This is a genomic window from Hymenobacter roseosalivarius DSM 11622 (assembly GCF_900176135.1).
Classification (GTDB): domain Bacteria; phylum Bacteroidota; class Bacteroidia; order Cytophagales; family Hymenobacteraceae; genus Hymenobacter; species Hymenobacter roseosalivarius.
Map to the genome: position 1 here is coordinate 1 of NZ_FWWW01000068.1, position 57,671 is coordinate 57,671.

The 57,671-nt window shown below is 56.8% G+C and carries 51 protein-coding genes, 1 tRNA gene and 1 pseudogene (1 of these 53 running past the window's edge); 37 read left to right on the top strand and 16 right to left on the bottom strand.

Going from position 1 to position 57,671, the window contains the following annotated elements; genetic code table 11:
• The 5 genes and pseudogenes from B9A24_RS22075 to B9A24_RS10375 all read left to right on the top strand — a co-directional run.
• A pseudogene (locus tag B9A24_RS22075) lies at window positions 1-322 on the top strand (hypothetical protein); the annotation flags it as partial.
• 79 nt (window positions 323-401) lie between these two features.
• Complete coding sequence (locus B9A24_RS10360; protein ID WP_143434896.1) at window positions 402-605, top strand: CsbD family protein; 204 nt, start codon at window positions 402-404, stop codon at window positions 603-605.
• A 136-nt stretch (window positions 606-741) separates the two neighbouring features.
• Entirely contained in the window at window positions 742-1,323 is a 582-nt protein-coding gene (locus tag B9A24_RS10365) for a hypothetical protein (protein WP_084445332.1), read from the top strand.
• Between the two features lie 55 nt (window positions 1,324-1,378).
• On the top strand, window positions 1,379-2,212 hold the full coding sequence (locus B9A24_RS10370; RefSeq protein ID WP_084445333.1) for a DUF1206 domain-containing protein: 834 nt from the start codon (window positions 1,379-1,381) through the stop codon (window positions 2,210-2,212).
• Between the two features lie 213 nt (window positions 2,213-2,425).
• A complete protein-coding gene (locus tag B9A24_RS10375) occupies window positions 2,426-3,559 on the top strand; it encodes a glycoside hydrolase family 130 protein (protein ID WP_234997183.1) in 1,134 nt (377 codons plus the stop codon).
• Window positions 3,560-3,565: 6 nt separating this feature from the next.
• Here B9A24_RS10375 and B9A24_RS10380 read toward each other — a convergent pair whose 3' ends face one another.
• Window positions 3,566-4,780: an NAD(P)-dependent oxidoreductase gene (locus tag B9A24_RS10380; RefSeq protein ID WP_084445334.1), complete on the bottom strand. Its 1,215-nt coding sequence runs from the start codon at window positions 4,778-4,780 to the stop codon at window positions 3,566-3,568.
• A gap of 177 nt (window positions 4,781-4,957) precedes the next feature.
• On the opposite strand from B9A24_RS10380, the gene gcvP reads away from it, so the two are divergent.
• On the top strand, window positions 4,958-7,876 hold the full coding sequence (gene gcvP / locus B9A24_RS10385; protein WP_084445335.1) for an aminomethyl-transferring glycine dehydrogenase: 2,919 nt from the start codon (window positions 4,958-4,960) through the stop codon (window positions 7,874-7,876).
• Between the two features lie 533 nt (window positions 7,877-8,409).
• The gene (locus tag B9A24_RS10390) at window positions 8,410-9,540 is read left to right on the top strand and encodes a putative sensor domain DACNV-containing protein (RefSeq protein ID WP_084445337.1); all 1,131 of its coding nucleotides are present in this window, start codon (window positions 8,410-8,412) and stop codon (window positions 9,538-9,540) included.
• Window positions 9,541-9,617: 77 nt separating this feature from the next.
• On the opposite strand, the gene B9A24_RS10395 is transcribed toward B9A24_RS10390, so the two are convergent.
• From B9A24_RS10395 to B9A24_RS10410, 4 genes are all read right to left on the bottom strand, one after another.
• Window positions 9,618-10,472, bottom strand: coding sequence for a DUF5694 domain-containing protein (locus B9A24_RS10395; RefSeq protein WP_084445339.1), 855 nt, complete (start codon window positions 10,470-10,472; stop codon window positions 9,618-9,620).
• A gap of 220 nt (window positions 10,473-10,692) precedes the next feature.
• A complete protein-coding gene (gene rlmF / locus B9A24_RS10400; protein ID WP_084445341.1) occupies window positions 10,693-11,670 on the bottom strand; it encodes a 23S rRNA (adenine(1618)-N(6))-methyltransferase RlmF in 978 nt (325 codons plus the stop codon).
• Between the two features lie 227 nt (window positions 11,671-11,897).
• Window positions 11,898-12,356 carry a cold-shock protein gene (locus B9A24_RS10405; RefSeq protein ID WP_084445343.1) on the bottom strand — a complete coding sequence of 153 codons (459 nt, stop codon included), beginning with the start codon at window positions 12,354-12,356 and terminating at the stop codon, window positions 11,898-11,900.
• A gap of 192 nt (window positions 12,357-12,548) precedes the next feature.
• The gene (locus B9A24_RS10410) at window positions 12,549-13,145 is read right to left on the bottom strand and encodes a pseudouridine synthase (protein ID WP_084445349.1); all 597 of its coding nucleotides are present in this window, start codon (window positions 13,143-13,145) and stop codon (window positions 12,549-12,551) included.
• A gap of 290 nt (window positions 13,146-13,435) precedes the next feature.
• On the opposite strand from B9A24_RS10410, the gene B9A24_RS10415 reads away from it, so the two are divergent.
• Window positions 13,436-14,104 (top strand): T-complex 10 C-terminal domain-containing protein, encoded by a 669-nt coding sequence (locus tag B9A24_RS10415; RefSeq protein WP_084445351.1) that lies wholly within the window; start codon window positions 13,436-13,438, stop codon window positions 14,102-14,104.
• 206 nt (window positions 14,105-14,310) lie between these two features.
• Here B9A24_RS10415 and B9A24_RS10420 read toward each other — a convergent pair whose 3' ends face one another.
• Complete coding sequence (locus B9A24_RS10420) at window positions 14,311-15,471, bottom strand: hypothetical protein (protein WP_084445353.1); 1,161 nt, start codon at window positions 15,469-15,471, stop codon at window positions 14,311-14,313.
• A gap of 173 nt (window positions 15,472-15,644) precedes the next feature.
• Between B9A24_RS10420 and B9A24_RS10425 the strand changes: the two genes are divergently transcribed.
• From B9A24_RS10425 to B9A24_RS10480, 12 genes are all read left to right on the top strand, one after another.
• A complete protein-coding gene (locus tag B9A24_RS10425) occupies window positions 15,645-16,508 on the top strand; it encodes an SDR family oxidoreductase (protein ID WP_084445355.1) in 864 nt (287 codons plus the stop codon).
• 283 nt (window positions 16,509-16,791) lie between these two features.
• The gene (locus B9A24_RS10430) at window positions 16,792-18,246 is read left to right on the top strand and encodes an aldehyde dehydrogenase family protein (RefSeq protein WP_084445358.1); all 1,455 of its coding nucleotides are present in this window, start codon (window positions 16,792-16,794) and stop codon (window positions 18,244-18,246) included.
• 274 nt (window positions 18,247-18,520) lie between these two features.
• Window positions 18,521-20,566, top strand: coding sequence for a GMC family oxidoreductase N-terminal domain-containing protein (locus B9A24_RS10435; RefSeq protein WP_084445360.1), 2,046 nt, complete (start codon window positions 18,521-18,523; stop codon window positions 20,564-20,566).
• Between the two features lie 102 nt (window positions 20,567-20,668).
• Entirely contained in the window at window positions 20,669-21,103 is a 435-nt protein-coding gene (locus B9A24_RS10440; RefSeq protein ID WP_084445362.1) for a hypothetical protein, read from the top strand.
• A 489-nt stretch (window positions 21,104-21,592) separates the two neighbouring features.
• Window positions 21,593-22,309: an ABC transporter ATP-binding protein gene (locus B9A24_RS10445; RefSeq protein WP_084445365.1), complete on the top strand. Its 717-nt coding sequence runs from the start codon at window positions 21,593-21,595 to the stop codon at window positions 22,307-22,309.
• A gap of 96 nt (window positions 22,310-22,405) precedes the next feature.
• The gene (locus tag B9A24_RS10450) at window positions 22,406-22,912 is read left to right on the top strand and encodes a hypothetical protein (RefSeq protein ID WP_084445367.1); all 507 of its coding nucleotides are present in this window, start codon (window positions 22,406-22,408) and stop codon (window positions 22,910-22,912) included.
• Window positions 22,913-23,005: 93 nt separating this feature from the next.
• Window positions 23,006-24,247 (top strand): ABC transporter permease, encoded by a 1,242-nt coding sequence (locus B9A24_RS10455; protein WP_084445368.1) that lies wholly within the window; start codon window positions 23,006-23,008, stop codon window positions 24,245-24,247.
• 105 nt (window positions 24,248-24,352) lie between these two features.
• Window positions 24,353-25,594 carry an ABC transporter permease gene (locus B9A24_RS10460; protein ID WP_084445370.1) on the top strand — a complete coding sequence of 414 codons (1,242 nt, stop codon included), beginning with the start codon at window positions 24,353-24,355 and terminating at the stop codon, window positions 25,592-25,594.
• Between the two features lie 88 nt (window positions 25,595-25,682).
• Window positions 25,683-26,798, top strand: coding sequence for an efflux RND transporter periplasmic adaptor subunit (locus B9A24_RS10465; RefSeq protein WP_084445372.1), 1,116 nt, complete (start codon window positions 25,683-25,685; stop codon window positions 26,796-26,798).
• A 102-nt stretch (window positions 26,799-26,900) separates the two neighbouring features.
• Window positions 26,901-28,031 carry a DUF3616 domain-containing protein gene (locus B9A24_RS10470; RefSeq protein ID WP_084445492.1) on the top strand — a complete coding sequence of 377 codons (1,131 nt, stop codon included), beginning with the start codon at window positions 26,901-26,903 and terminating at the stop codon, window positions 28,029-28,031.
• Between the two features lie 56 nt (window positions 28,032-28,087).
• Window positions 28,088-28,621, top strand: coding sequence for an acyl-CoA thioesterase (locus tag B9A24_RS10475; protein ID WP_084445374.1), 534 nt, complete (start codon window positions 28,088-28,090; stop codon window positions 28,619-28,621).
• Between the two features lie 96 nt (window positions 28,622-28,717).
• Window positions 28,718-29,287: a type 1 glutamine amidotransferase domain-containing protein gene (locus tag B9A24_RS10480; protein ID WP_084445376.1), complete on the top strand. Its 570-nt coding sequence runs from the start codon at window positions 28,718-28,720 to the stop codon at window positions 29,285-29,287.
• A gap of 112 nt (window positions 29,288-29,399) precedes the next feature.
• Here B9A24_RS10480 and B9A24_RS10485 read toward each other — a convergent pair whose 3' ends face one another.
• Entirely contained in the window at window positions 29,400-29,930 is a 531-nt protein-coding gene (locus B9A24_RS10485) for a DUF6992 family protein (RefSeq protein ID WP_084445378.1), read from the bottom strand.
• A gap of 76 nt (window positions 29,931-30,006) precedes the next feature.
• Complete coding sequence (locus tag B9A24_RS10490; RefSeq protein WP_084445380.1) at window positions 30,007-30,687, bottom strand: porin family protein; 681 nt, start codon at window positions 30,685-30,687, stop codon at window positions 30,007-30,009.
• Window positions 30,688-30,889: 202 nt separating this feature from the next.
• Between B9A24_RS10490 and B9A24_RS10495 the strand changes: the two genes are divergently transcribed.
• Together B9A24_RS10495 and B9A24_RS10500 are read left to right on the top strand one after the other, a co-directional pair.
• Window positions 30,890-30,964 (top strand) — tRNA-Val (locus B9A24_RS10495).
• Window positions 30,965-31,158: 194 nt separating this feature from the next.
• Window positions 31,159-32,064: a histone deacetylase family protein gene (locus B9A24_RS10500; protein ID WP_084445382.1), complete on the top strand. Its 906-nt coding sequence runs from the start codon at window positions 31,159-31,161 to the stop codon at window positions 32,062-32,064.
• A gap of 127 nt (window positions 32,065-32,191) precedes the next feature.
• On the opposite strand, the gene B9A24_RS10505 is transcribed toward B9A24_RS10500, so the two are convergent.
• From B9A24_RS10505 to B9A24_RS10515, 3 genes are all read right to left on the bottom strand, one after another.
• Complete coding sequence (locus tag B9A24_RS10505) at window positions 32,192-32,890, bottom strand: methyltransferase domain-containing protein (RefSeq protein WP_234997188.1); 699 nt, start codon at window positions 32,888-32,890, stop codon at window positions 32,192-32,194.
• A gap of 38 nt (window positions 32,891-32,928) precedes the next feature.
• A complete protein-coding gene (locus tag B9A24_RS10510; protein ID WP_084445384.1) occupies window positions 32,929-34,047 on the bottom strand; it encodes a type III polyketide synthase in 1,119 nt (372 codons plus the stop codon).
• A 152-nt stretch (window positions 34,048-34,199) separates the two neighbouring features.
• A complete protein-coding gene (locus B9A24_RS10515; RefSeq protein WP_084445386.1) occupies window positions 34,200-35,309 on the bottom strand; it encodes an NAD(P)/FAD-dependent oxidoreductase in 1,110 nt (369 codons plus the stop codon).
• A gap of 168 nt (window positions 35,310-35,477) precedes the next feature.
• On the opposite strand from B9A24_RS10515, the gene B9A24_RS10520 reads away from it, so the two are divergent.
• The gene (locus tag B9A24_RS10520) at window positions 35,478-35,855 is read left to right on the top strand and encodes a T9SS type A sorting domain-containing protein (protein ID WP_084445388.1); all 378 of its coding nucleotides are present in this window, start codon (window positions 35,478-35,480) and stop codon (window positions 35,853-35,855) included.
• A 412-nt stretch (window positions 35,856-36,267) separates the two neighbouring features.
• On the opposite strand, the gene B9A24_RS10530 is transcribed toward B9A24_RS10520, so the two are convergent.
• Window positions 36,268-37,350, bottom strand: coding sequence for a flavin-containing monooxygenase (locus tag B9A24_RS10530; RefSeq protein WP_084445392.1), 1,083 nt, complete (start codon window positions 37,348-37,350; stop codon window positions 36,268-36,270).
• Between the two features lie 265 nt (window positions 37,351-37,615).
• Between B9A24_RS10530 and B9A24_RS10535 the strand changes: the two genes are divergently transcribed.
• Complete coding sequence (locus tag B9A24_RS10535) at window positions 37,616-38,464, top strand: DNA/RNA non-specific endonuclease (RefSeq protein WP_084445394.1); 849 nt, start codon at window positions 37,616-37,618, stop codon at window positions 38,462-38,464.
• 504 nt (window positions 38,465-38,968) lie between these two features.
• On the opposite strand, the gene B9A24_RS10540 is transcribed toward B9A24_RS10535, so the two are convergent.
• Window positions 38,969-39,556, bottom strand: a complete 588-nt coding sequence (locus tag B9A24_RS10540; protein WP_159452023.1) for a DUF4468 domain-containing protein — start codon at window positions 39,554-39,556, stop codon at window positions 38,969-38,971.
• 724 nt (window positions 39,557-40,280) lie between these two features.
• On the opposite strand from B9A24_RS10540, the gene B9A24_RS10545 reads away from it, so the two are divergent.
• The 12 genes from B9A24_RS10545 (at window position 40,281) to B9A24_RS10600 (ending at window position 54,691) form a co-directional block, all read left to right on the top strand.
• Window positions 40,281-41,309, top strand: coding sequence for an amino acid--tRNA ligase-related protein (locus B9A24_RS10545; protein ID WP_084445398.1), 1,029 nt, complete (start codon window positions 40,281-40,283; stop codon window positions 41,307-41,309).
• 221 nt (window positions 41,310-41,530) lie between these two features.
• A complete protein-coding gene (locus tag B9A24_RS10550) occupies window positions 41,531-42,409 on the top strand; it encodes a dihydroorotate dehydrogenase (protein ID WP_084445401.1) in 879 nt (292 codons plus the stop codon).
• 50 nt (window positions 42,410-42,459) lie between these two features.
• Window positions 42,460-43,227 (top strand): orotidine-5'-phosphate decarboxylase, encoded by a 768-nt coding sequence (gene pyrF / locus B9A24_RS10555; protein WP_084445403.1) that lies wholly within the window; start codon window positions 42,460-42,462, stop codon window positions 43,225-43,227.
• 13 nt (window positions 43,228-43,240) lie between these two features.
• Window positions 43,241-43,852, top strand: a complete 612-nt coding sequence (gene pyrE / locus B9A24_RS10560) for an orotate phosphoribosyltransferase (RefSeq protein ID WP_084445497.1) — start codon at window positions 43,241-43,243, stop codon at window positions 43,850-43,852.
• A gap of 122 nt (window positions 43,853-43,974) precedes the next feature.
• Window positions 43,975-47,010: a phosphoribosylformylglycinamidine synthase subunit PurL gene (locus tag B9A24_RS10565; protein WP_084445405.1), complete on the top strand. Its 3,036-nt coding sequence runs from the start codon at window positions 43,975-43,977 to the stop codon at window positions 47,008-47,010.
• Between the two features lie 8 nt (window positions 47,011-47,018).
• A complete protein-coding gene (locus B9A24_RS10570; RefSeq protein ID WP_084445499.1) occupies window positions 47,019-47,900 on the top strand; it encodes a phosphoribosylformylglycinamidine synthase subunit PurQ in 882 nt (293 codons plus the stop codon).
• 5 nt (window positions 47,901-47,905) lie between these two features.
• A complete protein-coding gene (locus B9A24_RS10575; protein ID WP_234997190.1) occupies window positions 47,906-48,337 on the top strand; it encodes an endonuclease domain-containing protein in 432 nt (143 codons plus the stop codon).
• A gap of 77 nt (window positions 48,338-48,414) precedes the next feature.
• Entirely contained in the window at window positions 48,415-49,815 is a 1,401-nt protein-coding gene (locus B9A24_RS10580; protein WP_084445409.1) for a phosphoribosylaminoimidazolesuccinocarboxamide synthase, read from the top strand.
• A gap of 76 nt (window positions 49,816-49,891) precedes the next feature.
• Window positions 49,892-51,190, top strand: a complete 1,299-nt coding sequence (purD, locus tag B9A24_RS10585; RefSeq protein WP_200813907.1) for a phosphoribosylamine--glycine ligase — start codon at window positions 49,892-49,894, stop codon at window positions 51,188-51,190.
• A gap of 12 nt (window positions 51,191-51,202) precedes the next feature.
• Window positions 51,203-51,961: a phosphoribosylglycinamide formyltransferase gene (purN, locus tag B9A24_RS10590; protein WP_234997191.1), complete on the top strand. Its 759-nt coding sequence runs from the start codon at window positions 51,203-51,205 to the stop codon at window positions 51,959-51,961.
• 1 nt (window position 51,962) lies between these two features.
• Complete coding sequence (gene purF / locus B9A24_RS10595) at window positions 51,963-53,465, top strand: amidophosphoribosyltransferase (protein ID WP_084445411.1); 1,503 nt, start codon at window positions 51,963-51,965, stop codon at window positions 53,463-53,465.
• Between the two features lie 125 nt (window positions 53,466-53,590).
• The gene (locus B9A24_RS10600) at window positions 53,591-54,691 is read left to right on the top strand and encodes an AIR synthase-related protein (protein WP_084445413.1); all 1,101 of its coding nucleotides are present in this window, start codon (window positions 53,591-53,593) and stop codon (window positions 54,689-54,691) included.
• A gap of 212 nt (window positions 54,692-54,903) precedes the next feature.
• Here B9A24_RS10600 and B9A24_RS10605 read toward each other — a convergent pair whose 3' ends face one another.
• Window positions 54,904-55,122 (bottom strand): heavy-metal-associated domain-containing protein, encoded by a 219-nt coding sequence (locus tag B9A24_RS10605; protein ID WP_084445415.1) that lies wholly within the window; start codon window positions 55,120-55,122, stop codon window positions 54,904-54,906.
• Window positions 55,123-55,287: 165 nt separating this feature from the next.
• Between B9A24_RS10605 and B9A24_RS10610 the strand changes: the two genes are divergently transcribed.
• Entirely contained in the window at window positions 55,288-56,058 is a 771-nt protein-coding gene (locus B9A24_RS10610) for a DUF4262 domain-containing protein (protein ID WP_084445417.1), read from the top strand.
• A 161-nt stretch (window positions 56,059-56,219) separates the two neighbouring features.
• Here the strand turns inward: B9A24_RS10610 and B9A24_RS10615 are convergent, their stop codons facing one another.
• On the bottom strand, window positions 56,220-57,656 hold the full coding sequence (locus tag B9A24_RS10615; RefSeq protein WP_084445419.1) for a TolC family protein: 1,437 nt from the start codon (window positions 57,654-57,656) through the stop codon (window positions 56,220-56,222).
• On the bottom strand, window positions 57,649-57,671 hold the end of the coding sequence (locus tag B9A24_RS10620) for an efflux RND transporter permease subunit (protein ID WP_084445421.1). The gene runs 3,169 nt beyond the window's last position; only the last 23 of its 3,192 coding nucleotides appear in the window; the start codon falls outside the window, past its right edge; its stop codon occupies window positions 57,649-57,651. Before B9A24_RS10620 ends, B9A24_RS10615 begins: the two co-directional genes overlap by 8 nt.

Sequence of the window (57,671 nt, forward strand, 5' to 3'; positions counted from 1 at the left end):
AGGCCGAGAAGATGCGCGGAAGTATTTTAAATCGCCGGGGGCCTTCTGGGGTACTGCCGGGGCTACATTCGTGAGTATACCAGCGTATGGAATAGCCGGTATAGCGACGGGCGCGGCCATTGCCGCCTCGCCCCCCAAACGCCATCATATGATTGTTCCTGATCAGGAGCTGCTGAATGACCCAAGCTATGTGAGTGGCTACCAAAAGCAGGCTCAGCGGCAGAAGCTAGGCAAGGCGGCCGGCGGCTTTGGCGTAGGATTGCTGGCCGGCACCGTGGTATTGGTGGGCGTGGTGATATCTGCTTTAAGCACGATGAACTAACGGCCGAGCTCAACCTTACCATCTAGACGGCGTAAGCTACAAGGTAAGTAGTTCATTTCCACCCTTAAACTCTACGACTATGGATATTGACAAAAGCACCGAATGGCGTGCCCGTGGCACCTGGAACGAAGTGAAGGGCAAATTTCGGCAGGAGCACGCCAATGTGACCGACGACGATATGGAGTATCAGGAAGGCCGTCAGGACGAATGGCTGGGCGAACTTCAGCAGAAAGCTGGAAAGACAGCTGATGAAATAAAATCTTGGTTTAACCGTAATTTTTAGCTTCTACAGCTGACCTTTATCCGATAAGCTCCGTACCAGCTGTGAGAAGCTGGTACGGAGTTTTTGTTGCGTCTGCTCCGCTGGTTTTTCATCTCATCTTGGCTTTTAGCTGCCAGTTTTCTCTGGCCTTCCGCGTATGACTATCGCTCCGGAAGAACTGCATACCTTGGGAAACCTTGACCTGCTGACCCGACCCAAAACCGCTTTCCTTTGCTCGCGCAATTATCCTGGCCACGTTGAGCACCTTACCTATCTGTGGGCTATGGAGCAGCGGGCCAACCGCCACTGTGTACTTTCCGGCTTTCATTCCTTATTAGAGCAGACCGTGCTGCGCTATCTGCTGCAAGGCGAGCAGCAACCCATCGTGTACGCGCTGGGCCGGGGCATCCGGCCGAATATGGGGTTGGAATACGAGTTGGAGCTGGCCGCGGACCGCCTGCTTTTTCTTACCCCGTTTGAGGAAGAGCTAACTACCGTTACGCAGGAGACGGCCGACATTCGCAATCTGCTGGTAGCCGAGTTGGCCGACCAATTCTTTATTCCGTACATGGCAGCGGGGGGCAATTTGGAGCGCTTGCTTCTTGGCGGCGCCCTGGACGGCAAGCCCATCTTCACCCTCGACTTAGCTGAAAACGAAACCCTGCTTCGCGCGGGAGCTGAGCTTTACCGACCCGAAGGATTATTAGGTCGGCCTACTATGTGCTCCTTGAGTGCTTAGCGCTGCCTGCTCCCGCTTAGTCCACTATATTCCTCTCCCTTTCCATCATCCAGTTATGGCAACTTCCTCTATTACTTCTGCTTTACCCCACTCACCCTCATCGGGTATTAAAGCCCTCGCCCGATTTGGCTTCGCGGCTAAGGGTGTGGTGTACCTTGTGTTAGGCACTCTGGCTGTGATGGCCGCCACGGGCGTCCAGGGGGGCAAAACAGCGGATAAGAAGCAAGTACTGCAAACCATTCAGGATTTGCCCTTTGGTCGGTTTCTGCTAGGCTTAGTAGCTTTTGGCCTGCTTGGCTACGTCATCTGGCGCCTCGTCCAGGCCTTTCGCGATACCGAAGACAAGGGCTCTGACGCGAAGGGCCTGGCCCGCCGACTCGGCTACGCCGGTAGTGGCCTACTTTACGCTGGTCTGGCTTTCGCGGCGGGCCGGACCGCGTTCAGTGGCGGGGCCGCGAACCAAGGGGGCGGCAGCACCCAGCAGTCGATGACAGCCAAGCTATTGGCGCAGCCGTACGGGCAGTGGCTGGTGGGCGCTATTGCCCTCGGCATTATCGGGGCCGGGCTTTACCAGATTTATCGGGCTTACTCGGGCAACTTCGCCAAGCACGTCAACAGCAGCAGCCTGCCCGCCGATCAGCAAAAAATAGTGTTCCGCACCGGCCAGATCGGGTATACCGCCCGTGGCATCGTGATGGCCATTATCGGCTATTTTGTCTTGCAAGCGGCGCTGCACTCCAATTCCGGTAAAGTGCAGGGAACGGAAGGCGCCTTCGATTTGCTCGCCGGCATGGGGCCCGTCGTCCTGGCCATCGTAGCCTTGGGCCTGATGGCCTACGGGGTGTACATGCTAGTACAGGCTAAATACCCAGTGCTACGGGGAGTGTAGCCGACAGCAGGCTGCCCGACTGTTTGGCGGTGGATTTACAGGGAGGCAGCTGCCATCGGCGACTGTTTTACTTTCCGCGCTTCTACCTTGGGCATGGGGTAAAAATTACCGCCTAATAACGCTTCACTCACTAAACCTACCCCATGACTATTTTTCCCTATATCTAACCGCCGTTTCCTGGCAGGTGCCGCTATCCTGGCGCTGACCGTGCTGGTGAGTTGCAACGAAAAGCGCGGTCAGTTGGCAGCCACGCCGCCCGCCGCCCCGGCCGCTGACAGCTGGGCCCTGCTGAATCTCACCAAAGTAGACAGCGTCAATCCGCTGATGGGACCGAGCACGGTGGGGCGCTTCACGGATCCTATTCTGAAGCAGCCGGTGCTTTGGGAAGAGAAGGACGTATTTAACCCAGCCGTAGTGGTGAAGGACGGGAAAATATATATGCTGTACCGGGCCGAAAACGTAGTGGGCAAGTTCAGCAAAACCTCGCGCATCGGGCTGGCCACCAGTACGGATGGCCTGCATTTTACCCGCCGCAAGGAGCCGGTATTGCATCCAGCCAACGACGCCCACAAGAAGTACGAGTGGCCAGGCGGCACCGAGGACCCGCGCGTGGTAGAAAGCGCCGACGGCACCTATTATATGACTTACACCGCCTACGATGGCGACAAGGCCCGGATGCACGTCGCCTCCTCCCGCGACCTGCTGACCTGGACCAAGTACGGCAACGTCTTTAGCCAGGCAGCGGGGGGCAAATACGTGGATAAGTGGAGCAAATCTGGCTCCATCGTGTCGCGCTACCTCGCTGATGGCCGCATTGTAGCGACCAAAATTAACGGCAAGTACTGGATGTATTGGGGCGATGCCCAGATCTGGCTGGCTACCTCCGACGACCTGATTCATTGGACGCCGGTGGAAATGGCGGCTGGCGAAAAGCCCCCCGTGCCGTTGCGCGCCCATGCCCTGACTATGCCGACGCTGAAAATCGTACTGCCTACCCGCGCCGGCAAGTTTGACAGCGACCTGGTGGAGCCCGGCCCGCCCGCCATGCTCACCGATCAAGGTATCCGCTTGATCTACAACAGCCGCAACGAGCCTTCATTTGGCGACAAGTCCCTGCCCGTGGGCACCTACACCGCCGCCCAAGCCCTATTCGATAAAAACGACCCGACCAAGCTGCTCAAGCGCATGGATACTTTTTTTATGCGGCCGGAGCTACCCTACGAAACCACGGGCCAGATCAATCAGGTGGTGTTTCTGGAAGGCCTGGCCCGGTTTAAAGGCCAGTGGTTTATGTACTACGGCACGGCCGACTCCAAGATTGCCGTCGCGGTCCGGTCGGCGGACTAGCCTGCTCTATTCAGCTACGTAATCAGCCAGATACGCGTAGCGCTCCGTCAATTTGCCCCCCGCAGCAATACTAGCCCGCTCAATAATCGGCTCAGGCTTATCACTACCTAAATACGGAAATACATTATCCAGTAACTGCCGGCCGAAGTCACGGCTCGCGTTGCGGGGTAGTTCGCAAGGCAGGTTATCCACGGCCATCACCGTGATATTGGTGGGGCGGGAGTACGGTGGCTCCAGCTCGCTGGTCTGCGGGTTATAATCAAAAGCCGGGGCCTGAATACTGGTGCTGCGCTTGGTAGTGGGGATAGAGCCATTCACGTCGCAGGTAATATCGGCAATGGTAGTGATGCGAAAATCCGGGCGCCGCGTGTCCGCTTCGCTGAACAGCCGGGGCGCGGCTGGGTGCCAGTAGGCACAGGCCAGCAGCATATCGGTGACGGGCAAGAAGGCCCCAAAGGTTGATTCGTACTCCTGCGGGCTGCGGTGAAAATCGGGCGTATCCCACACGCGGCCATCACGCCGACGGTTGTAGTCGCTGCTGCGAAGCTGGGTGTACACCGGCTCGTGAAAAGTCAGGTATAGATAATCGTACACGCTCACCCGCCGGATACCCATTTTGTCGAGCACTTCAATTGCGCCCTGCGCCACCCGCCCCGATCCGGTTACGGCCAGCTTGATGGGGGGCAATTTTTTCACTTTAAAGAACTCCTCCTGCATGTCCTCCATGTCTACGCACTGGTAGGCAGGTTTCAGCTCATATAGCTGGTGCTTGCGGCCGTACGTGAGCAGCCCGTTGTAGGCGCCCACAATACCGGCCCAGCGCCCAAAAGCCACGATTCGCTCGCCCTGCTCATTGGTCAGCAGCTCATAGTCAATCAGGGTAATATTCTTCTTTAATACCTGCCTCAAAAGCTCTCGGTTGGCCGGCTGCTTTTTCACGGTATGCGAGAAGAACATATAGGTTTTGTTCGGAATGAGCTGCGCGGGCGGCACCTCTTTCACGCCCAGCAACAAGTCACAGTCGGCTACCTCGGCCCGGACTTCAATGCCCAGGTCGCGGTATTCCTGATCTTTAAAGCTGCGAGAAGGGCACTCCTGCACCACGATATGCAAACCGGGGAACAGTGTTTCGGCCTCCACGCACTTTTTGGGGGTGAGCGTCACACGCAGGTCGGGGGGCGTTTTTCCTTCGCGAATGATACCAATGGTTAGCGGGCGCATCTGGGAATAGAGGTTGGGTGGATTGGGGGGCAAATCTGGTTAAATATTTTGGCGTAGTGGCGCTCCGGCCTCTACCAGCCTAATAATCCTATCATCAGCAGAGGTTTTCGCCTTACCTTTGTTAAAGGTTCGGCTGCCCGTGCGGCCCCCTCTTCCTGCCACCTCTATTTTCACTCTATGTTGCTGAAAACCAAGCCCGCTGATGTATTCGTGGACCGTCACAACGGACCCGACGAAGCTGCCGTAGCCCAGATGCTGCGCACCATTGGCGTGGAATCCCTCGATCAGCTTATCGACGAAACCGTGCCGGCGGCCATCCGCCTCAAGCGCCCCCTGAATCTGCCCGCCGCCCTCACCGAGCGCGCTTTCCTGGCTAAGTTCAAGCAGATAGCTGGTCAGAATAAAATCTATAAAAACTACATCGGCTTGGGCTACCACGATACCCAGCTGCCGCCCGTTATTCAGCGCAATATCCTAGAAAACCCCGGCTGGTACACCGCTTACACGCCCTACCAGGCCGAAATTGCTCAGGGCCGCCTCGAAGCTCTGCTCAATTATCAGACGATGATAATTGACCTGACGGGCCTGGAAATCGCCAACGCCAGCCTGCTCGACGAAGGCACGGCCGCAGCGGAGGCCATGAACATGTTTCATAGCCAGACCAAGAAAAAGAACACCACGAAGTTCTTCGTTTCGGAGCTGGTATTGCCCCAGACCATTGATGTGCTGCGTACCCGTGCTACGCCGCTCGGCATTGAGCTGGTCATCGGCGACCACCGCACCGCCGACCTCACCGATGAGGCGCTGTTTGGGGCCATGCTTCAGTACCCCGCCGCCGACGGCCAGGTATTCGATTACACCGATTTTATCACCCAGGCCCACGCTGGGGGGCTTTTTGTAACCGTCGCCGCCGACCTGATGGCGCTGACGCTACTGAAGTCGCCGGGCGAAATGGGCGCTGATGTGTGCGTAGGTAACTCCCAGCGCTTCGGCGTGCCGATGGGCTATGGGGGCCCTCATGCTGGTTTCTTTGCTACCAAAGACCAGTTTAAGCGCGTAATTCCCGGCCGCCTTATCGGTCAAAGCATCGACGCGGCTGGCAATAAGGCCCTGCGTATGGCTTTGCAAACCCGCGAGCAGCACATTCGCCGCGAAAAGGCCACAAGTAATATCTGTACGGCGCAGGTACTGCTGTCGGTACTAGCTGGCATGTATGCCGTATACCACGGCCCCGAGCGCATCCGCCAGTTCGCCACCAACATTCACGCCTTAGCCCAAACCTTGGAAAAAGCCCTGACGGCTTTAGGCGTGGAGCAGAGCAATGAGTTTTACTTCGATGCGCTAAACCTGCGTCTGGAAAGCCCGGAGTTGCAGCAGGCCGTGAAGCGCGAAGCCGAAGCCGCTGGCCTGAATTTCCGCTACTTCGACGAGGTACGCGTGGGTATTTCTTTACACCAAAACACCGAAGCCTCGGACGTTGCTGATATCGTAAAAGTGTTCGCTAAAGTACTCGGCAAAGAAGCCGGCTCGGTAGAAATGCCCGCCGACGTGGAGCTGACCTGGCCCGCAAGCCTCGTTCGCCAGAGCGACTACCTCACTCACCCTATCTTCAACACGCACCACTCCGAGCACGAGATGCTGCGCTACATGAAGCAGCTGGAGAACAAGGATTTGAGCCTGGCTCACTCCATGATTCCGCTGGGCTCGTGCACCATGAAGCTCAACGCCACCGCCGAAATGATTCCGGTGACGTGGCCCGAAATCGGTAGCCTTCACCCATTTGCCCCCCGCGAGCAAGCCCAGGGCTACAAGCAGATTTTTGAGGAGCTGGAAGCGTGGCTGTGCGAGGTGACTGGCTTTGCCGCCGTCAGCCTCCAGCCCAATTCCGGTGCCCAGGGCGAGTACGCTGGCTTGCTGGTTATTCGCGCTTACCACGAAGGTCGGGGCGAAGGCCACCGCAACATTGCTTTGATTCCAGCTTCGGCCCACGGTACTAATCCTGCTTCGGCGGTGATGGCCGGCATGCAGGTAGTGGTCGTGAAAAGCGATGAGCACGGCAGCATCGACGTGGCTGACCTCAAGCAAAAAGCCGAGCAGCACGCCGCCAGTCTTTCCTGCCTAATGGTGACCTACCCCAGCACGCACGGGGTGTACGAGGAAACCATTATCGACATCTGCCGCACCATTCACCAGCACGGCGGCCGCGTGTACATGGACGGCGCCAACATGAACGCCCAGGTAGGCCTGACGTCACCCGCCAATATCGGGGCCGACGTGTGCCACCTCAACCTGCACAAAACCTTCTGCATTCCGCACGGTGGCGGCGGGCCGGGCGTTGGTCCAATTGGCGTAGTGGCTGATCTGGCTCCTTACCTGCCCGGCCACGTAGTGGTGGAAATAGGCCACGAAAAAGCCACCGGCGCCGTTTCTTCCGCGCCCTGGGGCTCGGCCAGCATTCTGCCTATCTCCTATGCCTACATCTCCATGATGGGCGGCGAAGGGCTGACGCAGGCTACGCGCATTGCCATTCTGAACGCCAACTACATCAAGGCCCGCCTCGAAGAGCATTATCCCGTGCTCTACACCGGTGCCCAAGGCCGTTGCGCCCACGAGATGATTCTGGAGTGCCGCCATTTCAAGAAGGCCGGCATTGAGGTAGAGGACATTGCCAAGCGTCTGATGGACTATGGCTACCACGCGCCCACCGTGTCGTTCCCCGTCGCCGGTACGCTGATGGTAGAGCCCACCGAAAGCGAAAGCAAGGAGGAACTCGACCGCTTCTGCGACGCCATGATCAGGATTCGGCACGAAATACGGGCTGTGGAAGAAGGCCGCGCCGACGCCAAGGACAACCTGCTCAAGCACGCCCCGCACACGGCCGCGACCATTATGGCCAACGAGTGGGACCGGCCCTACACCCGCGAGCAGGCGGCTTACCCCATCGAGTACGTGCGCGCCGCCAAGTTCTGGCCCGCCGTCAGCCGCATCGACTCCGCCTTCGGCGACCGTAACCTGATTTGTGCCTGCACGCCCATCGAGGAGTATGTAGATGCCGAGGAGAAGCTGGTGGAAACCGATAAAGGCCCGTCGTACTAAGAGGTTGATTTTCAAGTAAATATTTTCAATAATAGATTAACAGAAAGCCCCGCTTGTCAATAACAAGCGGGGCTTTCTGTTAATCGACTTAGCCTTTCTTGGCCAGCAATTTCATCGCTATGTACTGTTCTGCAAGCAGCTATCCACTGCATTACCAGTCAGGATGCCCAGAACTGGTTTGACCATTGCGGCTACCATACGCAGCCCGCTTAAAGTAAGGATACATTGTTCACAAAACCGCTATGATATATAAAATAGCAATGTATGTATACAGGTACAGTTAGTCCACTCTAATACATGACTTGTGGACGGTAGACAATTTCTAATGGAAACTTTCTCTCGGCCTACCACTTGCCGATTTCTACCAAACAATCTGAAGTAATAAGCGAAGCAGAAGAAAACCCATCAGCAGCCGAAGCACCCGCCAAAAAGCCCCCCAGCCCTGAACTTCGGCGACACAGAAGACACTCCAGCTTTGACCAATCGGCGCAAGTATAGTAGCTTCCTACTCCCAAAGCTCTGTACCTGCCTGTATGCTTTCTGAACCCACCTACCTGGCGGCCCGCGTGGTGGCCCCGATGATTGAAGCGCACTTTGCCCGGCACCGGGCGTCCGCCAGCGCCCAGCAGGCACTTCATCTGGGGCCGCCGCCGTCGGCGCATTTGGTGGAAGTGATGATTGACGTGGCGTTTTGGGCCAGTTTAAGGCGGGAGGAAGGGCATTCGCCCAAGATTTCGTTGGCTTTGCTGGAGCCCGCGCAGGCTACCCAAGCGGTGGAATTTAGCAAGCGTCGGCTTATTCCATATAATCTGCTCAAGCTGGCACCCGCCGTGGAGCAGCCTGGCATTCATTTGGGCGTGTGGTACGATGCGGAGGGCCTCTACGTGTGGGGCACCGCCACGGGCACTTCCCCGCTGAGCCTGGTGCTGGAAGTAGTGGAACCCGGCCTGCTGGTAGCCAAGCACCGCCGCGCCGATGGCTTCGGCAAGTTCGTGAACGTGGCCATCCTGCGCGGCGAGCAGCTCCAGCTGGTCGATGCCGAAAATACGGCCGTCGACGACTGCCCGGCGCTACAGAAATTTCTGCCGGACCCAGGGCTGCCCGATGCTGCCGGGGAACTGGATAACGTGCTGGTGGAGCTGGCCGCCGTGATGCGCGCCCACGGCCGGGGCGGACTGGTACTCGTAGTGCCCACCGAGTCACGGAAGTGGCAGGAGTCGATTGTACACCCCATGACGTATCTCGTGCTGCCCGTGTACACGGGCATTGCCGAAATCCGGCAGCAGGAGCAAGCCAAATGGGAGTGGCGCGAAGAGATTCAACGAGCCATTGGAATCGTGGGGGGCTTTACGGCCGTCGATGGGGCCACTATTATCACCCGCGACTATCATCTGCTGGCCTTCGGGGCGAAGGTGGCCCGCGCCAAATCCAGCGCGCCGGTCGATAAAATGGTGCTAACCGAGCCTGTAGTAGAAAGTGAGGCCAAGTATATACATCCGGCCCAGAACGGCGGCACCCGCCACCTCGCCGCCGCGCAGTTCGTGTACGACCAGCGCGACGCCGTGGCGCTCGTGGCGTCGCAGGATGGCTACTTCACCGTGTTTGCCTGGTCTACTGCCCTAGAAATGGTGCACGCCCACCGCATCGATGTGCTGTTGCTGTAGGGGCACTTCAACTCCTTTTTAAACGAGAAGAGGCTGACGCTACAGTAGCGTCAGCCTCTTCTCGTTTCTGGCTCCGATTATTTTTTTAAGCTCAAAACGTCCTTCAGCTCCTTCACTTGGAAAGTGTTATCGATATCGATAAACTCCTTCATCATGGCCGTATGACTAGCGCCGGCCAGTATCATCACCTTATCGTCCTGGGTTTCGGTGAGCTTCTGCACCAGCGAATACATGTACAAATTGCGCCGGTACCACTCCGACACCAGGAAAGGCCCCACGAAGGCGTCGGCGGTGCCGGCTCGGTTCAGCAGCGTTAGGTAAAAGCTAGTATCGAAAGTGCGGCTTTCGGGCTTGTTGTGATCGAGTAGAAGCTGGGTGAGCGTGTAGGTTTCCAGCTTTTTGTTGGTGTTGGCCTGGTGGGATTTCATCAGCGCATCGATGTTTTTCAGCAGCTTGTCCTGGTGGGCCGCGTTCATGGCCTTCATCACGCTGTCGTAGGGGAAGTTGGTCTTTTTGTAGTCAATTGCATGGATTTTGGCCAGCTTCAGCTTTTTGCCTGCCCGAAAGGCGAGCTGAAAAATCTCGTTCTTCAAATAGAAATCCCGCTGGGACGGCTTGATGTATTTGGCGGTCACGTACTCCTCATATTTGCCCCCCAGATACTGCGCGTACAGTGCATCCAGGTCGCGTTGCTCGTCCCAGGGCCATTCCACGAATATTTTAGCCGGCTGATACAGATTGATCTGATCGGTCATCGTTTCCAGCTCGGTCTGCACCTTCGGGGTCATCACATCAAAGGTTTTTACCTTCACTATGTCGGCTCCCGGGTTATTAAAGTGGAAGGTGCCAATGAGCAAAACTTCCGTTGGCTTGGTTTGCGCGAAGCTGGCGCCGGTGATGAAGCAGGCCAGCAGGAGAAGAAGTTTTTTCATAAAATGACTGGAGATGGGGAAGGGATTGAAGGATAAAAAAATGGCTAAATGACGGTTTAATAGCTTTTCGAAGCAGTCGCAACGTTGGGTGCCCACAGGCTACGGGAAGCGGTTTGTGGATGGCGTGTGAAGCAGCGCACCACTGTTGGGTAAGGGGTGCTGACAACAGAGATGCAGCTAGGCAGCGAAAGGAAGCCCGGCCGCACATTTATTTCTGCGTCTATTTTGCCCCCCAGCGCTTCTCGCGCCACGCCTGCTGCTGCTGTGCATCCAGAAACGTCCAGGCCACGATGCGGCTGCTTTTCTGGCCCTGGGCCATGTTGATGGTGCGCACCTCCGCAGCCCCCACCTTTTCCAGCGACTTGTATAGGCCCGGCAGGGTTTCCTTTTTAGATACCAGCGTCGTAAACCAGAAGACGTTGCCTTTATTCAGGGCGCTTTCCTGGGCCATGCGCCACAAAAAAGCGGCCTCGCCGCCCTGGTACCATAGCTCCGACGCCTGGCCTCCGAAGTTCTGGGTGGGCGGGGTCTGGGGGGCTTTTTGGGTGCCCAGGTTGTGCTCCTTGCGCCTGCTGCTGGCCTCGGCCTCGGCCTGGGAGCCATGAAACGGCGGATTGCACATGGTCAGGTCGAAGAACTCCTTGGGCTCGACGATATCATTGAAAATCTGGGTGGATGTAGGTTGGCGGCGTATATCTACTGTGCTGGCCAGGGCGGCGTTGCTGGCTACAATCTGCCTGGCCATGCGCAAGGCTACCACGTCTACGTCGGTGCCCGCGAAGCGCCAACCGTATTCCTTGCGCCCGATGATGGGGTAGATGCAATTGGCCCCCACGCCCACGTCGAGCACCCGAATGCTTTTGCCTCTGGGAATCACCTCAGCATTGACGGAGGCGAGCAAGTCGGCCAAGTAGTGAATGTAGTCAGCGCGGCCGGGGATGGGCGGGCACAGGTAGCCGGCCGGAATATCCCAGTGCTGAATGCCATAAAACTGCTTCAGCAGTGCCCGATTCAAGGATTTTACCGCTTCAGGGTTGGCGAAGTCAAGGCTGGCATCGTCGTACTTATTCACCGCTACAAAAGCGGCCAACTCCGGCGAGGTGCTGATAAGTTGCGGAAAATCGTAGCGGCCCCGGTGGCGGTTACGGGGGTGCAATAAATCCTTCTCGGCATCATTATGGGGCGGTTGGGTGGTCATAGGGAAGGGGCGTAAGGGAGGCGGCTTTCAGCGCCGGGAAAGCCGCCGTACCACCTCCAAATCTAACCAGAGTTGCGGCAAAGCTTTTCCGAAGCTGCGTTGGGGGGCTTTTTTGGCTGCGGCCACGCCGTGCGCCTAGGCCAAAAACAAACGCGGCAGCAGCTCCCAGAGCTGCTGCCGCGTTTATGCCGAAGTTAGTACGCTGGCGTAGATCGTTTTATCAAAAGCTAAGCCTCGGCCAATTTAACGGAAACGGCGGTTGGTCCTTTCTGGCCCATGGCCACTTCGAAAATCACCTTGTCGTTCTCTTTGATCTGGTTAATCAGCCCGTTGGCGTGCACGAAAATGCTTTCCTGGGTCTGCTGATCCTTGATAAAGCCGTAGCCTTTCGAGTCGTTGAAGAAAGTCACCGTGCCCTTCCGGATAACGTCGGGCTGCTCCATGTCTTCCTGCTTCATGGTCGTAATCCGGATATCTTCCTGATTAATAACCTTCTTCTTTTTCGGATCCGGAGGAGAATCGACGATGTTGCCGTTCTCGTCCACGTACGCCAGCATATCCTCTAAGCTCTGACCCTTCTGCGCGTTTGCCTGGCGCTCCTCCTTCTTCTCGGCCTTATCAGTCCGCTTCTTTAATCGCTTTTTCTCATTTTCTTTTTTACCAAACGTTGCTTGTGATCTAGCCATTTTTATTTTTTAGGTTTTAAGGATTACACATTGTTATGCCAGGCAAAGCCGGCCCCCCAAAGCAGGCCATCATCTTAAGACAGATGGCGAAAAACTAAAGTTCAGCACAAAGCATAAACGTCTTAGTACAGAGCTGAACCGCGGGGCGCGCCCGCCTGACGGCAGCGGCAGCGCGGCAGGGAATTATCAAAGTTACAGCAATTCCACTTCTTCCAGTTGCTGAGAGAGGGAAAAGCTGTCAAGTTCAACCAGGGCACCGGGGGGCAAATCGTGCAGATGAATAGCGCCTATCCGTACGCGCAGCAGGCGCAGAGTCGGAAAACCCACCGCCGCCGTCATTTTGCGCACCTGCCGGTTCTTGCCTTCGGTGAGCGTAATCGACACCCAGCTAGTCGGCCCGTGGCGGTCGTCGCGGATTTTGCGGGTGCGGGGGGCAAATTCCGGGGCGGTTTCTATTTTAAAGGCGGCACAGGGCTTGGTCTGGTATTTTACGTCGCGAATGCCAATTTCGACGCCTTGCTGTAATTGCTGAATTGCCTCGTCGGTAATTATGCCGTCCACCTGGGCGTAATATTCTTTCTCTACTTTTTTGCTGCGCACCTGCTCACTCATTTTTCCGTCGGTGGTCAGCAGTAACAGGCCCTCGCTTTCTTCATCCAGCCGCCCGATAGCCATCGTTCCTGCCGGAAAATCGTGTAAGTCACCTAATAATTTCTTCTTTTTTAATTCACACACGAATTGGCTTAAGTACCCGTACGGCTTATGAATTATAAAGTGTTGATGCGGCATGAACGAGACAAATCAAATTTATTGGATGAGTAAGCTATGGGTACTACAATTGTTTCGATAAGAAATAAGATCAGCAAGCAAAGAAGATTTGTTTGCTTGATAAGCAGTAATTAAACCGATGATTAGCAAGTCAGCTCTCCTCATGGTGTGAGCGTTGAGCACTGAGCGAGGCAAAAAGGAAGAGTGCTATTTCTATCGGCCTAACTCAACCTCAGCTCAACCGGCTCCGTACAGCGGCCGATGGCAACGTATTAAGTAATGCCTATTTTTCATTTTCTGTTCCCTCGCCCATGAAGTCTGCCCTGATTCTCCTTTCCTGCGCTACCGCCCTGTCGCTGACCTCCTGCAATTCCGACAAACAAGCCGCCGTGGATGCGACCACGACGCCCTCAACCGATACGGCCGTTGTAGCCGACAACGACGTGGTAATGCTCTACCGCGAGCAAGGCAACCGCGTCGCCAACCGCGTCGCCACCGACCTGGGTATCACCGATACCGCCCAGGTGCGCCAGGTGCGCCGCGTGTATGACACCCGCGCTACCCGGCTGGGCGAAGCAGACACCCGCTACGCTGCCGACACCACCGGCCGCACCACCGCGCTGCGTGCAATCGACCGCGACACCGATACCAAGATTAAAGATATTGTGAAGGACGATGAGCGCTACATGACGTACGAGGAGAAGCGCGCTACCTATTACACCGGCGAGGAATACGCCGCCGAGGCGGAAGAGGAGAGGTCGGCTACTACAACTGCCGCTGCTCCCGCTGTTGCTCCTACCCGCCGCCAGGGCCCGGTCATCGTGAAGTCCGAGAGGAAGAAGAACGGTGAATCGAAAACCGTGTACGCCGACGGCCGCACCGTGAAAGTGGACAAAGATGGCGACCGGAAAATAAAATACCCTAACGGCACCAAAGTAAAGCGCGACGCCGATGATGGTGAGCGCAAAGTGAAAGACTAGCCTCACCCCCCAGCCCTCTCTCCAAGAGGAGAGGAAAGCCATACGCCCGGCCTACACCGCCCTGTCGACTGTCGCCTCCAGCATGGCTACTACATTGGCAAAACAAAGATTGTAAAAGCCAACGACTAGGCGTCGTTGGCTTTTGCTTTTATGAGTTGTCCTTAGGGCAGCGGTTGCGGGGGCGGTAGCCGACGTAGCTGCGCAGGCTAATTGACAGGCTCTCCCTCTTTTTGGGGGAGGGGGCTGGGGGGGGAGGCCAACGCCTGCAATTCCCTCGTAATGCGCTTATTCCAGCGCGCCTGCGCCGCATCGTTCGTGCCGTGGCCGGTTTCGCCGTCGTACTGCTCCTGCAGGCGGTTCATTTCCTGATACGACAACAGGTATTGGTGCTGCAGGTGGCCGGCGTAATAATCGACGGATAGTGTATCCTGCTTAATTCGATGCTTAAAGCGCTCCACCACCAGCTTCACGACATCGAAGTGGCGCTGCTCATGGTTGAGGGTAGCGGGCGTGCGGGCGTAGTCGGCTACCCAGGAGGAGCTGCGCACCACGAACGTTTTCATAGCGATGCGGAGCTGCATTTTGCCCCCCACAACCTTCGTGGAGCCCTGGTAGGCGAAGTTGGGAAATACTACGGCCGCGGTATTGCCCCCAGATCGGCGGGTGCCCGCAAAATCAGAAAAATCGAGGGGCCGCTTGGGGTCGTAAAAAAGCGTGTCTGCTTCCTGATTCTCGGTGTAATCGGTGAAGAAAACCTGTACGCCAGTGGCTAGTTTGGCGTTGTGGGGGGCATTTTGCCTTACCCAGGTGTGCAGGTACCGCACAGCCTCGGTCAGGGCCTGGCGCAGAGTGGGCTCCACTACGGCAAGCTGACCAGCGGGGCGGCCATAGCGGGCCGCGCCCTGATACTCGGTTAACGCCACGGTCTGGTCGTCGCGTTGCCAGTCGAACGCCATTTTTATGCTCACGCGACCCTCTACTCGGCCTGGAGCCTTAGGGTCGGAAGTCTCCGTTACCCGGCATTCGCGAAGGCGAATAGTGAGCGGGCGCAGCTTCTTATTCGCGGGCAGACTTTGTTGAATAAACTGGCGAATGGCGGGCAGGCTGCCGCCCTGCAAGTCCACGGCCTCCGTTTTGGGCATGGGGGCCGCGGTGGCAGGAGGGGGGAGCAGGGTAGCCACGGTGCGACGGTCCTTGCGCTCATCAATTACCTGGGCTATGTAAAACTCCTGAGAGGCAAACGTCTGCGCGGCCGGAAGCAAACGAATAGGAGCGATAGAGCCGGCCGACTGCGCAGCCAGCAGGAGCCCACCTGAGAGCATAGCCACCATCCAGCGCGTCGGGAGGCGCTTAAAAATCAGCAACATGTAGTAGGAACAGCGAGAAGTTAAAAGCTTGTAATCTAGACTTCTACACACGACCGGCGGCAAAACGTTCCCGCCTGGCAAAAGGCAAAAAGCCCCCCAGCTTCTGCCCAGCTGAACAATAACCCTGCATAGTGAGCCGCGTTGTTAGGTTTCATCCTAATCAACCACACGCTATGGAAAATAAACCCACGTCATTGCCACCGCAGGCCCAGGACCAACAGCCCGGCCTGGAGCAGGAAATGACGCCCCAGCCCGAGTATATCCGGGCCAGTTATAAAGGCAGCGCGAAGCTGCAAGGCAAAGTTGCCCTCATTACCGGCGGTGACTCGGGTATTGGTCGCTCCGTGGCCGTGCATTTTGCTCGTGAGGGCGCCGATGTGGCCATTACCTATCTGCCCACCGAGGAAGAGGATGCCTACAAAACGCGCCAGTTGGTAGAAGAAGCCGGTCAGCGCTGCCTCACCCTGCCCGGCGACCTGCGCGACCGGCAGTACTGCCGGCAAATCGTGGAGCGCACAGTAGACGAGTTGGGCGGCCTGAACATTGTAGTGAACAACGCCGCCGAGCAGTTCGTCAGCACCGACCTGACCGACACCTCGGATGAGCAGTGGGAAGACACCTTTCAGGTCAATTTCTTCTCCTTCGTGCGCGTGACGCGGGCCGCCCTCAAGCATCTGAAAGAAGGCGACTCCATCATCTGCACTTCGTCTATCAACGCCTACAGGGGCAACCAGCAGCTCGTCGATTACTCTGCCACGAAGGGCGCAATTACTGTCTTTGTAAGGTCGATGGCCCAGCAATTGGCCGAGAAGAAAATCCGCGTGAACTCCGTAGCCCCCGGCCCCATCTGGACGCCGCTCATCCCCGCTAGCTTCTCGCCCGACAAAGTCGCTGCTTTCGGCAAAGACACGACGATGAAGCGCCCCGGTCAGCCTTCCGAGGTGGGCCCCGCCTACGTATTCCTGGCTTCCGACGACTCCACGTATTTCACCGGCCAAACCCTGCACCCCAATGGCGGCGAAACGGTGAATACGTAAGCTGCTGGAGCTGTAAATGGCGCTCAAATTGGAGGAATGTCAGGCAGCGCAGTGCGAAGCATCTGGCGTGCTGATGCCTGATTACTACTCCTGCTTTTACCGCGAGCCAGATGCTTCGCACTGCGCCGCCTGACTGCCTTTTAAGTAAAAAGCCCCCCCCCAGAATTTACTGGGGGGCTTTTTTGCAAATAAAAGTGTCTGTTGCGCTAAATCACTACCTGCGTAGGCTGAGTGGCAAAATTCCGTACCTTAGAAGACGCTCTTTACTGCCTCACCCTCCCGCATGGAAACGCTTGATACTTCAATTGCTGCCGCTTCCGCAACCTTTGACCCGGCTGCGCTGCCGGAGCTTTTTGGGCGACTCAAAACCCGTAGCGAAGTGCTGCGTCGGGAGAAGGCTAGTGAGCGGATTGCGCGCCTGCGCCAGCTGAGCCAGTGGATAGAAAACAACCGTACGCGCATTCAGCAAGCCATGTACGCCGACTTTCGCAAGCCCCCAGAGGAGGTGGATATGTCGGAAATCTACGTGTCGCAGGTGGAACTGAAGCACACCATGCAGCACCTGGGCAAGTGGATGAAGCCGCGCCGCGTGGGTACGCCGCTGGCGATGATGGGCGCTAAAGGCTGGGTGCAGCCCGAGTCCAAGGGCGTGGTGCTCATCATTGCCCCCTGGAACTACCCCTTCTACCTGGCCGTCGACCCGCTCACGTCGGCCCTGGCTGCAGGCAACTGCTGCATCCTGAAGCCCTCCGAAATGACGCCCGCCACCAGCGCCCTCATCCGCCAGATGGTGGAAGAGGTGTTCGACCCCAGCGAGGTCGTGGTGTGCGAAGGCGACAAGGACGTATCCACGGCCCTGCTGAAGCTGCCTTTCGATCATATTTTCTTCACCGGCAGCCCGCAGGTGGGCAAAATAGTCATGCGGGCCGCCGCCGAGCACCTTACCTCCGTCACCCTGGAACTGGGGGGCAAATCGCCGGTACTAGTAGATGAAACCGCCCATCTGCGCGACGCCGCCGAGAAAATCGTGTGGGGCAAATTCCTCAACGCCGGCCAGACCTGCGTGGCCCCCGACTACCTGCTGGTCCATGAGAAAGTGCGCGACAAGTTAATAGACGAAATCCGGGCCGCCACCCGCCGCCTCCACGACCCCACGGGCGAAGGCGTGCAACAGTCGAATACCTTCGCCCGCATCGTGAATAAGCATCATTTTCAACGGGTCAGCAAGTTGCTAGAGGAAGGACAGCGCCTGGGGGGCATTCTGGAGATGGGCGGCATCGTCGATTCATCCGAGAACTTCATTGAGCCCACGCTGCTGGCTGAAGTGCCGCCGGAAGCGGGCCTCTGGAAAGAAGAAATCTTCGGCCCCGTGCTGCCCCTGCGTACCTACCGCACCCTCATGGAAGCCGTAGACTTCATCAACGACCGGCCCCGCCCACTGGCCCTTTACCTGTTCAGTCGCAGCGCCGAAAACCGCCGCTACGTGCTCCTGCGCGCCCCCGCCGGCGGTGTATCTATTAACGATACTATCATTCACCTCATGCACCCCGAGCTGCCCTTCGGCGGCCTCGGCAACAGTGGCATGGGCCGCGCCCACGGCCGCTACGGCTTCGACTCGTTCTCCAATCTGAAGGCCGTGCTCAGGCAGCGCATCGGCCAAACGTCGATTAAGCTGTTGTATCCGCCTTACACGCCGAAAGTGAAGCAGATGATGGAGATGGTGATGAAGTGGTTTTAATAGGCCTGCGTTTGGTGTAGAGACACATACTTATACCTCGTCGTTGAACAAGCGGAACCGCGCTAGTTAGCTAATCAACGCCCGCAACCGAAGGTAAGGGAAGCTAACGACGAGACATAAGTATGTGTCTCTACACCTTATCCAGACTTGAAAACTCTTGTGCTATGCTACTCTTCTTATCTTAAACTACGCGGCATGCCGACTATCACGAAAAAAATACCGATATTTTCAGACCCGCAATCAGCGTGAATAACCGTTTGCTTCTGAATTGATTATGAGTCTTATGCCTGCCCACCGCACTCTGCTTCATGCCCTGGCCGATACCTTTATCCCCGGCATTGAAGGCAAGTCAGAGAAAGCAGAATTCTGGGCCCAAAGCGGCTCTCAGGGTATAGATGTAGACAAAGCTTTGGCTGCCATTGCCGCTCAGCCCGAAGCTGCTCAGCAGGAGTTTCGGCAGTTGCTGAAGCTACTGGACAGCCCGGCTTTAGGCCTGACCTGGTTTGGGCCGCCCAAGCCCTTCGTGCGCCTCACGCCAGATCAGCGTCAGCAGATGCTCCAGAGTTGGGCGGGAAGTAATGTGCCCCAGCTGCGCAAAGGGTTTCACGCGCTCCGCAAACTGCTGACATTTCTGTATTACGGCTCGTCGTCGGCCGAAAAAAGCAATGCTACCTGGGCGGCGCTGGGGTATCCGGGCCCGCTGCCCGATGAAGTGGTAAGCACCGAAAAGCCGCTGAAAACCCTGCGCCCAACAGCCGACGTGACCTACGACTGCGACGTGCTGGTAATTGGCAGCGGAGCCGGGGGCGGCGTAGTGGCCGCTGAGCTAGCGGTTGCTGGCCATAGCGTATTAGTACTCGAAAAAGGCCCCTACTGCCACGGCTGCGACTTTACTCAGCGCGAAGTGGACATGATGGGCCAGCTCTACGATGCCCGCGGCGCCTTGAGTACCCAGGATGGCGGCGTAGCTCTATTGGCTGGAAGCTGCCTGGGCGGCGGCACCACCGTCAACTGGGCCGGCTCGTTCCGCACTCCCGATTATGTGCTGGAAGAATGGGCCCGCGAGCATCAGGTGCCGCACTTCACGTCTGCTGAGTTTAAAAACAGTCTCGATGCCGTGGCCCGCGCCCTGAGCGTAAATACCGACTACCCTCGCCACAACGGCCAGAACCAAGCCCTGAAGGATGGCTCAGCCAAGCTAGGCCAAGCGACCAAGCTAATTCCACGGAATGAAAAAGGCCTCACCGACTCCGACGCGCACTTCCAGGGCCTGGGCTACACGACCCTGGGCGACCGGTACGGCATTAAGCAAGGCACGCTGAATACCTATTTGCCTCAGGCTTTTGCCTGCGGTGCCCGCCTGCTGGCCGATACCCGCGTGGAGCGCGTGACGGTGCGAACTGGTCAGGCCTCGGGCGCTGAAGCCGTGCACATCACAGCCGATGGTAAGCTCGTGCGCGTGACGGTGCGGGCGCGGCGCGTGGTGGTAGCTGGTGGTGCTATTCAGACCCCGGCGCTGCTCCTGCGCAGCGGGTTACACCATCCACATCTGGGTCAACACCTGCATTTGCATCCCACGGTGGCCGTTTCAGGGTTGTATTCGCACCTGATGAACTCCTGGCACGGGCCGAGCATGTCGGTGGTGAATGACTGCTTTACCCGCCTCAATGGCACCAACTTTGGCGTGAAGCTGGAAACGCCCCCCGCCCACGCGGGCCTGATGGCGATGGTGCTGCCGTGGCGGTCGGGTGAGCAGCACAAGCAGCTGATGCTCAACGCCGCGCACTTAGGCAACTTCATCGTGCTAACCCGCGACCGGGACGGGGGCCGCGTAACTATTGATCAACATGGTGCCCCTTTGGTCGACTATGTACTTAGCCCATTCGACCGCAACTCCATGCTTCAGGGTGTGCGCGCGGCGGCCAACATTCATGTGGCAGCCGGGGCGCATACAGTGTATTTGCCCCACGGTACCTTACCGACGCTTTACGCTCAGAATGGCGTGGTGCAAAACCCGGAGGTGCTGGATAATTTACCGCAACTGGGGTGGAAACCGAACCAGTTCAGCCTCTACAGTGCCCACCAGATGAGCACCTGCCGCATGGGTGGCGTGCGGGCAACGCATCCGCTGGCGCCCAGCGGCGAAACCTACGAGGTAAGCCACCTCTATGTAGCCGATGGCTCGGCCTTTCCGGCCTGTAGTGGCGTAAATCCGATGCTGACGATTATGGCGCTGGCCCACTATACGGCCCAGCAAATAAAGGCTGGATTGGTGGGTAGCGGAGCAAAAACGCGTCAGCAGCTGGCCGTTAGCGAGTAGGCTTCGAGGCCTATGATTGAAGCAATTATCCGTGGCAGGAGGGAGGATATGGCCATTTGCCGCTATTTCGCGTATGCAGGGCACACTCCTACTTTTTGTCCCATGGGTTCCGCCCCCTTCTTACTTGCTTTGGCCTTACTGGTGGCCACTACGTTTAGCTGTGCCCGTCGCAAAAAGGCCTACATTCCCAACGCTCCCACGACCACCGCTGCCCCGGCACCTGCCCCGGCTGCGCCCGTAGAGCGTCGCGCCGCCCGCGACCTCACCGACGTGATGACCGACGAGCTAAAACTGCTCCCCGATCAGCAGGCGAAGGTGCGCGCTATTCTGACTTCTACGGTGGAGCAGGTAAACGATGCCCAGAAAAAGCACGGTGCCGATCGCACGGCCCTGTTAACCGATCTAAAAGCCATCAATGCTCGCTCGGAAGGACAATTAAAGCAGGTGCTGACGCCGACTCAATACCAGCAGTATCAAACCAAAAAGCGGGCAATGCAAGCCGAAATGCAGTCCCGCAAAACGGGCGGTGGGCGCTAAAAACCCCTGGCTATTATCGCCAATAAGAAAAAGCCAATACCGAACGTCCGTCTTACAGAGCGGAGCAAAGCATCTCGCTTGCGGTCGTTGCAGTAGTAAACCAACGAAGCGACCGAGATGCTTCGCTCCGCTCTGCATGACCGCCTATTTATGTAGTAGAGAAAAAGCCCCCCAGCATCATGCTGGGGGGCTTTTTCTCTACTAAGATCTTAGCAAGTTGTTATATACAAAATTGCAAATGATTGACTGAGAGTATCTTGAGAAGATATTAGATCTGATATCTTCACTTCGGTCCTCCTAAGCAACTGTTGGTCAATTCTAAGCATCTTTTGTGTTACTGAATACAAATAGAGAAAAGCAAAGACGCTGGTTATGAGTGCTTATCCAAAAATTAATACTACAAATTCTTTGAATTCTAAATAAAAGTAGTCTACTTTGTATTGCCTGCTACTAGGTTTAGCACTTAACCTGATTTTTACTCTCTGCGCCATGATTGAGTTGCATGATATCCGTAAAAGTTATGCAGTAGGTCCCAACCGGTTAGCTGTGCTTAAGGGTATCGATTTGCACATTCGGGAAGGAGAGCTGGTGAGCATTATGGGCTCGTCGGGGTCGGGGAAAAGTACTTTGCTCAACATCCTGGGAATACTCGATGACTACGACAGCGGGGAATACCGACTGGCCGGCAACCGCATCGACCGCAACCTCTCCCAAACGCGGGCCGCGCAGTACCGCAATCAGTTTTTGGGCTTCGTATTTCAGTCGTTTAATCTGCTGAGCTTCAAAAACGCCATGGAAAACGTGGCGCTGCCGCTCTATTATCAGAAAATGAGCCGGCGCGAGCGCAACCGTATGGCGCTGGAGTACCTCGACCGCGTGGGCCTGCTCGACCGCGCCGACCACTTGCCGAGCGAGCTGTCTGGGGGGCAAAAACAGCGCGTGGCCATTGCCCGTGCGCTCATTAGCCAACCCAAGCTCATCTTGGCCGACGAACCCACCGGTGCCCTCGATACGCATACTACCCAGGAGGTGATGGACATTTTCAAGCAGGTAAACCGCGAGGGCATGACGGTTATCATCGTGACCCACGAAAACGACATTGCAGCCCAAACCCACCGCGTGATCCGGGTGCGCGATGGACTGGTGATAGATGATGAACAAGGCACGGATGAGGAGATGCTGGCGGCCCAGCGCTTCATCAGTTAGAATATAAACACCACGAAAGAGCGGCTTTGCTAAGCCAAGTAACCGTAGCTGCCCACTTCTTGCCTTTCAGAACAAACGAGCTAACCTTTCCGAGCTATGAAAAAGAACTTACTGATTTGGGTGCTGCTACTAGTGGTTAGCGCCGCCCAGGCCCAGGTCACGAATAACGTGTCCGGCAATGTGGATAAGCAGGTCTTGTCCAAGCAGATAACCCAACTGATGCGCAACCCCAAGAAGCCGAATCAGGACTTGCAGTTTGTGCTCAGTGGCTGCCACGCCCAGCAGATAATCCGCGATAATAAGGCAGATGTGCAAATGTCGCAGCCGGTATCGGTGAGCTACAGCAAGGGCGAATCGGGCTGGGGCGTGAAGCTCAAGGATGGCATGTTTGAAATGAAGCTGGACTTTGCTTGGGCCGATGTAACGGGCCTGAGCTACGAGCGGGAAACCGACGATGATGATCAGACCTACTACAGCCTGAAGATAAAGAGCCAGAAAAAAGCCAGCGGCACCACCTTCGACTTGCCGCTGTATACTACCAACGAAACGGTAGTGAAAAACGTGATGCAGCGCCTGGAAAAAGTGCGCCAGAGCTGCAAATAAGCCGGAAAAAGCCCCCCGGCCTGTAGCCTGTCGGCTCGTTAGCGGCACCGGCAACTCAACTCCTCAACACTTCATAAAGCAGTACCAAAAGCCGTGTTCGACGTCGACAAATGGCAGGAAATTCTGGGCACGATGCGCCGCAACAAGTTGCGCACCTTCCTGACTGCGTTTGGGGTGTTTTGGGGCATTTTTATGCTGGTGCTCCTGCTGGGTGCGGGCAAAGGGATGGAGAATGGCATCTTCAAGGAGTTTGGTGCCGGCGCCCGCAACAGCTTGTATATCAGCGGTGGAAAAACCTCCATTCCCTACAATGGCCTGAAGCCCGGCCGCGAAATCAAGCTCACCAATGTTGATCAGGATGCCATTCGCCGCCAGATAGATGGCGTAGAGCTACTGGCCACCCGCAACCGGCTTTTCGGCGAGTACACCATTATGCGGGGCACCAAAAACGGCTCTTACCAAGTGTTTGGGGCCAGCGCCGATTTCTTTGAGCTCAACGGTGAAGTGCTCAAATCGGGCCGCCTGCTGAATCCGATGGACGTGATTGAGCGGCGCAAAGTGATGATTCTGGGCGAAAAGGTGCGCAAGGTACTCTTTGGCGATGAGCCGGCTTTGGGCCAGTATGTGCAGGTGAAGGGCGTTTTCTTCAAGATAGTAGGCACCTTCACCAACACTCAAAACCAGGGCCGCAACGAGGAACGGGCCTACACCCCATTTAGCACCTTTCAAACGACGTTTAATCAGTACAATCAGGTGCAACTTATGGGCCTGACGACGCGCCCGGGTATTCCGGTAAAGCAGGTTGAAGACCAGGTGCGCGTGCTGCTGGCGGCCCGCCACAAGTTCGACCCTGCCGATAAGGAGGCTCTTGACCTAGAGAATAATGAAGAGGAAGTGCAGCGATTCCAGGGTTTATTCACTGGTATTAAGCTATTTGTATCGGTAATTGGCGTGCTTACACTGGTAGCGGGCGTAGTTGGTGTCAGCAACATCATGCTCATCATCGTGCAGGAACGCACCCGCGAAATCGGGGTGCGGAAGGCGCTGGGCGCTACTCCCTGGAGCATTATCAGCATGATCCTGCAGGAGTCGGTGGTCATCACGGGCTTGTCGGGCTACTTGGGGCTGCTGGCCGGCGTGGCGTTGCTTGATGCAGTGCGCTACGCGCTCGATCAAGCTGGCGGTACTACGTCCTACTTCGACCGGCCGGAAGTAGATGTGACGGTGGCCGTCAGCGCGATTATACTGCTGGTAATAGCCGGTGCCATAGCCGGTTTGGTGCCCGCCATGAAAGCGGCCAATGTGAAACCTATTGAAGCCTTAAAAGCAGAGTAACACCAAGCTCCAGCTTGGCGCATACTTGGGGGCGGCTGCAAAAAGCCCCCCAACGCATTATTCAACGATTCGCCAAGCAGGAGCTTGGTGTTACATCCAACCCCCATGTTCGACCTTGATAAATGGAGCGAAATCTGGAGCACCGTGCGGCGGCACAAGCTGCGCACGGGGCTGACGGCGTTTGGCGTGTTCTGGGGGATTTTTATGCTGGTAGTGCTGCTGGGCGCGGGCAAGGGCTTTCGCAACGGCGTAGAGCAGGAGTTCGACGTAGCCAAAAACGCCGTTTTCGTTTGGACCCAGCGCACCAGCGTGCCCTACATGGGCCTGAAGGCGGGCCGGTTTATTCAGCTCACCAACGACGACGTGCGGGCCATTGAGCGCCAGGTGCCTGAGGCCGCTTTCATATTGCCTCGCTGCGAGCTTCATGGCACGTTTACGGTGCAGGTGCCGCCAAAAAGCGGGGCATTTACGGTAAAGGGCGAGTACCCCGGCTACCCCGCCGTGCAGGCCATGGATTTGCAGCAGGGCCGCTTCGTGAATGAAACGGACATCCGGGAGCGGCGCAAGGTGGCCATTATCGGCGACCGGGTGGTGGCTGTGCTCTTTATGGGAGCTAACCCAATGGGTAAGTATATCAACATCAAGGGTATCTACTTCCGCGTGGTGGGCGTGTTCAAGGGTAGCGGCCGGCCTGAGGAAGCCCAGCAGGATGCGCAGACCATCTTTGTCCCGCTGACTACGCTGCAAATTGCTTTCAACCAAGTGAATAAGGTGGATTACTTCGCCTTCATCCCAAAGCCCGGCATTCCGGCGGCAGTTGTGGAAACCAAGGTGAAAGAAGTGCTGCGGCGCCAGCACAAAGTAGCGCCCACCGACGACCGTGCGTTCGGCTCGGCCAATGTGGAGGAGGAATATGCTCGCGTGCAGGGCCTGTTCACGGGTATTTCGGGCTTTAGCTGGCTGGTGAGCATCGGGACCATTTTGGCCGGCATTATCGGCGTGAGCAACATCATGCTGATCGTGGTGAAGGAGCGAACCAAGGAAATTGGCATTCGCAAGGCGCTGGGTGCCACGCCCTGGAGCATCGTGAGCCTGATTGTTCAGGAAAGCATCGTGCTGACGGCCGCGGCTGGTATGGTGGGGCTGCTGGCCGGCACCGCGCTGATGGCGGGCATCAGCCACCTCATTGCCGGCCAGCAGACGAGCTTTTTTGCCAATCCGCAGGTGGATGTCGGCGTGGCCCTGACGGCTATCGGGCTGCTGGTTTCGGCCGGGACCCTGGCCGGACTGGTGCCCGCCAGTATTGCCGCCCGCGTGCAGCCGGTGGTGGCTTTAAAGGATGAGTAGTTTGCCTCAACCCCTAGCCCCTTCTCCCGAAGAGAAGGGGCTAGGGGTTGAGGCCTTCACCAGAACAACAAACCCAACACAAATACCCATGAAACGCTTCTTCCTCGCTCTCTTAGTGTTACTGCTGTTGGCTGGTTTCAGCTGGTTGGGCTACTACTTCTACCGCCAGGCCAACGTGGACCCCGTCGTGTACAAAACAGAGCAGCCCTTCGTCGCTGATATTGTGAAGAAAACGGTGGCCACGGGCAGCATCGTGCCGCGCCGGGAAGTCCTTATTAAGCCTCAGGTATCGGGAATTGTGGAGGAGCTGTACGTGGAGGCGGGGCAGCCGGTGAAGGAGGGTCAGCTCATTGCCCGTATTCGCACCGTGGCTAACGCCACCAGCGTCAACAGCGCCCAAACCGGCATTCAGGCTGCACGCATTGCACTAGAAACCAGTAAAATGGACTTGGATAGGCAGCAAAAGCTTTATGATCAAAAGGTGATTGCCCAGCAGGAATATTTACGCTTCCTGAATGATTATCGGGCGAAAAAGCAGGTTTTGGACGCGGCCGAGAGCAACCTCCAGATTGCCCAGCGCGGCGCCTCGCGCAACACCGGCGGCTCGCTGAATCTGGTGCGTTCTACCATCACCGGGCTGCTGTTGGATGTGCCGATTAAAGTGGGCGCCTCCGTGGTGGAGCGCAACAACTTCAACGAAGGCACGACCATCGCCTCCGTAGCCGACATGAAAAGCCTCGTGTTTGAGGGCAAAATCGACGAGAGCGAAGTGGGCAAAGTGCGCGAGGGCATGGACCTGAACCTAACCATCGGCGCGCTGGAGAACCAGGCGTTTCCGGCCACGCTCGAATACATTGCCCCTAAAGGCGTGCTGGAAGAAGGCGCCATCAAGTTTCAGGTGCGCGCCCGCCTCAACCTCAAGCCAGGCCAGTTCCTCAGAGCCAACTACTCGGCCAACGGCGACATCGTGCTGGGCCGCCGCGACGACGTGCTGGCCATTCGCGAAAGCCTGCTGCAGTTTGGTAAGGTGAACAAAGACAGCGTGTTTGTGGAGATAGAAAAAGCCCCCCAGCAGTTCCAGAAGCGCATGATTAAGACGGGCTTATCGGATGGCATCAACGTCGAAATCGTATCGGGGCTGAGCAAGGAAGACAAGGTGAAAGTGCTGGGCCCGCCGGCCGAGGACGAGAAGAAAAAGTCGTAGGGCACGCGTAAGCGTTGGCTGATGGGTAGTGGCTAAGCGTGGGGGGCAAAACTCTTACTGGGGCGGCTTCGTTTGCACATCACTTACTATTTCCCCCTAGTTGTGCGCCGCCAATCCTACACTCTCCATTTCACTCCCAAGCTCAGCTACAACACCGACAAAAAGCACGTGCGCGACGGCCTCTCCACGGTGCTGCGTACCGGCGATAACCTCTGGCTAAGCTGCGACGAGCGCACCACTATCGAGCGCCTGCGCCTCATAGGGCCGCACGCGTTTGGTGAGCACTGCTCGTATGAGCTAACCGACCTGCTCGACCTGCCTTCGGACGAAGATGAGGAGATTGACATTGAAGGCATGGGCGAGGCTGACAACTACCTCTGGCTAATTGGCTCGCATAGCCTGAAGCGAAAAAAGCCCGACCACAAAGACACGGACACGGCCAAGCAAATCGCTCGCTTAGCCAAGATCGAAGAAGAGTCGAACCGGTATTTGCTGGCGCGTATTCCGCTGGTGCTGAACGCCGAAACCGGCAACTACGAGCTGCACAAAGAAGCGCCGCACCCCACCGACCCTTCCCAGACCTTGTGCGCGGCCCAACTGCACAGCACCAGCAACGCCAACGACCTGTTCGATCTTCTGGCCGATGACCCGCACCTGAAGCCGTTTATCAAGATCCCGGGTAAAGACAACGGCTTTGATGTTGAAGGCTTAGCGGCCGCGCCCGATGGTCGGCTATTTGTGGGGCTGCGTGGGCCGGTGCTCCGGGGTTGGGCCATTGTTTTGGAACTGCTGCCCAAAGAGGACAAGAAAGGCCGCCTGCGCCTCGATAAAATAAAAGGCGCCGAGCAGGTCTATTACAAAAAACACTTCCTGGACCTGGATGGAATGGGCGTGCGCGAATTGCGCCAGATCGGCTCGGATATTCTGATGCTGGCCGGCCCCACAATGGACCTCGACGGCACCATTGCCGTGTACCGCTGGCCCAATGCCCTGGTGCAGCCTCAGGACAGCCTCATCGGACCTGGTAAGGTGCACCGCCTTTTCGATGTGCCGCATGGCCACGGGCCTACTTCCGGGCAGGATAAAGCGGAGGGCATGGCCGTACTGGACGATAAGCACGTACTCAGCGTGTTTGACAGCCCCACGGAGGCTCGCAAAAAAGCCCCCCACGAAGTGGTGGCCGACTCGTTTCTGCTGCCCGGCCCAGATAGCGCACCCCAGCCGCAAGGCTAAGGCCGCGCGGTTTTCATATTTCTAAATACCTGACAAGCTATTATCACGCTTCGTTTATGGCCTCTAACTCAACCTTGGTCCGCACGCCCGAAACCACGCACCGCATTCACTTTCAGGACTGCGATATGCTCGGCCACCTCAACAATGCCCGCTACCTCGACTATTTCCTCAACGCCCGCGAAGAGCATACCACCCAGCATTATGCCCTGAACCTAGGCGAGCTGGCCCGCGAGTCGCAGGCTGGGTGGGTAATTACCAAGCACCACATTGCCTATCTGCGCCCCGCCAACCACGGCGAAGTAGTGCTCATTCGCACCCAGCTTATTCATTTCGACAACTCCAACCTGGTAGTTGAAATGCAGATGCTGAGCGAGGACGGCGCCCGCCTCAAGGCGTTGCTTTGGTCAGAAATGGCCTTCGTAAATGTGCGCACCGCCACCCGCACCGACCACGCCGACGCCCTGATGGACATGCTCGATGCCCTCGACATTGAAGACGTAGAATACGACCCAGATGGCTTCGATGAGCGCGTGCGTTACGTGCGCAAGCAACTCAAGCGCGAGCGGGGCGAAAAGGAAAGCACCGAATAACCTGTTGAGCTTTTTCTTCGTTAAACCTAAACCGGAGCTGCCCTGCGCGGCCCGGTTTTTTGTTTGTGTATTGTGTACTCTAAAGGTCTAGAAACCATGTCATTATTTGGAAGTGATAAACTAAAAGGAAAGAAAATAGCCATTGTTGCCACCGACGGTTTCGAGCAGTCGGAGCTGGAGGAGCCGAAGAAATATCTGGAGAATGAAGGCGCCGAAACCCACGTTATTTCCCTGAAAAGCGGCTCTATTAAAGGCTGGGATAAAGACAACTGGGGCGACAAAGTGAGCGTAGACAAGCTCATCGGTGATGCCCGCGTGGACGACTACGATGCGCTGGTGTTGCCTGGGGGGCAAATTAACCCCGACAAGCTACGCGTGGAGCAAAAAGTAGTAGACTTCGTGACGGAGTTTATGCACTCGGGCAAAGTAGTAGCCGCCATCTGCCACGGCCCCTGGACCCTGATTGAAACGGGCCTGGTACGCGGCAAGAAAATGACCAGCTACCCCAGCATCAAAACTGACCTGAAGAACGCTGGCGCCCTTTGGGAAGACAGCGAAGTGGTGGTTGATAAAGGTCTCATAACCAGCCGCAACCCGAATGATATTCCGGCTTTCAATAAGAAAATCGTAGAGGAAATTCTGGAAGGCGTACACGCTGCACGCTAACCGTAATACAAATTTCTGATGTTTAAAAAAGCCTCCCGGAACTGATCCAGGGGGCTTTTTTGTGTAACTCACCATAACGCCGTAGAGACGCGTATTCGCGTCTCTACGGCAGCTAGTCAAGAAATGCCAGCAAATCGGCCGCGAGTTGGTGATACACGAAATAAAAGCACACATCAAAAATCAGCAAAAAAGCCCCCTGCAACCACAAGGAGCGCCCAAACCCAAGCAGCCGCTCGGGCCGGTGGTCGGCAGATGCGGCGCGGGCGCGGAGCCAGCTGCCCGTAGCTACGTAGGCCACATCGAGGCCGGTATTGAAGAGCAGGATTTTCTCGAAGTTGAATTGAGCCGTGAAACTGTCGGCCAAGGTCATGCCGGCTACTTGGTTGGGGTGGGCGCTGAGTAGCCCGAACACGGCCAGCCCGGCATTTATCAGGTTCCAGCCCACGTTCATCTGGTGGAAGTAGTGGGCTTCGGTGCGCTTATCAGTGCGGGCTACGAAATAGCCGCTCACCACCAGGTTCAGCAGGGCCCAGGCTCCCAGTATGCCCATGCCGCGCTCGGCCAGCAGCTCACGGGTCCGGTTGAGCAGCGTCAGAGCGTCGCTAGGGTCGGGGAGGGCGAGCAGGAGAGTGGTAAGTGGCATGGCAAATGGCAAGATAACGGCCCAAAAAAAGGAAGCCGGGGCGGGCTTCCTTTTTGGAAAGGGCAAAAGAGGTTGATTAGTTAGAAATGCCGATTCCCAGGTACACCTGGAACACGCCGTTTTTCACGTTGTCGTACGCATCGGCACCGGCGTCCTGGGGGTCATTATAAATGTCAGCCAAACCGAGGTCGTAGCGGGCACCGAGACGAGCCGGGCCTACGCGGGCTTCTACGCCCCCTATTACGCCGTACTCTAGGCTATTTAGGCCCACATCAGAGATACTACGCTCCCGGCCCGCGTACTTCGCATTCGCAAGCAGCGATACTTGCGGGCCAGCATGAATACTGATATTGTCTACGATGTTGTAAACCAACAGAATAGGCACTTGTAGGTAATCAAGGCGTGTTTCCTCCTTGCTACCAGCGGGTTGGCCGGTCACTAGATCAAATGCCTGGGCATTAAACCCTTTGCGAGAAAACAAAAACTCCGGCTGAAGGGAGAACTTCTCGTTGAAAGCAAACTGTGCGTACACGCCAGCGTGGTAGGATTTGAGGCTTTCGAGGTCCTGGTAAGCGTCTTTGTCCTGGCCGCGCAAATCGGCCAGATTGAAGCCTGCCTTGATGCCGAAGCCGTTGTTACGCGAGTCGCTGCTACCAAAGCCGTAGTCAGTGGAAGAACGCACGCCGATGGGGCCATCCTGAGCGGAGACAGCAAGGGGGGCGGCGCAGAAAGTAAGGAGGAGGAATAATTTTTTCATAAGACAAAACAGGTGAATCGGACGAGTAAAAAGCCCTGGTTAGGTTGTAGAGAAAACAAATTGAGAGGTACTACGCCCGGTTTTACACTTGCAGATTACGCGCTTGCGCAGCGGAGGTTGAAAAATTTTGTTGCCTCACCGAGTAGCACCAATAGTCAAGACGTGTATATTTGGCTCTTTCCGGCCGCCGCCAGTTGGCTTTGGGGTATTAGCTCAGTTGGTTCAGAGCACTACCTCGACAAGGTAGGGGTCACTGGTTCGAGCCCAGTATGCCCCACTTAAAGCCGAGCCCCGCTACGTGTAGCGGGGCTTTTTTGTGCCCAAACCCTAACAAATCCGTTGAATTTGCCTTACTAGGCGGTCATGCTGAGACTACGAAGCATCTCGCGTGTTTCGTTGAGCTATTAATCCAGCATCAGCACGCGAGATGCTTCGTAGCCTCAGCATGACGTTCTGGCTTAAATACTTCACATGCTCTCCATTGCCTGGGCACCGCTCTACGCCCACCCGCTGCCCACCGGCCACCGCTTCCCGATGCTCAAATACGAGCTGCTGCCCGAGCAGCTCCTGCGCGAAGGCACCATTACGGAAGCCAATTTATTTGCCCCCCAGCCGCCTGCGGCAATCGAGATTCTACGCACGCATACGCCTGATTATTACCGCCGTCTGCGCCTGGGGCAGCTTACGCGCCAGGAAGAGCGGGCCACCGGCTTTCCGTGGTCGGAGCAACTGATAGCGCGCGAAGTCACGATTCTGGGCGGCACCATTGAGTGCGCGCGCCGGGCCTTGCGCCACGGCGTAGCGGCTAATGTAGCCGGCGGCACCCACCACGCATTCGCTGATCGGGGCGAAGGTTTTTGCCTGCTCAACGACCAGGCCGCAGCGGCCAACTACTTGCTGGCGCATGAGCCAAGCGTTCAGAAAGTGCTCATCGTGGATCTTGATGTGCATCAGGGGAACGGTACGGCCGCTATTTTTCAGCACGAGCCGCGCGTATTTACCTTCAGCATGCACGGGGCCCGCAACTACCCGCACCGCAAAGAGCAATCGGACCTCGACCTGCCCCTGGCCGACCAAACCAACGACGCCACTTACCTGAAGCTGCTCGCCGATACGCTGCCGCGCCTGCTGGATGAGGTGCGACCCGACTTCGTGTTCTACTTAGCCGGCGTCGATGTGCTGGCCACCGACAAGCTTGGTCATCTTGCCCTCACCCGCCAAGGCTGCCGCCAGCGCGACCAGCTCGTGCTCGAACTCTGTCACCGCCATCAGCTGCCGGTAGTGGTGTGCATGGGCGGCGGCTACTCCGAGCGCCTCGCCGACATCGTGGAGGCCCACGCTAATACATTTCGACTACTGCAGGAGGTTTATTTTTAGCTGCCTATGTTGTAGAGACGCATATTCGCGTCTAATCGTTGGACAACCGAACCTGCGCCATTTAGCCTAAACAACGACCGCGGCGATTAGACGCGAATACGCGTCTCTACAAGTTTTAAGGCTTTTATCAGATAACCACCTGCCACCGAAATGCCCAGCGCCAGCTCAGCTCGTATTTTTCGATGCCTGCCTGCTGCAGAATGCGCTGCCAATCAGGTTTGGTAAATGCCCGCGCCACGGACAAGGGCGCGTCATTCTGCACCAGATACGAGCCCCGAAACAAACGCGTAAGCCACTTAATGCTATAATAAGCCACCGGATGCCGGTGCAAATCGTTGATAATCACTGCCACGCCCGCCTGCTGGCGCAATTGGCGCAGCAGGCGGGCCAGCTCAGCATCCGTGAAATGGTGGCAGAATAAACTGCACGTAATCACATCAAAATGCTGGGCCCGAAACTCCGGCGCGAAAATATCCTGCTGTTGAAAGCTGATTTCGGGGTAAGCCTGACTTTTCTCGGTGGCATAGTCCAGCATAAACCGGTTGGCATCAATGCCGACCAGTTCTACTGGCAGGTGGCGTTTGCGCGCCCAGCGCGCTATGTGGCGCAGCGTATCGCCACCGCCGCTGCCCAGGTCGGCGAGGCGCAGGGGACGTCTGGGGGGCATTTTTGCGCGCAGCCGAGCCAGTGCATCCGTCACCACCCCGTAGCCGCCCAAGCGAGTATTGATCAACTCCAGCTCGTCCAGATTCTGCCGTAGCGCGTCGGAGGCCAGGGTCAGGTCGTCCATGAGTTCGGACTCGGTGGCGCGCTGGCGAAGGTTCATGCGGCTGGGGGGGCTTTTTTCGGTTGTCTTTGCGCAGTTTAGTTATTCCCAAAAGCCACCTTCAGCAGCATGGCCTCCAGCGTTAGCCCCGGCCCGAAGGCAAAGCTCAGCACCGGCGCTTCCTGATCAGCTTTCGTGAGCGACTGAAGCAGCTCGTGCAGCACAAATAGTACCGTCGCCGACGACATATTGCCGTAGTCGCGCAGCACCTGGTAGGCGAAGCGGTTGTCGTGGGTAGTCAGGCCCAGCTCCTGCTCTATGGTTTCCAGAATCCTGCGCCCGCCGGGATGAATGGCGAAGTGCTGAATATCTGGTAGCTGAATGGGCAGGTTTTCGAGCAGCCCATCTGTCAGCTCACGGATACCCTTTTGGATGAGGCGCGGCACATACGACGATAAGGTCATCTCAAAGCCAAAGTCGTTGATGTGCCAGGCCATATCGGCGTGCCCGTTAGGCTCGATGCCGCAGTGAAAAGCCGCCAGCTCTAAGCTCGCACCTTCCGCTGCTGGCACGGCCCGCACCAGCACCGCCGCCGAACCATCGCCAAATAAGGCATTGGATACCAAATGGTCTTCCTCCCGATTTTTCTGGAAGTGAATGGTACACAGCTCCGTACTCACGATGAGCACGTTGGCGTTGGCATCAGCCCGGCAGAAGGCATCGGCTAGCTTCAGGGCGTTGAAGGCCGCGTAGCAACCCATAAAATTGACGCAGGTACGCTGCACATTTGGCCGCAAACCCAGGGTTTGAACCAACTCCAGATCCAGGCCCGGCGCGTACATGCCCGTGCAGCTTACCGTAATCAAATGCGTGATGCTAGCCAGCGTAACCTCCGGCACCTGCCGCAAGCAGTCCTGAGCTGCCCGCACCGACAACGGCAGGGCGCACTGCCGGTACACGGTCATGCGTTGTCCCACCGACGGAAAAGGTTCTAAATCAGGCGTGTTAGGGAAAAACTCAAACTCTCCGTTGGGTCGGCTATAATCAGCCAGGACAGAGTAGCGTTGGCCAATCCCCGTTACGCGGTAGAGGGCTCGCAGCTTGCGCGCCTCCTGGTGATCGAGTTGCAGGGCCTCGGCCATAAAAGTGGCGATTTGGGGCTGCGGAATAACATGGGTAGGGTTGGCCGTGCCGATGGCACACAGGTAGCTGCTCATTAAGGGAAGTATACGCAAATTACTGCCGCGTCGCCGGTGCAAGTTTTTGCCAGATTACAAGCTCCATCAGAGAGCTTAGCTATGCTTACGCAGGAGGTAAGAAATTGGGTTTTCCGGATCACCCCCGCTTGCTTTTTAACCACTAATCGGCTTTAAAATATTTCCCCGTGCGTGCGGCGCATAAGGCCGCGCACGGCCCCCGGCCAGTACCGCAAGCCGCCTACGGCCGCTTCACTCAGGAAGGACCTGCCAAACAAGCCCTGCACGGCCCGACCCACCCGCAAACGCCCCCCCAAGTGCGTTTGCCAGTCACGTTGGTAATGGGCCTCCAGGGTGGCGCGGGTGGTGCGGCCCGCCAGAAAATCGTGGACGTGCGCACTGGCAATCTGCGCTCCGTGAATGGCCATAGCCATGCCGTTGCCGCAAAGCGGCGTAATGAGGCCGGCTGCGTCGCCGCACATCAGGATATGGTTTTCCACGCAGTTTTTGGGCGCGAAGGAAATCTCGTTGATAACCTCCGGCTGTGGATAGAGAAACTCGGCCTCGCGCAAAATGCTCCCCAGTCGCGGGTTGCGGGCCAACACCTGCTCTTCCATGGCCGGAATAGTGCCGTGCTTCTTCAGGTTCTGGCGAGTAGTGAGGTAGCAGAAGCAGTATTTATCTTCTTCAATGGCCGAGATGCCCGCGTACCCGTCGGCGAAGTTGTGCAGGGCAATCAGGTTGCGCGGGAAATCGAGGCGCAGGTGGTATTTCACGCCCAGATAAGGCGAGCGTTGGGTGAAAAAAGGTCGTTGCAGCTGGCGGTCGAGGTTGGCGCGCTTACCGTACGCGCCCAGCACGACGCGGGCCTGTAAAACACGGCCGTCGGCCAGCGTTATGCGGTGCTGGTCATCGACGAATGCGACATCCGTGACGGTGGCTCCCTGATGAAACTCCACACCCCGCACCTGGGCCTGCTGATACAGGAAATAATCCAGCGTATAGCGACTCACCCCAAAGCCGCCCAGATCGAGCGGAACGGTGAGCGTGCGGCCCGCTGGTGAACTGAGCAGGAACTGCGTGATGGAAGCGGGCCCAAGCGCCGCCGGATCTACGCCGAGCCGCCGCAGGTAAGGCAGTACCTCGTTGGATACATATTCGCCGCAGACCTTGTGAAATGGGTAGCGCTTGCGCTCCACCACCGTGACGTGGTGCCCCCGGCCAATTAAATCCAGCGCTGCCGTCAGTCCACCTACCCCCCCGCCGATAATGAGAACGTCCAATTTTTTTTTAAAGATAAAATGGTGAAAAACAGCGTCGACGCCTTTATTTATAGAAGATAAGTTATATTTTATGTACCTTGTTAAAATTGCGATGCTACCTTTGCAAACCTAATTGAGTGTCTGACGTTAAGAAATTTAACCGACGCGCCAATCGCCTAACGGTCTGATATGATGAAAACTCTACGCTTATTATTGTGTTTCTGCGCTTTGGTACTCGGTCCGCTGGGAGCCAGCGTGCCCACTGCCACGGCTCAGCCCGCCAGTCCTACTGCATCTAGCCGTCCGACCGCGGATGAAAAAAATGTATTGGTGTATCCCAATCCCAGCACTGGTATCGTGCATATCGATATCAATGGCTTCAATGGCCGTAAAACAGAGTTGCGTATTCTGAACGTTATCGGCTCCGTGATTTACCGCGAATCGCTGACCGAGCTGAATGGCCGTTTCACTAAAACCCTCGACCTAAGTAGGTTTGCCAGCGGTCTTTACTACGTAAAGCTCGAATCGGACAACGCCAGCGAAATGCGTAAGCTGGTAATCCGATGAATTGCTTCAACGCTTAAAATAAAAAGCAGCCTCCTCATAATGTGGCTGCTTTTTTGTGCGCAAAGAGCAAAAAAATGGTCCTTATTATTACGTAAGGACCATTTTTTCAACTTTACAATTAAGGTCTACCTAGCGGTTAGGAACCCGAACCGGTTGGGGCTTCAACATATCCTTGATATTATCCAGAGTGTTGAGGGCGATGAGCGCGGTAGCAATCAGCAGCCCTACAAAAAGAAGGAAAGACATACGAGTGGGAGTTTGAGGGCGAGAAAGGAATAAAACCGGGGTCGACACGCCAACGCGACAATACCGGTTAGTAAATGTACTCTCTTGAACCCCGGAACACAGCATCAGGTTTCAGCATAATTATGTGCTTTTTGATCTTTTCCAGTATCGAGGGTACTGGCAGCAATTACCCGGATGCTGTGTATTGTGGCGGAGCTTCAAGCAGTTGGTCTACGACATAGCGGGCATCGGGGCCAACGCCGCCCATAAGGGCCGAGCCCCGGCTGTTGAGCCAGGGCAAGCCGAGGAAGGCCAAACCCGGCGCGGCCGTAAGGCCGCGGTAGTGGGCAGGGTAGCCGGCAGCATCAAAAACCGGAATTTCGATCCAGCTAAAATCGGGTCCGTAGCCGGTGGACCATACCACCGCTTCCAGCGGGGGCGTGCTGGCGTGGCGGCCGCGCAAAATGCCCCCCGGCTCCGCGCCCAGCGCCCGCCCGATGAACTGGACATTGGAGTAAGTGCGCAGCTTGGCCAGGTCACCGCTGACAACGGGCTCAGGCTGCCGCATCATGTGCCCGCCTACTACGGAGTGGCGCGACGCCCGGAGCAGTCTGGTAGTGGTCAGCATCGCCCACATCAGCATGTTGTTGGGCATGGCCGGTGTACGCTCGTCGTAGGCGACGTACACGGGGCGGCTGGTGGCGGCTAAGTCAGCCGCGATTTGCAGGGCCGAGTTGCCACTGCCTACTACCGCCACTGGCCCGGTGCCCGCTACTTGCTGCGGCTGTTGGTAGTCGCGGCTGTGCAGCTGAACGACTGTTGGCGGAAGCTGGGGGGCAAATTCGGGCCGCCGTGGCGCGTTGTAAGACCCGGTGCACACTACTACCCGCCGCGCCTGGTACTGCTGGCCAGTGGTGGTGTTGACAGCGTAGCCGTTGGGCGTGGACGACACGCGGGCGACACGTTGGTAAAGATGAATGGGAAAGTGAAAGTGCCCGGCGTAAGTATTCAGGTAGGCCGCGGCTTCATCTTTGGTAGGGTAGCGTAATTTGCCCCCCGGCCACTCCAGACCAGGCAAGCCGCTGGCCCAGGCCGGCGAGAATAGGCGCAAGGCCTCAAACCGCGAAGCCCAGACCTCGCCCACGGCGGCTCGTTCATCCAAGATAACGAACGGTGCGCCCCGGCGCTGCAGATAATAAGCTGCCGCTAATCCTGCCTGTCCTGCCCCAATGATGAGGGTATCAACCGAAAAATCGTCAGGAGATGTCATATGGGTAGTCGGGGAGAAGAGTAGGGCAGATGATTCAAATGTATACGGGAGACCACACTCGGGCTACTTGCTTAACTAAACAACTGTAGTCACTTAGTCGCCTCAATGCTGACCTCAACAAGAAGAATTCTGAAGGCTTTCGTATGGAATCCTCCCTCAAACGCGTTTAAGCAAGCCGTAGCAATCTGGTTGTAGCACATGGGCGAATTAGTGTTCGCACCTTTGTCGAATCATCGTAGCCTGCCTCACTCCACTGCTCTTTCTGATGAAGCATATTTTCTATCGATTACTTAGTATTGGCTTGCTGAGCATTTTTGCCGTTTCCTGCTCCGACGAGTCAGTAGCGCCCGCCGAAGTCCGCGATAATCCCCTGGCCATGGGCAATCCCAGCGGCGCGGTTGCCGATCCCGCTTTTTACACCAATTACCTGATGGAGAAGCCCCAGTATGCCCTATCGTACCACCGCGACCGGGGCACGCCGAACTGGGTAAGCTGGCACTTGAGCAGCGCCTGGCTTGGTGACGCCTCCCGTCAGGATAATTTTTCGCCCGATAATGCCCTGCCCGCTGGCTGGTTTCGTGCTACCAGCGCCAGCTACACCGGCTCGGGCTTCGACCGCGGTCACAACTGTCCTTCCGCTGACCGCACTGGCACAGAAGCTGACAACTCGGCTACTTTCCTGATGACCAACATAATACCGCAGGCACCCAATAATAACCAGCGTACCTGGGCCGACCTCGAAAACTACTGTCGCACCTTGGTAGAAGAGGGCAATGAGCTGTATATCACCTGTGGAAGCTACGGTAGGGGAGGCACTGGCTCTACTGGAGCTGAGACTACCATAGCGGATGGCAAAATCACGGTGCCTAGCCGCATATGGAAGGTTATCGTGGTGTTGCCGGCTGGTAGCGACGATGTGAGCCGCGTCACGACTGATACGCGCGTCATTGCCATTAATACGCCTAATAACAGTAGCCTGAATGCCGAGTGGTCTGCCTACCGTACTTCCGTAGATGCCATTGAAAAAGCGACGGGCTACGACCTGTTGTCGGTCGTGCCAGCATCTGTACAAAGCGCGTTGGAAGCCAGAATAGACAACGGGCCAGTAAGATAAATGATGATTGGCCGCAACTATGGTAGGCCGCCTGCTCGGGGCCGAGGGTAGTTTTTGGAGGTTAAGTTTTGGTTAATATAATCTGAGAATTTTTATATAAAAAAGAAGGCATTACTTTTGCGAAGACAGATGCGAGTGAATATGAAAGGAAATAGAAAGCCGCGCTGCAACGCGGCTTTCTGCTTTTAGCTATATGCCTTTATGTGTAAAGTGTAGGCACTAATAACTTAGCAATACCACCTTGCCACGAGATTAATTTATATGTAGGGGCAGTTCGAACATAGGACTTAAAGGAGTTAATAATTGCGAGTATCAGTCTACGATTTGTCACAAAATGGACGACTGTATTTATTGCTGGTAAGGGATACTGTAATCACGCTTTTCTTTGTATAAAGTTTTTGGGCGAGGCCATAAAAAAGCCCCCCAGCGCCTGCTCTTGTCACAGGGACGAAGCAAGTGGGCGCTGGGGGGCTTTTTATGCTTGCTTATGGCAAGCAAGTTGAGTTATCTCTCATCATTATCGTTGGGCAGGCCAACCGCGCCGTCTTTTAGCACGGGCTGGCTGTTCATGTACGAGCGAAAGGCGGAGGCTACATCACTGGCAACGGCGTTGGTCTGGGCCGCTACGCGCCGGTCGTTGCGGGTACGGTCGTTGGAGCGCGCTTGGCTGAGTAGTTGGATGTACTCATTCAGTGCCACTGTAATAGTGGGCTCCTTTGCATCCGGCACCACCCGGAAATTACCCACACTGTACATATAGCCCTGTGAGGTGGTGCGAAACAGAAAGGTGAAGCGCACAGCGTGTTCTTGCTCGGGCCCTGATGCTTTGGCCGCCGCCATCTTAATCTTACTTGTACCGGTCAGGCTAACTTCCCGCGACTCTTTCTTGGCTTGCAAATCGGTTTTGGGGGTGTACGGAAACTTGCCCTCCGCCCACGCCAGCGCCTGTTGATACAGCGCAACTGGGTTGCCATCCTCCACAGTTACTTCCTCGCTGTATTCAATTGAGGCAGGCAGGGTAGTTTGTGCCTGCGCAGTTGCGACGAACAACGACAGACTCCCAGCTAGGACAGCGACAATTATTCTTTTCATAGCCAAAGAGTAAAAATAAAAGCGAAGCCAAACGATCGGCGCGTAAAGATACGCCTCCAACCGATTGCACATTGCTGATAACATTAGGAATATGTTATGATATGCACTTCGCTCAACATTGAGCGGAGATTGGACGAAGGACAGTTAATTGGTAAGTGCCGGCCCAGCTTTTTAGGTATTATACTACATAGTATACACTGGCACCTTTATTTGAAACCAAAAAATTGTATTTTAAGTATAAGGTGTCCTATAGGCCGACTCTGCTGCCTGATAACAAACAAGAATAAAGAGCTAAAGATAAGATGTTGCTATTATTGTTAAAAGCATAGAAGACGGATAGATAAAAATTTATTTCTCAAGCAGTTGCACAACTGTAGCTCGTGCGCTCTAATCTCCTTTTAATAACGCCGACTGGGCATTGCGTAACATTACGGTAACATAAAATTAATTTGCCTTCTCTTGGAGTACTGGGAAGTATTAGTACTTTTGCGTCGTGCTCCACACTAAGACCAACATCTAATGAAGCGCAGAACGCCCCATAGCGCCGTTCTGCGAGAGGACCGGAAGGTCTTTTCTCCCGTTGGTTTTTCCGGTTTTCCTGTTTTTACCCCGTTTGCCGCTCCGGTTTCCGAAGCGGTTTTTTTATGTCCGGCCGAGTCAGCAGGCAGCGGGAATCCTGTGCATTCAACCCTCCACTCATAACCATTTCAATCTTCACGTCAACATGCAAGACAACCTCACCCTCGCTCCCCAAGCCGCTGCCTTCGCTGCTACCCGCAACGTGAATCTGAGCACTGACCCGAAGCGCATGGCCATCATCAAAGTATGGGATGCCATGTTCCGCGGTGCCCGCAAGTACGTGGAGTCGGAAGGCTTTATGGCCGTCCACAACATGCCCCACATCGTGGGGGTAACCGGTGCCTGCGAGAACACCGACACGCTGTTCACCATCGACTGGTACGACGGCAAAAAAATGTTCCTGCCCCAGTCCAACCAGTTGTACATCGAAATGCTGACCCAGAAAGTGGAAAGCGGCCGCGTGTACGGCGAAATTCAGAGCTTCCGCAAGGAGATGAAGGCTGACAGCCGCCGTCTGGCGCAGTTCAGCCTGTTTGAAATCGAGCACATTGGCGACCTCGACGAGCTGCTCGGCCACCTCTCCGGCATCGTAGCCAGCGCCTCCCGCCAGGTAGCCCAGGACTGCGAGAAGGAACTCGCCCTATTCGGTCGCAATGCCGCTGACTTGTCGAGCCTGACCTTCAAGCGCATGACTTACACCGACGCCGTAGAAGTACTGAAAGGCGAAGGCTTCCCCGAGCTACAGTGGGGCGACGACCTCGAAGCTCCCCACGAAGGTCGCCTGACCGAGTTGATGGGCCCGATGTTCGTAACGCACTACCCCGCCGACATCAAGTTCTTCAACATGCGCAACAACGACGAAGACCCACGCGTGGTAAACTCGTCGGACCTGCTGCTGCCTCTGGCGGGCGAAAGCGCCGGCTCGGCCGAGCGTGAGTTTGACGCCGCTAAGCTGCGCCACAAGCTCGAAACTTCTTCGATGCTGGAAGGCCTGATTCGTCAGGGCATGAAGCTGTCGGACTTCGACTGGTACCTCGACTTCCACAAAGAGAACGAAGTGAAGCTGCACTCCGGGGCTGGCGTAGGCATGGCCCGCGTAGCGCAGTTCATCCTCGGCCAGGAAGACATCCGCGAGTGTGTTCCCTTCCTGATCAACCGCGACAACGTAATCTAACTAACTGACAAACAAAGCGCCCGGTGATGAACCGGGCGCTTTGCTTTTGGGGCGTAACCTCACCCCCTAACCCCTCTCCTCGGGGAGAGGGGGAACTAGCTTTAGAAACTAATAGACTAGAAAAAGAGCTAGAAAAGTTAAAAGCTAGTTCCTCCTCTCCCCGAGGAGAGGGGGTTAGGGGGTGAGGTCAATCGTCGGACTATCGTATAAAAATCAATATCATGCAGTTAGGCGCATTCACACTTCAAAACCCTATCTGCCTGGCCGCAGCCTCCTGGCATCTGGATGGGCCGGGCTACGAGCGACTGGGGGCCATTTTTACCCGCACCGTGACCATGGAGCCCAAGCCCGGGCTGTATGAGCAAGGCATCTGGCAGGTAGCCGACCAAACCCTGCTCAACGCCACCAACATGCGCACCGAAAACGCGGAGATTCTGGTGCATGAGCATCTACCGAATCTGTTGCGCTACGGCGTGCCGGTGCTGGTAAGCATCACGGCGCCGGGCATTCCGGGCTTCCGCAAAATCGCCCGCTTCTTAAAGCGCGAGGCTGGGGGACAAATTGCGGGTGTCGAGGTCTACATCACTTGTTCCGATACGGCCAAGGGCGCCGAGATTACGCCCAAATTTGTGCGCGACGCCACCGAGGCCGTGCGCAACGAGCTTGGCCCGGATGCCATCGTAGTGGTGAAGTTGCCGCCTTGGCCCGATCTTATTCGTGGCTTGGCGCTGGGCGCGCAGGAAGGCGGCGCGGCGGGGCTGGCGGCCTGCAATACGCTAAAAGGCCTGCACTTGCCCGATGACGCTACGGCAGAGCCGGTAATAGGCGGCTTGTCTGGCGAGGCCCTGCGGCCGGTGGCTTTGCGCTGCGTGTACGAGCTGGCGCACGATGCACGCATCAAGCTGCCAATTTTTGGTACGGGGGGCATTTTTACCAGCAACCACGTCACCGATTACCTGCGTGTAGGTGCTAGCGCCGTGCAGATTGCCAGCGGTGAATGGCTAGAGCCGGGCCTAACCGCCCGCCTAGCCGAAGAATGTGCAAACGACTCTCAAAGTGAAGAGCAAGATGTGTCCCGCGCCAACTTGTTCAGTCGCTGATATAAAGCAAGAAGCCTTTCTTACCCATTGCAACACATTTCTCAGGCCTCATGAACAAACTCACCACCCGCGTTCAGCAAGCCAACTCCCTCCTCTGCATCGGCCTCGACCCCACGGGCGACGACGCCTTCGTAGCAACTCGCCTGCGCGAAGTCATAGCGCAGACCGCTGAGTTTGCCGCCGCCTTCAAGCCGAATCTGGCGTTCTTTCTCTCTCGCGAAAACGGTGTTGCGCTTTTACGCGAAACTGTAGCCCTGATTCCAAAGGATATTCCCGTTATCCTCGACGGTAAGTTTGGCGACATTGCTAACACGGCCGAGCACTACGCCCAATTCGCTTATGACCGCATCGGCGCCGACGCCGTGACGGTGAACCCCTACATGGGCGACGATGCCATCGTGCCCTTCGCCCGCCCCAATAAAATGGTGTTTGTGTTGGCCAAAACTTCCAACAAACCCGCTCACTCTCTGCAAGATGTCGCCCTGACTCGCGGTGGCTACGTGAGTGATGTGGCCGCCCACATTTCCTGTGAGCTCGACGAGCAACACCACAATATTGGCCTGGTCGTCGGCGCCACCGATGCCGCCGCCATAGCTCGGGTGCGGGAAAGCTGCCCATCCCAGTGGTTTCTGGTGCCCGGCGTAGGTGCCCAGGGCGGTGACCTAGCCGCCACCCTGCACGCGGGCCTGCGCGCCGATGGGCTAGGGGTTCTTATCAACGCATCACGTGCTATCTGGCAAGCGGCCGATGCCGGCGCTGCTGCCCGCACTTTGTACCAACAAATAAACGACCTCCGTCCCGTTGCCGCTCATGCCTGATTCTGCTACTAAAATGCCTCCTGAACCTCGCTTCAATGCCTCGCTTTTAGAGCAGCAACTGGTGCAGGAAGATGCTTTGCTCAGGGGACATTTTCGCCTCTCGTCGGGCCTGCACTCCGATACCTACGTGCAGTGTGCCCGCTTTTTGCGCCGCCCGGAGCTGGCCGCGCCGGCTATGGCCGAGTTGGCGCAGCGCATCCGCGAAGCCGGCTTGCAGCCCGATGTAGTTGTTGGTCCGGCTATGGGCGGCGTGGTGGTGAGCTACGAGCTGGGTCGGCAACTAGGTGTGCCGGCCATCTTCACCGAGCGCGACGATACGGGCCAAATGACCCTGCGTCGCGGCTTCATCCTACAACCCGGCGAACGAATTATTATCGCCGAGGATGTGATGACTACGGGCAAGAGTACCAAAGAAGTAGCCCGGATTCTGGAAGGGCTGGGGGGCAAAATTTTGGGTGTCGCGAGTTTAATTGACCGCACGGGTGGCAAAGCAGAGCTTTCTTTTCCGACCTTTGCACTGCTGCCGGTCACAGCGGCTACCCACGCACCCGATGATTGCCCGCTGTGCCGGGCAGGTATTCCGGTAGTAAAACCTGGCAGTCGGCCGGAGAAAGCGTTTTCTTAAACCTACCTGCTTGTTTCGGCCAGCAGGCAAGGCATTTTCGGTGTCCCGATTGTCGGGGCGCTTTTCCGCGGCCGGTAGTCGGTGGCGGGAAGTCGAAAAATAGCAAACCTACCCTGTTCCTTTTGGAAAATCATCTTCATTCCATTCAGCTGCTGCCCAAGCCCGGCATTCACGACGGCGACGGGCAGCGCGTAGCGGAAGCCGCGCGGCGCCACCTCGGCCTGCGCACGGGCCGGGTGCAAAGCACGGCCGTTTACTCGGTGCGCTACCCGCTCACCGCCCAGCAACTTCGCGATTTTGCCCAGCAATGCCTCCAGGATCCGGTATTGCATGAAGTGGCCCTAAACGAGTTTCGCCGCGACCCCCAATTCCAGTCGTATATATTGGTGGCCAAAGGCCCCGGCGTAACCGACGACGAAGGCACCTCGGCCCAAAATGCGCTCGGCGACTTTCTAAATGAGCCCCTTGACACGCGCACCCAGCATATTTTCAGCAAGCGTCTGTATCTGCTGGAAGAAAAATTGCCCCCCGCTGACCTGCGCCGCCTGGCCGAAGAGCTGCTGGGCAACAAGCTCATCAACCGCTTCGAAGTAGGCCCCGCCGACCAGATCCGCGACTTCACGCCCCGCCCCGGCACCTCCGTTGATAACACTACGCACGCTATCGACCTGAATCTGTCGGACGAGGAGTTGGTGCAGCTATCCAAGGATAACCTTTACGCGCTGAACTTGGCCGAAATGCAGGCCGTACGGGCGCATTATCAGCTGCCCGAAACCCAGCAGCAGCGCCAAGCCAGCGGCCTGCCCGCCGCGCCCACCGACTGCGAGCTGGAAATCATTGCCCAAACCTGGTCGGAGCACTGCAAGCACAAGGAATTCAGTGCTTTAATTAACTACCGCGACGCGGAAACGGGTGAGGAGTATCAAGTTGATTCCCTATTCAAGACCTACATCAAAGACGCCACCGCCGAGGTAGACCGCCAACTGCGCGCCAACGGCAACGACTGGCTGATCAAGGTGTTCTCCGACAACGCCGGCGCCGTGCGCATCAACGACGAGTCGCTGTTTGTCTGGAAGGTGGAAACCCACAATTCGCCCTCGGCCATCGACCCTTACGGCGGCGCCATCACCGGCATTCTAGGCAATAACCGCGACCCGCTGGCTACTGGTATCGGTGGTGCTCGTTTGTTGTTTAATACCAACGTGTTGTGCTTCGGTAATCCTGACTACGACGGTCCTTTGCTGACCAACCAACTGCACCCGCGCCGCATATTTGAGGGTGTGCGCAAAGGCATTGAGGACGGTGGCAATAAGTCAGGGGTGCCAACGGTAAACGGCAGCATTATTTTCGATGACCGCTACGCTGGCAAGCCGCTGGTGTACTGCGGCACCGGCGCCGTGATGCCCATGCAATTGGCCGGCCTCGATTCCTGGGAAAAGAAAATTGACGACGGCGACCGTATCATCATGGCCGGTGGTCGCGTCGGCAAAGACGGTATCCACGGCGCCACCTTTAGCAGCATCGAGCTAGACGAATCGTCGCCGGCCACGGCCGTGCAGATTGGCTCGCCCATCACTCAGAAACTGGCGATGGACTTCCTCATCCTTGCCACCCGGCGCGGCCTCATCAAGTGCAGCACCGACAACGGCGCCGGGGGGCTTTCTTCCTCCGTCGGCGAGTTGGCCGGTATCAGTGGCGGCGCGGTAGTAGACCTGGAAAAAGTGCCGCTGAAGTATCCTGGCCTACGGCCCTGGGAGATTTTTGTGAGCGAGTCACAAGAGCGGTTTACGCTGGTGGTGGAGCCTGGGAAGCTGGCTGAAGTGCTGGCCCTAGGTCAGGAAATGGAAGTGGAGTTGACGGATATCGGCTATTTTACCGCTGATGGCTACCTAAATGTTCGCTTTGCCAGCGCCCCAGTAGCTCGACTGAACATGCATTTTCTGCATGAAGGCGTGCCACGCAAACTCATGGAAGCCGAGTGGCAGAAGCCAGCGGCCCAAGAGCCAGTTTTGCCCTCCAGCCTCGACTACACCGACGTTTTACACCAGCTACTCGGCTCACTCAACATCTGCTCCCGCGAGTCCGTCATTCGCCAGTACGACCACGAGGTGAAGGGCCGCACCATCATCAAGCCGCTGATGGGCGCTACCGGTCAGGCCCCGCAGGACGCCGCCGTGGTGCGCTTCAATTTTGAGAGCTGGGAAGGCGTGGCCGTGAGCAACGGCATCCTGCCCCGCTTCGGCGATTTGGACGCCTACCATATGTCGGCCGGCGCCTTCGACGAGGCTGTGCGCCAGATTATTGCTGTGGGGGGCAAATTGCCCAACCTCACGCCCGGCGACAATATTTTCTGGTCGGTAAATGACAACTTCTGCGTTCCCGACTCAGATTTTCACCCCGTCACCAACCCCGACGGCAAGCAGAAACTGGCCAAGCTGGTGCACATGTGCCAAGCCCTGCGCGACGCCACCGCCGCCTACTGCATTCCGCTCACCAGCGGCAAAGACAGTATGAAAAACGACTTCAAAGCTGACGGCGTGAAGATTTCGGTGCCGCCTACGGTCTTGTATTCGATGACGGCCAAAATCGAGGACGTGCGCCGCACCGTCACCAGCGACTTCAAGCAAGCGGGCGATGTAGTGTATCTGCTGGGCCGCACTTACGGTGAGCTCGGTGGCTCCGAATTCTACCACCTATATAAGGAGTTGGGCGCCAATGTGCCGCAAGTGCGCTTCGCGGAAGCCAAGGAACTATATACCCTCATCGGCCAAGCCAACGACCAGCAGCTCATTCAGTCCTGCCACGACCTCTCCGATGGTGGCCTGGCCGTAGCGCTGGCTGAGGCAACTTTTGGCGATGGCCTGGGGGCCAATATCGAACTGACCGGCGAGCTGCCGCTGTTAGCCCAACTGTTCTCCGAATCGCACTCCCGCTTCGTGGCTACTGTAGCGCCGGAAGATGTGGTAGCGTTTGAGCATCTGCTGGGGGCCAAAGCCACCCACTTAGGCGTTGTTACTAACGACAACTTTTTGCTTGTAACTCACCAAGGCCAGCTCGTTATAGAAGCGGACACGGAAGAGCTGCGCCAGACCTGGACCAACGGCCCAGTGAATCAGACAATTGGTTTTGGCGAACACGTAATGGGTGAGGGGAAATGAAAGAGAACATGAATCAACCCGCTGCCATCCAGGCGCTTATTCTGACTGGTTTCGGTATCAATTGCGAGGAGGAAATGGCCGCCGCCTACCGCTTGGTTGGCGCCGAAGCGACCATCGTGCACCTCAACCAAGTGTTGCACGGCCAAGTCAGCATCCACGACTATGACATCCTGAACTTCCCGGGGGGCTTTTCCTTTGGTGATGACCTGGGCTCTGGCGTGGTGCTGGCCAACAAGCTGCGCTACCGCCAAACGCCCGGTGGCTTCACCCTACTCGACGACCTACGCGAGTTTATCGCCCGCGGCAAGTTCGTGCTGGGCATTTGCAACGGCTTTCAGGTGCTGGTGAAGCTGGGCTTGCTGCCCAACCTGGGGGGTAGTTTTCAGCCCGAAGTAACCCTGACGCACAACGCCTCCGGCCGCTACGAAGACCGTTGGGTACGGCTAAAGGTGAATGCGAATAATCGGAGTCCATTTTTACAAGGCTTGAATTCCTTTGAAGTACCCGTGCGCCACGGCGAAGGCCGCCTGTTCATCCCCGACGCCGCCACGCGCCAAAGCATCCTCGACCAAAACCTGAACTGCCTCACCTACTGCGACGCCACCGGCTGCGAGGTCACCCAATACCCGCACAACCCCAACGGCGCCGACCTAAACTGCGCCGGCCTGACCGACACCACCGGACAGGTGTTCGGCTTAATGCCGCACCCAGAAGCGTTTTTGTCACTCTATAATCATCCCGATTGGGCGCGCCGCAAGCGCGTTAATAAGGAGTTGAGCGAGGAAGGGGATGGGTTAAGGTTGTTCCGGAATATTGTGGAGCATGTGGCCTCGTTGCCTCACCCCCCGGCCCCCTCTCCAGGGGGGAGAGGGGGGAGCCTGACGACCTGAATGCCGTGCCTGATGCAGGTGAGGCACACGAATCAATCGGTAGTCGGCCCCGATTGACGGCGAACAAAACTAAATGGCATGAGCGGCTCAAGCCATTTAGTGGACAAATGCGTCGGGAACCTACGCCTGCCGAAGAGGCGCTTTGGCAAGCGCTGCGCAACCGAAAGTTGGATAACGTGAAATTCAGGCGCCAACATGCTATTGGATCATTTATCGTAGACTTTTTTAGCAGTCAGCACAACCTGGTTATAGAAGTCGATGGTGATGTACACGCGGAAGAAGCCCAAGCTCAATACGATGAGGGGCGGACCTATGAATTGGAAGGAGTTGGCTACCATTTATTGCGCTTCACAAATTATCAAGTACTAAATGAGCTTCCCCTTGTCCTGCGAAGCATCAGCGAAACCTTGCATAACCAATCTATTTCCAAAATCTAATCGCCGTCTGGCTCCCCCTCTCCCCCTGGAGAGGGGGCCGGGGGGTGAGGCAAACAGCAGCACGACCCACTACACACATGAACACCCTCAACCACTTCGCCACGCCCCAACTCGAACTTCTCCACCGCGGCAAAGTCCGCGACTCGTACCGCGCCCCTTCCGGCGAGCGGCTCATCGTAGTTACCGACCGGCTATCAGCGTTCGACTCGGTGCTGGAAACGCCCGTGGCCCACAAAGGCGCGGTGCTGAACGGGCTGGCTGCTTTTTGGTTCGACAAAACGCAGCACATCATTCCCAACCACGTTATTGCCCTGCTCGACCCCAACGTGACATTGGCTAAGGAAGCCGAGCCGATTCGGGTGGAGATGATTGTGCGCAACTACATCACCGGTTCTATGCTGCGCGGCTACCAGAAGGGTCAGCGCACGTTTTCGGGCGTAACGGTGACCGATGGCCTGACCAAGCACCAGCAGTTTCCCGAGCCCATCGTGACGCCGACCACCAAGGAAGAGTCGGACCGCGAAATCACGCCCGAAAACCTGGTGGCGGAAGGCTGGGTATCGGCTGAGTTGTACGAGCAGATGCGGGTGAAGTCGTTGGAGTTGTTCCGCTTTGCTTCCGACTGGATGGCTGAGCGCGGCATCATCCTGGTCGATACCAAGTATGAGTTTGGCCTGCTGAATGGAGAGCTGATTCTGATTGACGAAATCCACACGCCCGACTCGTCGCGGTTCTGGAGCGCCGAAGACTACGCCCGCAACCCGGAAACGGCCGAGCAGATGGATAAGGAGTACGTGCGCCAGTGGCTGATTGCCAACAAAGTAGATGGCCAATACCCGCGCGCCCTCACCGCAGAAGTTTCGGCCGAAGCCAGCCGCCGCTACCTCGATATCTACGAGCGCATCACCGGCAGCCCGCTGCCTACCGGCCAGGAAATTACCACCGGTGGCGACGTGCGCACCCGGCTTGTGGGCAACCTGGTGCGCTACGGTATCATGAAAGATGCCTGGGTCAATATCGTGATGGGCTCGCCGGCTGATAAGGAGCACTGCCTGAAAATTCGCGAGAACTTCGAAGCCTACAATATCTTCACCCAGCTGCGCGTGACTTCCGCCCACAAAAACGGCGAGGAAATCGCGGGCATGGCCGAAGTGTGGAATAACTCGGTAGAGCCGGGCGTGATTATCGCCGTAGCCGGCCTCTCCAACGGCCTCGGTGGAGCCTTGGCCGCCAACGTGAATGTGCCTGTTATCAGCTGCCCGCCGTGGAAGGACTTCGCCGAACTATTGGCTAACCTGAACTCCTCAGTGATTATGCCCAGCGCCACGCCCAACCTCACGGTAGTACGCCCCGACAACGCCGCCCAAGCCGCAGTACGCGCCCTGAACCTGCCCCGCCTGCGCGAGCAGCTCAGCCGCGAAATCAAAGCCACCAAAGCCAAGCTGAAAGCCGCCGACGCTGAGCTGCGGGTGCTGTAGATCAAGCCGGAACCACTCTGCGAACCTCTGCGCCAACCCTCTGCGGGAACCAACGTCAGAACAACTCCAACCACCTTTGAGCACCAACTCCAAACATATCGTTCTCCTCGGCGGCGGGGCCCGTGAACACGCCATGGCGTGGAAGCTGACCCACGATGGCGCCACCGTGCACGTGCTGCCCGGCAACGGCGGCATCCCCAACAGCCACCCCGAAATTAGCCCCCTGGACTTTCCGGCGGTGGAAAATTTCTGCCGGGAGCACGGCATTAAGCTGATCGTGGTGGGGCCCGAGGCGCCGCTGGCCGCTGGTGTCACAGATTATTTTGCCAAAACCGATATCCGCGTGTTTGGCCCAACTCGGCAAGGAGCAGTGTTGGAGAGCTCTAAGGTGTGGAGTAAGAAGTTCATGCGCCGCCACGGCGTAGCTACAGGCTTGTCCTGGACGTTTCGCAGCGACGAGATGCAGGCTGCCCGCGCTAAAGCTGCCGAGCTAGGGGGCAATTTGGTAATCAAATACGACGGCCTGGCTGCCGGCAAAGGCGTGTACGTGTGCAGCTCCGTGGACGAAGCCAACGCGGCCCTGACCGAGTTGCAGGACCAGCACCCCGAGTGGTTCTCGTTTCTGCTGGAAGAAAAGCTGAGCGGCCCCGAAATCAGCATTATCGGCATCACCGATGGCAACCGCATCCGTTTGCTGGCTCCGTCGCAGGACCATAAGCAACTGCTGGCTGGTGATAAAGGCCCTAATACGGGTGGTATGGGCGCCTACTGCCCTGTGCCCTTCGCCGATGATAACGTGCTGGCCGCAATCCGCCGCGATATTGTGGATCCGACCATGCGCGGTCTGCAAGCCGAGCCTTTTGACTTCAAAGGGTTTATCTACTTCGGCATCATGCTCACGCCGCAGGGGCCGAAGCTGCTGGAATACAACGCCCGCCTCGGCGACCCCGAAGCGCAGGTGTTGTTGCCCGCGCTGAAAAGCAGTTTGCTGGAATTGATTGAGGCAACATTAGATGGCAACTTGGCCCAAACTACGGTGTGGCAGCGCAACGACACGTTTGTCGGGGTGGTGCTGGCCTCGGGCGGCTACCCCGCCGCCACTTTCCCGACCGGCTTTCCTATCGCTGGTCTGGAAGCCGAGGCCAATTTTGCCCCCCAGACCTTAATTTTTCACGGGGCGACGCGCCGCCAGCCCGATGGGCAACTCGCCACCAGCGGCGGCCGGGTCCTGACGGTCGTGTCGCGCGGCCACGATCTGGAAGATGCTGTGCAGCAAGTGTATGCCGAGTGCAAAAAGGTTACCTTTGAGGGTGTTTACTACCGCTCCGATATCGGCCAACGCCCCATCCAGGAGCTGACGGCCGCTAAATTTTAGTCCCCTACTAAAATGAGCCACTCTCCTTCCCCCAGCGAAAACCAGCCGCCGTCCTTCCTCCCCGAGGGCACGCGCGCTGAGCAGGTACGAGGCTTGGGCCGGGAAGGCGAGCCAGCTACTATAAACCGCAAGCAGCGGCTGGCCATTATGCTGTCCGGGCGCGGCTCCAACATGGTGGCGCTGGTAGATGCCATACAAATGGGTGCCCTACGCGAACTGGCGGAGGTAGCCGTAGTGTTCAGCAATAATCCTGACGCGCCGGGCTTAGCCACGGCCGCCGCACTGGGCTGCCAAACGGCTAACCTCGCACCAGCCGGCCGCAAGCGGGCCGATTACGACGCGGCGGTGGTACAATTACTGCGGGAGTATGAGCTTGATTATCTGGTGTTAGCTGGCTATATGCGCATTCTCTCCCCAGTGCTGGTGCGCGCCTACGCCGGACGCATTCTGAATATCCATCCCGCTGATACCCACCTGCATCAGGGCCTGCACGCTTATGAGTGGGCGTTTGAAAACAAGCTTCCCGAAACAAAAATCACCGTCCACCTCGTGAATGAGGGCCTCGACACTGGCCCCGTGCTGGCCCAGCGCCCCGTTGACCTGCGGGGGGCAAATACGCTCTCCGAAGTAGAGCGCCGCGGCCTGCTCGTGGAGCACGAGCTGTACGCCGATACGTTGGTGCGCTTATTTCGCGGCCAGATTTCCCCTTCCACCCCCGCTAGCTACCCGGCCGCCCCGCCTGACAACCGGCAACTGACAACAGAGAATTGATATGTGCGGAATAGTTGGTTTTTACGGTCCGGAGCCAGTGGCTGCGGACATTGTAGTTGGCCTGACCGCCCTGCAGCACCGGGGCCAGGACGCGGCCGGCATTGTCACCTTCGACGACACGTTTCACCTCTGCAAAGGCAACGGACTCGTCAACGACGTGTTCAAGCCCAAGCATGTAAAAAAGCTCAAGGGCAACATCGGCATCGGCCATGTGCGCTACACCACCCAGGGCTCCAACGATTCGGAGCTGGCCCAGCCCTTTACCACCAGCTACCCATTCGGGCTGAGTATGGTGCACAACGGCAACGTGATCAACTTCCGGGAAGTAGCCCAACGCCTGCACGATAAGTACCATGTGCTGCCCAAAACCAGCAACGACCTGGAGCTGATCATGTACACCTTCGCCTCGGAGCTACGCATCAAAGACCTCGACCACCTCTCGGTCATCGACATTTTTGATGCCGTCGAGACGACGCAGGAGCTGGTGAAAGGCGCTTACGCCACCATTACCGTTATTGCTGGTCATGGCCTGCTGGCCTTCAACGACCCGCTCGGTATCCGTCCCCTGGTACTCGGCTGCCGCCAAACGCCCGACGGCCCGGTGTACGCCTTCGCCTCTGAGAGCACCTGCTTTGATTATCTGGGCTTTGAGTTCGTGAAAAACGTGGGGCCGGGGCAGGCCGTGTTTATTGATAAAGACCTCAAAGTTCATTACAAGAACCCGTACAATGTGCCCAAAGCGTTCTGCGTGTTTGAGCACATCTACTTTGCCCGCGAAGACTCCGTTATTCACGGCCGCCTCGTAGCGCGGGAGCGGGTACGTCTGGGTAAGATACTGGCCCGCAAGGTGATAGAGGCTGGTCTGGAGCCCGATATGGTGATTGACGTACCCTCATCGGGATACTTCGCCGCTTCTGGCTTGGCCGAGGCCATCGGCGTGCCGTACCGGCGCGGACTGGTAAAAAACAACCACATGGGCCGTAGCTTCATCGTAAGCAGTCAGGCCGGCCGTGAGGACGTGGTGAAGAAAAAGCTCAACCCCATCCGCGAGTTTGTGGAGGGCAAAAAAGTGGCGGTGGTCGATGACAGCATCGTGCGCGGCACCACTTCGCGGCGCATTGTGCGCATCCTGCGCGAGGCCGGAGCGCTCGAAGTGTACTTCATCTCTTCCGCGCCGCCCATCATCAGCCCCTGCATCTATGGCATCGACATGGCCATGAGCACCGACCTGATTGCTGCTAACTACACGGAAGAAGAAATCTGTCGCTACATCGAAGCTGATCGGGTTATCTATCAGGATTTGAATGACTTGCAGGATCTGTTTGCCGAGGAGCGCGGCCATGGCGGCTGCTTCGCCTGCTTCTCGGGCCGCTACCCCACCGGCGACGTCACCAAGTACCTGCGTCACATCCAGGAGGAGCGCGAAAGCCACCGCAGCAAGAAAGACCGTCACCAGGCCGCCTCTTCAGTAAGCGCCAAAGCTCCGGCACCAACGGAGCATTAATCCTGTTACCCCACCCCTCCGGGAGAGTGGCTTTAGTTCTAGTTTTTAAGTTTCCAGCTCTTATGCCCTAATCGTCTGACTCCCCCTCTCCCAGAGGGGAGGGGGCCGGGGGGTGGGGTCCACTCATGAACGACACCAATTTTAAACCCGCCGGCTACGACATCGACCTCGGCAATGCCTGTTCCCGCAACGCCTACGCCTGGGCCAAAAAAACCTTCCCTAACCGCGCCGGGCAGCCCGGCGAGCCGGCGCAGGATCTGGATGGTGGCTTCTCCAATGAAATTTGCTTTGGTCAGGAGCGGCTGGGCATCAGCTCCGATGGTATCGGTACCAAGATAGAAGTGGCCGAGCGCGTGGGGCGGTTTGATACCCTGGGCTACGACCTGATTGCCATGGTGGCCGACGACCTGATTGCCGGGGGCTTCGTGCCCAGTAATCTGTCGAACATCATTGACGTGAATACCCTGGATTACGACGTAATTGACGAACTGATGCGCGGCCTGCACGACGCGGCTAACTTCAGCCGCATCGCCGTGACGGGGGGCGAAATTGCCGAGCTGGGCAACCGCATCGGTGGCTGGCCAGGGGCCCGCATGAACTTCAACTGGTGCTCCACGGCTGTAGGCGCGTTGCATCCATCATTAAAAAGCCCCCTGAGTGGCGTTACCGTCCAAGCCGGCCACGCAGTAGTAGCGCTGCGCTCGCCCAGCTTCCGCTCCAACGGCTTCTCCCTGGCCCGGCGCACTCTGCAAAGCCTGTACGGCGACAACTGGCACACCGCACCCTACACCGGCTCCGATGCTGCCGAGCTGGGCAATACCTGGGGGGAAGTACTGCTAGCACCTTCTCTCATTTACGCGCCCGCTGTTGCTCACCTCCTCGACGCTGGCCTACCCCTGCACGGTATCGCGCATATTACCGGCGGTGGCATTGCCGATAACTTCCAGCGGGTGCTCAAAAACAACGGAGTCGGTGCCGAGCTGGATAATTTGTTCGAGCCTCTGCCCGCCATGCAGAAGCTCACCAAGCTGGCCGGTATTTCTCCCGCCGACGCCTACCTGTACTGGAACATGGGCAACGGCATGCTCCTCGTAACCGAAGAGGCCCAGGCCGCTGCCGTTGTCAGTCAGCTGCAAGCTGATGGCTACGCGGCCCAGGTAGCCGGCCGCATCACCGCCGAGCCCGGTATTAAGCTGAAAGTAGCGGCGGGTGAATTGGTCTATTAAAAACCATTAAGCTTCTATTCTGAGTAATAAAAAAGCCCCACGACGGTTGGGGGGCTTTTTTGTGATGGTAGCCGTTCAGAATTTTGTGAAAAGACAATAGAATGTCATACAGAGCGGTAGCGAAGCATCTCGCTCGCGCCATTTGATTACTAACCTTACATCAGCACGCGAGATGCTTCGCTACCGCTCTGCATGACACGAAAAACAAATTTCTAAGCGGCCTGCTTGGGCTCAATATCAAAGCCGGCCTGCGACACGGCTTTCATTACCTGCTCGGGAATGACGTTTTCGCCTTCCACGGTCAGGATTTTGTCGGGGTTGTTGGTGTCGACGTTCCACTTCTGCACGGTGGGCTCCGCATCCAGAAAAGGCGTGACGGCGCGCAGGCAGTTGGCGCAGTTGATCGAGGTTTTGAATTGTAGGGTAGGCATAGGAGCAAGAGTTGAGCCGCGGCAGCAGCTGCCAGCGGCGGGTGAGGTACTGTAGAACAGTGGATGTGCTACAAAAGTACCAACGTGCAGCAGGCTAAGAGGTATACGCTTTGGCTGGTGTTGTGTAGAGTTTTGGCGTAATTCCGCTTTTAATTCATCCTCGACATGTGCCACGAAGAACACGACAGGCAAGCCGAAGCTCAAATCAAGCGCGATGTAAAAGAATATGGCTGGCATGTAGGAGCAATTGAAGCGAATACTGCGACTCCAGCTTTTGCTTATACCATTGGACTATGGGAAAACTTTAAACAGCCGGAAATAATATGCTTTGGCTTGCCTACTAAGACACTACATCTGATTTTAAACGATGCAGGTGAATGGATTAGAGGTGGTAAAACAATAGAGCTTGCCGTTGACAACTTCGATATTCTTGAAGCAGTACCTGTTCAGTTTCGCCAAGTTGAAGAAGAAAACATAGCAGACTATTTCGGGTATGGCCGATGGTTTTATGACTATAAAGACTTTCCTGCTATTCAATTGATATGGCCAGATAGGGACAAGAACTATCCGTGGAATGAAAACTATGACGAGCAATATGAGTTCGCGCAACCTATGTTAGATCGAAAACTGGATTTTAAATTTTTCGAACCACGTAACACTACTGCGTTTGTAGCTCGTCAAATATTTGAAGAAAGCATGCCTATTCTTAGAGTCTTTCATGATGATGACGATGGTGCTTGGCAGTTCCTTACGGGAGAATTAGGAGAATTAGTAACGTCTGATGACATCATGATTGTCTGCTTGGAGGATGTTGTAAAACACGATCCAACAATCAATGAGCTATTCAACATGCCTACGGGGCGTGTAGCTACCCGCGAGTTTGTAGGCGCTAAGTGGATTAGAGAGGAAATAGAGGAAGAAGAGGAGACGGAGTAACCTGCGCCGGCCGCACCGCCCGCTTCTCCAGAATCAGCTCCATGCGGAAGGTATTCCGCTTTCTTCCAGTCCTCCAAGTACACAGGCGGATTCATTGGCCAAGTCAATATTTCCTAACCCACGTATTTAAAGCTCAGGCAAGCGCGTACAGCCTGTCGTTGTTAATTCCAGCCGCCCCCTAAGGCCCGATAAATATTTACCTTGGCATTCAATTGCTGCATTCTGGTTTCGATGAGATCAAACTTTGATTCCAGGGCCTCCCGTTGGGTAAAGAGTACTTCCGAGTAGTCAGCCCTTGCTGAGCGGAAGAGGCTGTTGGAAATCGTGCTTGACTCGTTGAGAGCCTGTACTTGCTTCGCTTTCTCATCGTACCCCTTTTCCAGGTTACTGATGTTGGATAGCTGATTGGCTACTTCAATGTACGCGTTTAGCAAAGTCCGTTCGTAATTGTAGACTGCCTGGGTCTGCTGGGCGTTGGCATTCAAATACACAGCCTTTATCCCATTTCTGTTGATTAGCGGGGCGGCTACGTCGCCAGCCAGCGAAAAGAGCATGGATTCGGGGGTGGTAATCAACAAGCCGGGTCGGAAAGCCGCCAAACCGACGGCCCCAGAGATGCCTAGCGAAGGGTAAAAGTTGGCTCTTGCCACCTGCACATCCAGTTTAGCCGCCACCAGATTCTGTTCTGCCTGCCGGACATCCGGCCGGTTGCTCAGCAACTGGGAGGGAACCCCCGCTCGAATGGCTTGGGGTACTGCATCGTTGAACGCCTCATCGTTGCGGGTAATAGGCCGGGGGTATCGGCCCACCAGAAAGTTGAGCCGGTTCTCCGTTTCGGTGATGCGCTGCTGGAGGGTGTACTGAATGCTGCGGGTATTATGCACCTGCGCTTCAAAGCGCCGTACGGCCAGCTCGGTCACCCGGGCCGCTTCTTTCTGCAGGCGTACTATCTCCAGGGCATTGCTTTGAATCTCAATATTCTGCTTGACGATGGCCAACTGATTGTCAAGAGCTAGCAGCTCGTAATACGAATTGGCAATTTCGGCAATCAGGTTTGTCACCATAAAGTTCCGCCCTTCGACAGAAGCCAGATACCGACTCACCGCCGCTTTCTTCGCGTTGCGCAACTTATGCCAGATGTCCACTTCCCAGGTAGCAAAGGCTCCCACCTGAAAATCGGTCAACGGATCGGGCGTCCGTCTTTCCGGCTTGATATCGACGCTCTCTTCCGTTGCTCCCTGCAGCGTGTACCGCCCCACCTTGTCAACTCCAGCCTTGGCACCTAAGCCCACAAATGGCAGGTATTCTCCTTGGCGGGCTCGAATCTCATTGCGGGAAATTTCAATCTCCTGCAACGTAATGTTCAACTCCTGATTGTTTTGCAGCGCCGTGTCAATCAGGGCTTTCAGGTTTGGGTCGGTAAAAAACTCCTGCCACCGAACTCTAGCCGTACTGGTGCTATCCTGAACTGTATTGTTGTAGCTGGTCGGAACCCTGCGGCTTTCATTCTTCACCACTAGCTCCGGCGTTTTACAAGCGGCAATGGCTAACGCCAGGCCGGCGGCGCTAAGGCATTGATAAATGCGTCTCTTAAGCATAAGGCTCTGTTTCTT

Bases quoted from the DNA above. Each gene is read 5' to 3' on its own strand.
- B9A24_RS10465 (WP_084445372.1), top strand. From the start codon at position 25,683: ATGAAACGCTTCTTCCTCGCTCTCTTAGTGTTACTGCTGTTGGCTGGT.
- B9A24_RS10435 (WP_084445360.1), top strand. From the start codon at position 18,521: ATGAGTCTTATGCCTGCCCACCGCACTCTGCTTCATGCCCTGGCCGAT.
- B9A24_RS10380 (WP_084445334.1), bottom strand. From the start codon at position 4,780: ATGCGCCCGCTAACCATTGGTATCATTCGCGAAGGAAAAACGCCCCCC.
- B9A24_RS10545 (WP_084445398.1), top strand. From the start codon at position 40,281: ATGCAAGACAACCTCACCCTCGCTCCCCAAGCCGCTGCCTTCGCTGCT.
- B9A24_RS10520 (WP_084445388.1), top strand. From the start codon at position 35,478: ATGATGAAAACTCTACGCTTATTATTGTGTTTCTGCGCTTTGGTACTC.
- B9A24_RS10440 (WP_084445362.1), top strand. From the start codon at position 20,669: ATGGGTTCCGCCCCCTTCTTACTTGCTTTGGCCTTACTGGTGGCCACT.
- rlmF (WP_084445341.1), bottom strand. From the start codon at position 11,670: ATGACCACCCAACCGCCCCATAATGATGCCGAGAAGGATTTATTGCAC.
- pyrF (WP_084445403.1), top strand. From the start codon at position 42,460: ATGAACAAACTCACCACCCGCGTTCAGCAAGCCAACTCCCTCCTCTGC.
- B9A24_RS10550 (WP_084445401.1), top strand. From the start codon at position 41,531: ATGCAGTTAGGCGCATTCACACTTCAAAACCCTATCTGCCTGGCCGCA.
- B9A24_RS10410 (WP_084445349.1), bottom strand. From the start codon at position 13,145: ATGCCGCATCAACACTTTATAATTCATAAGCCGTACGGGTACTTAAGC.
- B9A24_RS10615 (WP_084445419.1), bottom strand. From the start codon at position 57,656: ATGCTTAAGAGACGCATTTATCAATGCCTTAGCGCCGCCGGCCTGGCG.
- B9A24_RS10600 (WP_084445413.1), top strand. From the start codon at position 53,591: ATGAACGACACCAATTTTAAACCCGCCGGCTACGACATCGACCTCGGC.
- B9A24_RS10505 (WP_234997188.1), bottom strand. From the start codon at position 32,890: ATGAACCTTCGCCAGCGCGCCACCGAGTCCGAACTCATGGACGACCTG.
- B9A24_RS10490 (WP_084445380.1), bottom strand. From the start codon at position 30,687: ATGAAAAAATTATTCCTCCTCCTTACTTTCTGCGCCGCCCCCCTTGCT.
- B9A24_RS10420 (WP_084445353.1), bottom strand. From the start codon at position 15,471: ATGTTGCTGATTTTTAAGCGCCTCCCGACGCGCTGGATGGTGGCTATG.
- B9A24_RS10580 (WP_084445409.1), top strand. From the start codon at position 48,415: ATGAACACCCTCAACCACTTCGCCACGCCCCAACTCGAACTTCTCCAC.
- B9A24_RS10445 (WP_084445365.1), top strand. From the start codon at position 21,593: ATGATTGAGTTGCATGATATCCGTAAAAGTTATGCAGTAGGTCCCAAC.
- B9A24_RS10460 (WP_084445370.1), top strand. From the start codon at position 24,353: ATGTTCGACCTTGATAAATGGAGCGAAATCTGGAGCACCGTGCGGCGG.
- B9A24_RS10540 (WP_159452023.1), bottom strand. From the start codon at position 39,556: ATGAAAAGAATAATTGTCGCTGTCCTAGCTGGGAGTCTGTCGTTGTTC.
- pyrE (WP_084445497.1), top strand. From the start codon at position 43,241: ATGCCTCCTGAACCTCGCTTCAATGCCTCGCTTTTAGAGCAGCAACTG.
- B9A24_RS10450 (WP_084445367.1), top strand. From the start codon at position 22,406: ATGAAAAAGAACTTACTGATTTGGGTGCTGCTACTAGTGGTTAGCGCC.
- B9A24_RS10430 (WP_084445358.1), top strand. From the start codon at position 16,792: ATGGAAACGCTTGATACTTCAATTGCTGCCGCTTCCGCAACCTTTGAC.
- B9A24_RS10395 (WP_084445339.1), bottom strand. From the start codon at position 10,472: ATGAAAAAACTTCTTCTCCTGCTGGCCTGCTTCATCACCGGCGCCAGC.
- B9A24_RS10360 (WP_143434896.1), top strand. From the start codon at position 402: ATGGATATTGACAAAAGCACCGAATGGCGTGCCCGTGGCACCTGGAAC.
- B9A24_RS10480 (WP_084445376.1), top strand. From the start codon at position 28,718: ATGTCATTATTTGGAAGTGATAAACTAAAAGGAAAGAAAATAGCCATT.
- B9A24_RS10475 (WP_084445374.1), top strand. From the start codon at position 28,088: ATGGCCTCTAACTCAACCTTGGTCCGCACGCCCGAAACCACGCACCGC.
- B9A24_RS10365 (WP_084445332.1), top strand. From the start codon at position 742: ATGACTATCGCTCCGGAAGAACTGCATACCTTGGGAAACCTTGACCTG.
- B9A24_RS10370 (WP_084445333.1), top strand. From the start codon at position 1,379: ATGGCAACTTCCTCTATTACTTCTGCTTTACCCCACTCACCCTCATCG.
- B9A24_RS10510 (WP_084445384.1), bottom strand. From the start codon at position 34,047: ATGAGCAGCTACCTGTGTGCCATCGGCACGGCCAACCCTACCCATGTT.
- B9A24_RS10605 (WP_084445415.1), bottom strand. From the start codon at position 55,122: ATGCCTACCCTACAATTCAAAACCTCGATCAACTGCGCCAACTGCCTG.
- B9A24_RS10500 (WP_084445382.1), top strand. From the start codon at position 31,159: ATGCTCTCCATTGCCTGGGCACCGCTCTACGCCCACCCGCTGCCCACC.
- B9A24_RS10610 (WP_084445417.1), top strand. From the start codon at position 55,288: ATGTGCCACGAAGAACACGACAGGCAAGCCGAAGCTCAAATCAAGCGC.
- gcvP (WP_084445335.1), top strand. From the start codon at position 4,958: ATGTTGCTGAAAACCAAGCCCGCTGATGTATTCGTGGACCGTCACAAC.
- purN (WP_234997191.1), top strand. From the start codon at position 51,203: ATGAGCCACTCTCCTTCCCCCAGCGAAAACCAGCCGCCGTCCTTCCTC.
- B9A24_RS10415 (WP_084445351.1), top strand. From the start codon at position 13,436: ATGAAGTCTGCCCTGATTCTCCTTTCCTGCGCTACCGCCCTGTCGCTG.
- B9A24_RS10570 (WP_084445499.1), top strand. From the start codon at position 47,019: ATGAATCAACCCGCTGCCATCCAGGCGCTTATTCTGACTGGTTTCGGT.
- B9A24_RS10390 (WP_084445337.1), top strand. From the start codon at position 8,410: ATGCTTTCTGAACCCACCTACCTGGCGGCCCGCGTGGTGGCCCCGATG.
- purF (WP_084445411.1), top strand. From the start codon at position 51,963: ATGTGCGGAATAGTTGGTTTTTACGGTCCGGAGCCAGTGGCTGCGGAC.
- B9A24_RS10405 (WP_084445343.1), bottom strand. From the start codon at position 12,356: ATGGCTAGATCACAAGCAACGTTTGGTAAAAAAGAAAATGAGAAAAAG.
- B9A24_RS10535 (WP_084445394.1), top strand. From the start codon at position 37,616: ATGAAGCATATTTTCTATCGATTACTTAGTATTGGCTTGCTGAGCATT.
- B9A24_RS10425 (WP_084445355.1), top strand. From the start codon at position 15,645: ATGGAAAATAAACCCACGTCATTGCCACCGCAGGCCCAGGACCAACAG.
- B9A24_RS10530 (WP_084445392.1), bottom strand. From the start codon at position 37,350: ATGACATCTCCTGACGATTTTTCGGTTGATACCCTCATCATTGGGGCA.
- B9A24_RS10485 (WP_084445378.1), bottom strand. From the start codon at position 29,930: ATGCCACTTACCACTCTCCTGCTCGCCCTCCCCGACCCTAGCGACGCT.